This window comes from Streptomyces sp. NPDC005728, assembly GCF_040630895.1.
Taxonomy (GTDB): domain Bacteria; phylum Actinomycetota; class Actinomycetes; order Streptomycetales; family Streptomycetaceae; genus Streptomyces.
Genome location: NZ_JBEXYL010000014.1, coordinates 56,663 through 113,681 on the forward strand (window position 1 = coordinate 56,663; position 57,019 = coordinate 113,681).

A 57,019-nucleotide genomic window follows, 5' to 3' on the forward strand; every position below is an offset into this window, starting at 1 on the left:
AGGAGCCGGTCGCCCGGGGAGAACGGCACCGTCTGCGCGACCGGTGCCGCGTCCAGGAGGTCGCCGAGCCCGAGGGGCGCCCCGGGGCGGCCGGGCTCGTGGGAACGGACCTCGCCCGCCCGGACGAGGAGCGGTTCGGGATGGCCGCAGCGGACGATGCGCGCCACCGCCTCGCCGGGCGGGAACTCCACCAGCAGCGCGGTTGCGAACCGTTCCGTGAACAGCGCGCCCGTGCCCTGGCCGTCCAGCGCCGCGATCTGCCGCCGAGCGTGCTGGTCCAGCCGCTCGGCCACCTCGGTCAGGGACACCTCACGGTCGGCCAGTTCGCGGAACGCGCCGAGCAGGTTCGCGGCGGACTCGACGGCCGTCAGCCCCTTGCCCCGCACGTCGCCGACGAGGATCCGGGTGCCGTACGGAGTCTGCAGCGCCTCGTAGAAGTCGCCGCCGATCCGCGCCTCCGAGTCGGCCGGCAGATACACGCCGCACAGGGCCACCGAGTGGATCCGGTCGGGGAGCGGGTGCATCAGCGCTCGCCGGGCGGTCTCCGCGACGGAGCGGATCCGGCGCAGCCGCCGTTCTCGGCGCCGGTGCAGGGCGCACGCGGCGAGGGAGGCGAGCCCGACCACGGCCAGGCTGCCCAGGACGACGTCCGAGTCCGGGCGGCCGAGCCGGCCCGAGACCAGCTGCAGCAGCGCGGTCACGCAGAGCGCCGCGCCGGCCAGGGCCGCCGTCGCCCACAGCGGGAGCAGGGCGGTGGCCAGGACCGGCACGGCGGCCATCACCGGCGAGACGTGCAGCCAGTCGGGCGTGAGGAGGTCGGTGACGGCGACGGCCACCAGGAGCAGGACGGGGGTCAGTGCCAGTAGGCGACGGGACCCGGCCGGGGTGTGGTGCGGTGCGGTGGCGTCCGTGCCGGGGTGGCGGTGATCGGTGGGGCGGGAGGTCATCGTCGCCGGGAGGGCCGGAGCGGGCCGGTCGTCCGGTGGTGTCGGCCCGGTGGCCGGACGGGGGCGGGCACGGACGTCGTCAGGCAGGACAGGACCGCATCCAGGTGACGGACGAGATGGCGGTCCTCGTCGCGGTCGACCGGCGGATCGCAGCCGGGCCTGCCGAGACGCGCGAGGGCGTGCCGTGCGGCGGGCAGAGCGGGGTGGGGCCGGCCGCCCCGGCAGTCGTAGACGCACAGGGCCGTCGTACGCAGCAGCCGCGCGTACGGCTGTGCGAAGCCGTCGGCGGGCGCGGGGCTCACCGCGTCGGGCCGGCCCACCGCGGACTGTGCGTCCAGCAGCCGTCCCGCGGCGCACACCTGCTGTTCCACATCGGCCAGCGCCCGCAGGACACGACCGTCCAGGTGCCAGCGACGGCGCCGCGCTGTCGGCCGTACGTTCCACCGCATGCTCTCGTGCGCCTCGTCCACGGCGGTACGCGCGTCCGCCAGCGCGGTGTCGAGTTCGTGCTCCCAGGCGGATCCGAGCACGTTCTGTGGCCGTTCCCGCCGGGTGAGGGCGTCGGCCAGACCGTCGAGGTGACGGGCGAGCTGCGTGCGCAGTCTCTCCAGCGCCCGCTCCGCCGATCGCACCCGCACGGCCGGGAACAGCAACGCGCTGCACGCCAGACCGATGGCTATGCCCAGCATGATCTCCGCGACGTGGGAGGCCAGCTCGGCGGGATGACGGCCGCGGACCAGCGCGAAGGTGATCAGCGCCGTCGTCGGCAGATGCAGTCCCTGGTGGCCGAGGAACTCGCGCCGGGCCAGCAGGGCCGAGGCGAAGACGACGACGCCGAGCCCCGCCATGCCGGGCTCGGCGAACAGGGCGGCCGGCACGGCGATGACGACGCCGAGCAGGCACCCGGCCGCGTACCGGGCCGCCGCGGTGACCGTGCGTACCACCGTCGCCTCGACGATGAGCAGTGCCGCCACGGCGCCGACGTACGGGTGGGGGGTGTGCAGCAGGGTCACACACACCTGCCAGGTCAGCCCGGCCGCCACGGTCGCCCGCGCGGCATCGGCGCAATCGGTTCGGCCGATCGGCATCGCAAGGGCGTTCTTCGGTGCGCTGCGCATGCCTTCCCTGTTCCTTCCCTCCGCCCGACTTCCCGAGCCTGCGGGGCAGGTACGGGACAACAGCCGCCCAGGGTAATCGGACAAAAGGGATATATGGCAAATAGTGGGCAAGGGATTCGCCGGATCGGATCGGTGATCGGGGCGCCTCGGATTCGGGGAGCGCGGACGCGTCACTGACGTCAACTGCCGGTCGGGCGTGAGCGGTCCCGTCGTTCGCGGCGTGTGTGCCGGGCCTCCGTCAGCAGGGGCAGCAGGGAGAGGGCGACGATCACGGCGACCACCGGCAGCAGGTAGTGGTCGACGGGGGAGACCGACGAACCCAGGAGATAGCCGGCGAGGACCAGGCTCTGGGACCAGAGCAGGCCGCCGACCGTCTGCCAGAGGGTGAACGTCCGCAGGGGCACGCCCAGGGCGCCGGCCGCCGGGTGCAGAACCGTCCGCAGCATCGGGACGAAGCGGCCGATCACGAGCGCCTTGCGGTATCCGTAGCGGGCCAGGAGCCGCTCCGCCCGTGCCGCGTTCTCCTGTACGCGGCGGTTCGAGGTGCGGGCCAGCAGCGGGCGCCCGCCGTGCCGCCCGAGCAGATATCCCACCTGAGCGCCCGCCACGGCGCCCACGGCCGCGCACAGCAGCACCTGCCACAGCTCCAGCCGCGGCGCGTGTCGGGCGGTTGCCGCGCACAGTACGCCGGCCGGGAACAGGAGCGTGTCACCCGGCAGGAAGAAGCCGACGACCAGCAGGCCCGACTCGGCGAAGATCACCACCAGGACGCCCAGCGCGCCGAAGGCAGCGAGCAGCGAGGCGCTGTCCGTCGGGTTGACGGCGATCACCGCCCTCGCCTCCCGGCCCTGCTCGTCGGTCGCTTTCCCCAAGTGTCACGTGGCAGCGGCCGGGGCGCCCGGAGGGCTGCGGACTCCTGCCCTGCCGCGCAGGCGAGCGGCCACGTGCGGGAGCGTCGCGGACGCATGCGGTGACGCGAGCCCCCAGCTGGCCTTTGTCCTGAGAGTGGAGAAAGTAGGCGGTAATCCTTGTTCAACTTCTTCCCAGGTCCGGCAGCCGCTGCTACTTTCCCTACGAAAGCCAGACACTGGTGGCCGAATACTGGCGGGGAGGGGCTCGTGAGACGTATGACGGCACGACCGGCGAACGCGCACCAGGCCCGCCTGCTCAAGCTCCTGCGCGACGGCGGACCCAACTCCCGTGCCCAGCTCGGCGACCAGGTCGACCTGTCCCGGTCCAAGCTGGCCGTGGAGGTGGACCGGCTGCTGGAGACGGGCCTGGTGGTGGCCGACGGACTCGCCGCCTCGCGCGGCGGCCGCCGCTCCCACAACGTCCGGCTCAATCCGAGCCTCAGGTTCCTCGGCGTCGACATCGGCGCGACCTCGGTCGACGTCGCCGTCACCAACGCCGAGCTGGAGATCCTCGGCCACCTCAACCAGCCGATGGATGTCCGTGAGGGACCCGTCGCGGTCTTCGAGCAAGTCCTGGACATGGCCGGAAAGTTGAAGGCCACCGGGCTCGCCGAGGGCTTCGACGGAGCCGGCATCGGCGTCCCCGGACCCGTGCGCTTCCCCGAGGGCGTCCCGGTCGCCCCGCCGATCATGCCCGGCTGGGACGGTTTCCCCGTACGGGAGGCGCTCAGCCAGGAACTCGGCTGCCCGGTCATGGTCGACAACGACGTGAACCTCATGGCCATGGGGGAACAGCACGCCGGGGTCGCCCGCACCGTCGCCGACTTCCTCTGCGTCAAGATCGGCACCGGTATCGGCTGCGGCATCGTCGCCGGCGGAAAGGTCCACCGGGGCACCACCGGCAGCGCCGGGGACATCGGCCACATCCAGGCCGTACCCGACGGCCGTCCCTGCGCCTGCGGCAACCGGGGCTGTCTGGAAGCCCACTTCAGCGGCGCCGCCCTGGCCCGTGACGCGGTGCAGGCGGCCGGACAGGGCCTGTCCGCCGAACTCGCGGCCCGGCTGGCGGCGAACGGCACCCTCACCGCCGTCGACGTCGCCGCCGCGGCCGCCGCGGGCGACGCCACCGCGCTCGACCTGATCCGCGAGGGCGGCACCCGCGTCGGCCAGGTCATCGCGGGACTCGTCTCCTTCTTCAACCCCGGCCTGGTGGTGATCGGCGGCGGGGTGACCGGCCTCGGCCACACCCTGCTCGCCGCGATCCGCACCCAGGTCTACCGCCAGTCGCTGCCTCTGGCGACCGGCAACCTGCCCATCGTCCTGGGGGAGTTGGGCGGGAGCGCCGGCGTGATCGGCGCAGCCCGCCTGATCAGCGATCACCTCTTCTCACCCGCCTAGGCGACCACCGCCCACCCGTCCGAACCGACCTCACCGCGTCGACTGACTCGTGTAGCCACGCGAACACGCCACACCCGAGCGACCTCCCTCGCTCCTAGGCAACCGCACCTGCCCCGCACACACCTGTCCCTGCGTGAGCGCACCTGCCCCGCGCGCACTCAACCGCCCCAGCGTGACCCCACCCGCCCCGGCACGAACACCGCTCGCCCCGCCTGAAGTACGCCTGTGCCCGGTCGCACGCGGCCGGTCGCCGGCGCAGCACGCCCTGAAACCGGCCCGCACGCCCGCCGAGGGGAACCCACATGGCTTCAGAACCACCGCTGCTCAGCATGTCCGGGATCACCAAGTCGTTCCCCGGCGTCCGCGCCCTGGACGGCGTCGACCTCGACGTCCAGGCCGGTGAAGTGCACTGCCTGCTCGGCCAGAACGGCGCCGGCAAGTCCACGCTCATCAAGGTCCTGGCCGGCGCCCACCAGCCGGACGGCGGCACCGTCCGCTGGCGCGGCGAGCCCGTCACCCTGCGCTCGCCGATCGCCGCCATGCGCCTCGGCATCGCCACCATCTACCAGGAACTCGACCTGGTGGAGCACCTGTCGGTGGCCGAGAACGTCCACCTCGGCCACGAGCCGACCGCCGCCGGGTTCGTCGTACGCGGAAAGGCGGCGCGCTCCTCGACCGGACGGCTGCTGAAGCGGCTCGGGCATCCGGAGATCGATCCGGCCCGCCGGGTCGGGGAGTTGTCCGCGGCCCAGCAGCAGATCGTCTCCATGGCCCGGGCCCTCTCCCACGACGTGCGCCTCATCGTGATGGACGAGCCGTCCGCGGCGCTCGACCCGGACGAGGTCGACAACCTGTTCCGCATCGTCGGCGACCTCACCGCGGACGGCGTCGCCGTCGTCCACATCTCCCACCGCCTGGAGGAGATCCGGCGCATCGGCGACCGGGTGACCGTGCTCAAGGACGGGCGGGCGGTCGCGGGGGGACTGCCCGCCAAGACCACCCCGACCAGGGACGTCGTCGCCCTGATGACCGGGCGCAACGTCGAGTACGTCTTTCCCGCGCGGCCACCGGCACCGCCCGAAAGCGAACCCGTGCTCCAGGTCCGCGGACTGGCCCGCGACGGCGAGTTCGCGCCGCTCGACCTCGACGTACGGCCGGGGGAGATCGTCGGCCTCGCCGGTCTCGTCGGCTCCGGGCGATCGGAGATCCTGGAGACGGTCTACGGGGCACGGAAGCCCACGGCAGGGCAAGTCCTCGTGGACGGGCGGGCGTTGAGGACCGGCAGCGTGCGCGCGGCCGTGCGCGCCGGGCTCGGGCTCGCCCCCGAGGAGCGCAAGGCACAGGCGCTGCTGATGCTGGAGTCCGTCACCCGGAACGTCTCGGTCTCCACCCTCTCCCGCTTCTCCCGCGCCGGCTGGATCGACCGGGGCGCCGAGCGGCGCGCCGCACGCGCCGCCACCCGCGAACTGTCGTTGCGGCCCGACAACCCGGACGCGCCCGTACGCGCCCTGTCCGGCGGCAACCAGCAGAAAGCCGTTCTCGCCCGCTGGCTGCTGCGCGGCTGCCGTGTCCTGCTGCTGGACGAACCCACCCGCGGTGTCGACGTCGGGGCCCGCGCCGAACTGTACGCGGTGGTCCGCCGGCTGGCCGTCGAAGGCCTCGCCGTGCTCCTCGTCTCCAGCGAGGTGCCCGAGGTCCTCGGCCTCGCCGACCGCGTGCTGGTGCTCCGCGAGGGCCGGGTCGTGCACACCGCACCCGCTCGGGAGCTGGACGAACACCGAGTCCTCGACCTCGTCATGGAAGGAAGCCCGGCGTCATGACGCAGCCCGTCTCCCCGCCCCGGGAAGCCGCCGACAAGATCCCGTCGACGGGTCATCTCCCGCCCTGGCGTGGCCTGCTGGCCCGCGCCGACGTCCGCACCCTGTCACTGCTCGGCGTGCTCGCCGTACTCGTCGTCATCGGAGGGATCACCAAACCCGACGAGTTCCTGGACACCCGCAACCTCCAACTCGTCCTCACCCAGGCGTCGGTGATCGGCGTGGTCACCGTCGGCATGACCTTCGTCATCACCTCCGGCGGCATCGACCTCTCCGTCGGCGCGATCGTCGCCCTCGCCTCCGTGTGGGCGACCACGGTCGCCACGCAGGAGTACGGCTTCGCGGGCATCCTCTTCACCGCGGTGGTCGTCGGACTCGGCTGCGGACTGGTCAACGGGCTGCTCATCGCCTACGGCGGGATGGTCCCGTTCATCGCCACCCTCGCCATGCTGGCCTCGGCACGCGGCCTCGCGCTGCAGATCACCGACGGCCGCACCCAGATCGTCACCGTCGACGGCGTCCTCGGGCTCGGCGAGCGAGACGCCTACGTCCTGGGCGTCCCGCCGCTCGTCCTGGTGTTCGCGATCGTGACGATCGTCGGCTGGCTCCTGCTCAACCGCACCACCTTCGGCCGCCGCACGGTCGCCGTCGGCGGCAACGCCGAGGCCGCCCGGCTCGCCGGCATCGACGTCCGCCGCCAGCGGCTCTACCTCTACCTGCTGTCCGGGCTGTGCTGCGGCATCGCCGCCTTCCTGCTGATCGTGCTCTCCGGCTCCGGCCAGAACACCAACGGCAACCTCTACGAACTCGACGCCATCGCCGCCGCGATCATCGGCGGCACCCTGCTCAGCGGGGGCCGCGGCACCATAACCGGCTCCGTGCTCGGCGTGCTGGTCTTCACCACCATCACCAACATCTTCGCCCTGAACAACCTGCAGAGCGACGTCCAGCAGATCGCCAAGGGCGCGATCATCGTCGCTGCCGTCCTGGTCCAGCACCGCACCGCCAGAACGACCTGAGGAAAGGTTCACCGCCATGTCAGAGCACACGCGCCGCGCCCCGCACGGCCTCACCAGTCGCAGAGGAATGCTCTTCGGGACCGCCGCGGTGTCCGCCGGAGCCTTCCTCACGGCTTGCACCAGCAATGACACCAAGGACGACAGCCCAGCAGCCGACACCCGGCCGGCCGCCGACGACAGGCCCGGCAAGCACGTCACCATCGGCTTCGCCGGACCCCAGGCCGACCACGGCTGGCTCAACGCCATCAACGACAACGCCCAGAGCCGGGCGAAGAAGTACTCCGACGTCACCCTGGAGATCACCGAGGGCTCCAACGACACCGCCCAGCAGATCGGCCAGATCGAAACCCTGATCAACAAGAAGGTCGACGTCCTGGTCGTCCTGCCCGCCGACGGCAAGGCCCTCACCCAGGTCGGCCTGAAGGCGATGCGCGCCGGCATCCCGGTCGTCAACCTCGACCGCATCTTCAACTCGGCGCAGGCGTACCGCTGCTGGATCGGCGGCGACAACTACGGCATGGGCCTCAACGCCGGCCACTACATCGGCGAGAAGCTCAAGGACAGGCCGAACGCCCGCGTGATCGAACTGGCGGGTCTGGACAACCTGGAACTGACCAAGCAGCGCACCCAGGGCTTCGACGACGCCCTGAAGAACTACCCCAACATCCGCAAGGCGGCCCGCCAGGCGGCCGAGTTCACGGTCGAGTCCGGACAGGCCAAGATGGCCCAACTTCTGCAGGCCCAGCCGAAGTTCGACGCCCTGTGGAACCACGACGACGACCAGGGCGTGGGCGCGCTGCGCGCCATCGAGCAGGCCGGACGGGACGACTTCCTCATGGTCGGCGGAGCCGGCGCGCTCTCCGCCTTCCAGGCCATCAAGCAGGACAACGGCGTGCTGAAGGCCACCGTCCTCTACCCGCCCACCATGGCCGCCTCCGCGATCGACCTCGCCCGCGCCCTCGGCCAGGGCAAGGGCGTCGGCGGCCTCGCCGAGTACGAGATCCCCGCCTCGATCACGCTCTACTCGGCCGTCGTGGACAAGGACAACGTCGACCAGTACATGCCCACCGGCTTCCGGTGAGGCGCCTCGCCCGCACCCCCCACCGCGCCACGACGAAGAGGAGGACGAGCGCATGGAACAGCCGCAGCAGTCAGCGGAGCCGGAGCCGGAGCCGGAGGCGTCGGCCGAGACCGTCCCGGAGACCGCGTCGGAGTCCGTGCGGGAGCCCGGACGGCCCCCGCTGCGCGTCGGCATGGTCGGATACGCCTTCATGGGCGCCGCCCACTCCCAGGGCTGGCGCACCGCGGGCCGGGTCTTCGACCTGCCCCGGCTGCCGGTCCTGGCCGTGATCTGCGGCCGCGACGCCACCGCCGTACGCACGGCGGCGGACCGGTACGGCTGGGCGGCGACCGAGACCGACTGGCGCGCGCTGATCGCCCGGGACGACGTCGACCTGGTCGACATCTGCACCCCTGGCGACAGCCACGCCGAGATCGCGCTCGCCGCGCTGGCCGCCGGCAAACACGTCCTGTGCGAGAAGCCCCTCGCGAACACCGTCGCAGAGGCCGAGGCCATGACCCGGGCGGCCGAAGAGGCTCACTCCCGCGGCCAGTTGGCGATGGTCGGCTTCAACTACCGCCGGGTGCCCGCCACCGCCCTCGCCCGGCGCATGGTCGCCGACGGCCGGCTCGGCACCCTGCGCCACGTCCGGGTGACGTACCTCCAGGACTGGCTCGTGGACCCGGACTTCCCGCTGACCTGGCGGCTGCGCAAGGAACTGGCGGGCTCCGGCTCGCTCGGCGACCTCGGCGCACACATCGTGGACCTCGCCCAGTATCTGGCGGGGGAGCGGCTGGCCGGGGTGTCCGGCCTGACCGAGACCTTCGTCCGGGAACGGCCGCTGCCCACCGGTGCCACCGGTGGACTGGCCGCGGTGGCCGGGCAGGGCACCACCGGTGCGGTCACCGTGGACGACGCCGCCCTGTTCACCGGCCGGTTCGCCTGCGGCGCCCTCGCCTCCTTCGAGGCGACCCGTTACGCCACCGGCCGCAAGAACGCCCTGCGGATCGAACTCAACGGCGAGCGCGGCTCGTTGGCCTTCGACCTGGAACGCCTCAACGAGCTGTGGTTCCACGACGCCACCGAACCGGGCACCGAGGCCGGCTTCCGCCGCATCCTCGTCACCGAACCCGACCACCCCTACCTGGACGCCTGGTGGCCGCCGGGCCACGGACTCGGCTACGAGCACACCTTCGTCCACCAGGCCCGCGACCTCGTCCACGCCGTGGCCGCGGGCCGCCGCCCCGAGCCGTCCTTCGCCGACGGGCTCCAGGTCCAGCGCGTCCTGGCGGCGGTGGAGGAGAGCGCCGAGAAGAACTCCGTCTACACGTCCGTCGCGGACTGAGGAGGCACGCCCATGCCGCGCCCGTTCACCCTGTTCACCGGCCAGTGGGCCGACCTGCCCCTGGAGGAGGTCTGCCGGCTCGCTCGCGACTTCGGCTACGACGGTCTCGAACTCGCCTGCTGGGGCGATCACTTCGAGGTCGACAAGGCACTCGCCGACCCCGCATACCTCGCCTCCCGCCGGCAACTCCTCGACAAGTACGGCCTGAAGTGCTGGGCGATCTCCAACCATCTCGTCGGCCAGGCCGTCTGCGATGCCATCATCGACGAACGCCACCGGGCGATCCTGCCCGGCGAGGTGTGGGCGGACGGCGACCCCGAGGGGGTGCGGCGGCGCGCGGCCGCACGCATGAAGGACACCGCCCGCGCGGCGGCCGCCTTCGGCGTCGACACCGTCATCGGCTTCACCGGCTCCGCGATCTGGCACCTGGTCGCGATGTTCCCGCCCGCCCCCGAGCCGATGATCGAGCGCGGCTACGAGGACTTCGCCGAGCGCTGGAACCCGATCCTCGACGTCTTCGACACGGAGGGCGTACGGTTCGCCCACGAGGTCCACCCCGGCGAGATCGCCTACGACTACTGGACCACGCACCGCGCCCTCGACGCGCTCGGCCATCGCCCGGCCTTCGGCCTGAACTTCGACCCCTCCCACTTCGTGTGGCAGGACCTCGACCCGGTCGGCTTCCTGTGGGACTTCCGTGACCGGATCTACCACGTGGACTGCAAGGAGGCCCGCAAGCGCCTCGACGGCCGCAACGGCCGCCTCGGCTCCCATCTGCCCTGGGGCGACCCGCGCCGCGGCTGGGACTTCGTCTCCGCCGGCCACGGCGACGTCCCCTGGGAGGACGTCTTCCGCATGCTGCGGTCCATCGACTACCGGGGCCCCGTCTCCGTGGAATGGGAGGACGCCGGCATGGACCGGCTCCAGGGCGCCCCCGAGGCCCTCACCCGCCTCAAGGCATACGACTTCGAGCCGCCGTCGGCCTCCTTCGACGCGGCCTTCTCCCACTGACCGCAACAGCAGGGTCAGTAGTCACCTCTCCGGGATGACGGCGCATCCCGGCGCTCGCAACGCCCGTACAACCAGCCCCGCTCTGGAGGCCTTTCGTGCACGGGAACGACCGCATCACCACCACCGGAACCCGCAGATCACGTCTGCGCAGGACGCTCGCGCTGCTCAGCGGCGCACTCCTCGCGGGCGCGACCCTGACCCTCACCGCCCCCCAGGCCGGCGCAGCCGTCGCCGACCGGGACACGAACGCGGCGGCCGAGGACTTCCAGCAGGTCACCCTCGCCAAGGGCGAGGCGGAGGTCGGCGAGCCCATGTCGCTCGCCGTCCTCCCCGACCGCTCGGTCCTGCACACCTCGCGCGACGGGGAACTGCACCTGACCGACGCCGCGGGCAACACCAGGCTCGCGGGCAGGCTCGACGTCTACTCCCACGACGAGGAGGGACTCCAAGGCGTGGGCGTCGACCCGGACTTCACCGACAACCGCTTCGTCTACCTCTACTACGCGCCCCCGTTGGACACGCCCGCGGGCGACGCCCCGGAGACCGGCACCGCCGCCGACTTCGCGCCCTTCGACGGTGTGAACCGGCTCTCCCGCTTCGTGCTGAAGACCGACGGCACCCTCGACACCACCAGCGAGAGGAAGATCCTCGACGTCCCCACCACCCGCGGCCTGTGCTGCCACGTGGGCGGCGACATCGACTTCGACGCGGCCGGGAACCTGTACCTGTCGACCGGCGACGACACCAACCCCTTCCAGTCGGACGGCTACACCCCGATCGACGAGCGCGCCGACCGCAACCCCGGTTTCGACGCCCAGCGGACCGCCGGCAACACCAACGACCTGCGCGGCAAGATCCTCCGCATCAAGGTCGGCGCCGACGGCACCTACTCCATACCCGACGGCAACCTCTTCCCGCCCGGTACCGACAGGACGCGGCCCGAGATCTACGCGATGGGCTTCCGCAACCCCTTCCGGTTCAGCGTCGACAAGAAGACCGGCATCCTCTACGTCGGCGACTACGGCCCCGACGCCGGCGCCGCCGACCCGAACCGCGGCCCCGCCGGCCAGGTCGAGTTCGCCCGCGTCACCGCCACGGGCAACTTCGGCTGGCCGTACTGCACCGGCGCCAACGACGCCTACGCCGACTTCGACTTCGCCACCCGCACCTCCGGCGCCTCCTTCGACTGCGCGGCACCGAAGAACACCTCACCGCACAACACCGGCCTGACCGACCTGCCCCCGGCACAGCCCGCCTGGGTCCCGTACGACGGCCCGTCCGTACCGGAGTTCGGCGACGGCTCCGAGTCCCCCATGGGCGGCCCGGTCTACCACTACGACCCCGCCCTCGACTCGCCCGTGAAGTTCCCCGAGGCCTACGACGGCGACTTCTTCGCCGGGGAGTTCGGCCGCCGCTGGATCAAGCGGATCACGAGCGGCACCGACGGCACCGTGCAGTCGATCGACGACATTCCCTGGAGCGGCACCCAGGTGATGGACATGGCCTTCGGCCCGGACGGCGCGCTGTACGTCCTGGACTACGGCACCGCCTGGTTCGGCGGCGACGAGCACTCGGCGCTGTACCGCATCGAGAACGCGACCGACGGTCACTCCCCGTCGGCGGAGGCCGCAGCGAACCGCACCTCGGGCCAGGCCCCGCTGAAGGTCCGGTTCTCCTCGGCGGGCACGACCGACCAGGACGGTGACGCGCTGACCTACAGCTGGGACTTCGGCGACGGCGGCACCTCCACGGCCGCCGACCCCACCCACAGGTACAAGAAGAACGGCACCTACACCGCCACCGTCACCGCCAAGGACCCGTCCGGCCGCACCGGCGGTGCCAGCGTCCAGGTCGTCGTCGGCAACACCGCACCCAAGGTCGTCCTCGACACCCCGAAGGACGGGCAGCTGTTCAGCTTCGGCGACGCCATCCCGTTCAGGGTGACCGTCACCGACCCCGAGGACGGGCGTACCGTCGACTGCTCCAAGGTCAAGGTCACCTTCATCCTCGGCCACGACACCCACGGCCACCCGCTCACCTCGGCCCAAGGCTGCTCGGGCACCATCCAGACCAGCGCCGACGGCGGCCATGACGAGGACGCCAACGTCTTCGGGGTGCTCGACGCCGAGTACACCGACGGCGGAGGCGGCGGCCAGGCCCCGCTCACCTCGCACGACCAGAACGTCCTGCAGCCCCGCCACCGTCAGGCCGAACACTTCGGGACCGGCTCCGGCGTCGCGGTGACCGCAAGGGCCACCGCCCACGGCGCAAAGGTCGTCGGTGACATCGGCAACGGCGACTGGATCGCCTTCACCCCGTACGCCCTGGACAACGCCACGAAGATCACCGCCCGTGTCGCCTCGGCAGGCGCCGGCGGCACCCTGGAGGTCCGCGCCGGCTCGGCCACCGGCACCCTGCTCGGGAAAGCCACCGTGCCCGTGACCGGGGGCTGGGAGACCTATCAGGACGTCACCGCCGGACTGTCCCGCGCACCGCGCGGCACCACCACGCTCTACCTGGTGTTCAAGGGCGGCAGCGGCACCCTCTACGACCTCGACGACTTCGCCTTCACGACCGGCTGAGGGGAGGACAACCACATGCGAGCTCTGAGTGCCGTCGCGGGAGCCGTACTGCTCCTCGGCTGTGCCTCGGTACCGGCCGCGTCCCACGACGCGGACGACGGCAAGCGGGTCCTCGTCTTCTCCAGGACGGCCGGCTTCCGCCACGACTCGATCCCGGACGGCGTGGCCGCCGTACGGGAACTCGGCGAGAGCGGCGGCTTCGCGGTCGACGTCACCGAGGACGCGGGCGCGTTCACCCGGTCCAACCTGAGGCGCTACGACGCGGTCGTGTTCCTTTCGACCACCGGAGACGTCCTCGACACCGGGCAGCAGAACGCGTTCGAGGACTACATCCACCACGGCGGCGGCTACGTCGGCATCCACGCGGCCGCCGACACCGAGTACGACTGGGCGTTCTACGGCGGCCTCGCCGGCGCCTACTTCCAGTCACACCCGGCGATCCAGCCGGCCACCGTACACGTCGAGGACCGCGCCCACCCGGCGACATCGGCACTGGCACGGACCTGGGAGCGCACCGACGAGTGGTACGACTACCGCTCGGACCCGCGGGACCGGGCCCACGTCCTCGCCGCGCTCGACGAGTCGTCGTACACGGGCGGCACCATGAACGGGGACCACCCGATCGCCTGGTGCCAGGACCACCAGGGCGGCCGTGCCTTCTACACCGGGGGCGGCCACACCAAGGAGTCCTACGCCGAACCCGCCTTCCGCGCCCACCTTCTGGGCGGGATCCGCTGGGCCGTCGGCGACGCCCGGGCGGACTGCCGCCCGGAGAACGGCTACCGGCCGCTCTTCGACGGAACGGCCACGTCCCTGGACGGCTGGCGGCAGGCGGGCCCGGGCTCGTTCACCCTGGCCGACGACGGCACGCTCACGTCGTCGGGCGGCATGGGCCTGCTCTGGTACGCGACCTCGGGCTTCGCCTCGTACTCGCTGAAGCTCGACTGGAAGACGGCCGGCGACGACAACTCCGGTGTGTTCGTGGGCTTCCCGCCCTCGGACGACTCGTGGTCGGCCGTGGACAACGGCTACGAGATCCAGATCGACGCCACGGACGTGCCCGAGAAGACCACCGGATCCGTCTACGGCTTCCAGTCCGCCGATCCGAACAAGCGCGACCGTGCGCTGAATCCGGCGGGGGAGTGGAACACGTACGAGATCCGCGTGGAGGGCGAACGTCTCCGCGTCTGGCTCAACGGCGTGAAGATCAACGATTTCACCAACGCCGATCCGGCCCGGAGCCTCACCGACGGACACCTCGGCCTCCAGAACCACGGAGCCGACGACCGGGTGTCCTTCCGCGACATCCGGATCAAGGAACTGCCCGCCCAGGGCAACTGAGCGGCGGTGGGCGGGAGACGCCGTACTCCCGCCCACCGTCTTCCGGCCGACCCGGCCAGGGACTCGCGCACGACGCGCACGACGCGCACGACAAGGAGGCTGCCCATGTCCGCGTCCGTTTCCGTCTCCGATTCCAACGAACCGGGCGTCGGCGTATGGCTGATCGGGGCACGCGGCTCGGTCGCCACCACCGTCGTCGCGGGCTGCGCAGCCGTGACCGCCGGCCTGCGCCCGCCCACCCGTCTCGTCACCGAGACCTCCGTGTTCACGCAGAGCGCCCTGCCACCGCTGGCCTCTCTCGTCTTCGGCGGCCACGACACCGTGGACTGCCCGCTCCCGAAGCGCGCGGAGACGCTCGCGGCCTCAGGCGTCCTGCCACCCGGTCTCCCCATCGCGGTGTCGGCCGAACTGGCCGCCGCCGACCGAGAGATCAGGCCCGGCGGCCCACTCGCCGGCGACACCCGGGACGCGGACGAGCTGATCGCCGCGTTCGCCGCCGACATCCAGGCCTTCGTCCGACGCCGCGGCCTGGAGCGCGCGGTGGTCGTGAACGTCGCCTCCACGGAACCGGCCCCCACCGGCCCCGAACCGCCGCCCAGCTCGCTCTACGCGGCGGCCGCCCTGCGCGCCGGCTGCCCCTACGTCGAGACCGGCGCCCGGTACGTCCTCGACCCGCGCCGCAAGCACGGCCCCTCGCTCCTGGACCCGGACCCCGATGCGCGGGCCCGCCGGGTGGACCTGCTCCTGCGGGCCGTCCAGGTGGCCGCCGACCTCGGCGGACACGCCGTGCACTGCTTCAGCGGAACCGTGCCGCCCGGCAGTGACCCAGCCACGGCCTGGCAGCGGCTCGCCGCTTCCCTCGCCCCCGTCCTGGACGCCGCGACCACCGCCGGCATCCCGCTCGCGGTCGAACCCGAGCCCGGCCACCTCCTCGCCACCCTCGCCGACTTCCACCACCTCCGCCGGCTGCTCGGCCACCCGACCGCCCTCGGCCTCACCCTCGACATCGGCCACTGCCAGTGCCTCGAACCCCTCCCGCCCGCCGACTGCGTGCGCGCCTCGGCGCCCTGGCTGCGGCATGTGCAGATCGAGGACATGCGGCGCGGTGTCCACGACCATCTGCCGTTCGGACAGGGCGAGATCGACTTCCCGTCCGTCCTCGCCGCCCGGGCCTCCTCCGGCTACCGCGGTCTCACCGTCGTGGAACTGCCCCGCCACTCCCACGCCGGCCCCCGGCACGCCGAGACCTCCCTGCCGTTCCTCCGCCGCGCGGCGGCCACCGGCATCCGGGCCGCGGCGCCAGAAGGGAGCACCCCATGACCCGCTCGGACGGCGGCCCGGACGCCCTCCGTGACCACCTGGACAGCCGGCTCGACCCGGCCGCCCGCGCCTGGTTCCACCAGGCTCTGGCCGAGGCCGCAGCACCCCGGCGCCCAGGGGCCGATCTCCGTCTGGGAGCTGCGCCTCGCCGAGGCCGCTCGCCGCTGCGGCAGGCCGCGACCGCGCTCGCCCGCAAGAAGCTGGGGTCGCGCTACCGGATGGCGGTCGTGTCCCTCGACCCCGCACCCGTCCGAGGCAGCCACGGCCGCCTGCCCACGAGCGACGACGACGGTCCGCTCCTGCTGTGCTCCACCCCCCGCGCCGTCGGCGATCGCATCGCGGCCACCGACGTGAAGTCACTCCTGCTCCGCCTCGCCGGTCTCGGCACCGACAACCCGTCCGAAGGAAGGCACCCGTGAACACCACGCATCACAGCGACGACCAGCTCCGCCGCAGCCTCGGTATCGGCCGTCGCAGCTTCCTGAGCACCTGTACCGCCGTTGCGGCCGGCGCGATCGCCGCGCCCGTCCTCGGCGCGAGCCCCGTGCAGGCCGCACCGCGGTCCGGCGGCACCGGCAGAGGGCACGCGCTCGTCCCCGCGGACAAGCGCGGCATCATCCTCTACACCGTGCGCGACGCCATCGGCCGTGACCCGCTGTCCACCTCGCTGCCCTCCGGCTTCCGCGCCGTCTTCGAGCAGCTCGCCGACTTCGGCTACCGCCAGGTCGAGTTCGCGGGCTACGGTCAGCACGCGAACGCACCCGGCGGCGCGAGCCTGGAGTCCGAGGCGGGGGCCAGGCTGCTGCGCCGCTGGCTGGACGACAACGGGCTGCGCGCCCAGGGCAACCACGGCTTCATCCCCGGACCCTGGCCGTTGACCACCCCTGACCTGGACACCTTCAAAAGGCACCTGGAGATCGCGAACATCCTCGGCATGGCCCACATGGGCACCGGCGCCGACCCCACCAGCAGCCCCTACAAGGCGGACTGGGACGTAGCCGCCGACAAGTGGCACGCCCTCGGCGCGCTCGCCCGCCGCGCCGGCCTCAAGCTGTACACGCACAACCATGACGCGGCCTACGACTTCCTGCTCGACGGCGGACCGCTGGACGCACAGGGCCGCCCGACCCGCAGTTCCGGCATCCGCAAACTGGAGTACTTCCTGTCCGTCACCGACCCACGGCTCGTCTGGCTGGAGATGGACGTCTTCTGGGCACACGTCGCCCAGTACAAGTTCCGCACCTACACCGCCCACGACGGCTCCACGAAGACGAACGTCTTCGACCCGGCCGGCCCGGTCACCCGCCACAACAAGCGCTACCCGCTGTTCCACGCCAAGGACGGCGTCGTCAACACCGCCAACGGGATGGGCTACGACATGGTCCCGTTCGGCACCGGCGTCATCGACTACACCACGTTCTTCTCCCGCGTGGGCGACCGCAACTACCACAACCCGATGGTCGAGCAGGACAACGCCCCGAGCGCCACCGACCCGGGGCAGTCCCTCGAAAACGCGGCGATCGGCTACCGCAACCTGGCCGCCCTGCGCCGCTGACAGGGGCACGGGCGGAGGGCCTTCGCGTGGGTCTGCGCATCCCTCCGCCCGTGCCGGCCCCTCTGTCGGGCCCCGCGCCGTCGGCCCTAAACTGCCGATCCGCAGTCATACGGGGGCAGTTGACGGGGGGAGCCCACCATGTCCGAAAATCCATATGGTCCCAGCCAGGGATTCGCCGTACCGCCGATGCCCTCGGCCCCGCCGCCCGCGCCGCCGGACGGCCTGAGAGCGGCCGCGGTCGCGGTGCTCAACCTGAGTGGACTCGGGCTCGGATACGCACTCCTGCGAAGATGGGTCCTGATGGCTGCCTGCTGGGTGGCAACCGTCGTCCTGCTGCTGGTGGCCCTGCCCGCCGACGCCGACGGTGTGCCGGGCGCCGCGCTCACCGTCTACGTCCTGCTCCTGCTGCTGGCCGCCGTCCACGGCGCGCTCGCCGGGCTGCGCACCCGGCTCACCCGGCCGGGCCGGGCGCCCCTCGCCCTCCTGCTGGGCGTGGTGCTGCTCGCCGTACCGGCAGGGGGCGTTGTGTGGTACGACGACGCGCACGAGGAAGCCGTGCAGCAGGCGCTCCTCGACCGCCTCGACCAGGCCGACCGGATGGTGACGGCGGCCGGCCGGCACAGGTTCGCCACGGCGCAGGGCGACTACCGGGAGGCCCTGGGGATCTACCGGGACCTCGCGGTCGACCACGCCGGCTCCCGCGCCGCCGACCAGGTACCCGACCGCATGCGCACCTACTACACCACCGTGGGCGCGGCCTACGGCCACAAGGAGTACTGCGACGCCGTCGAGCCGCTCAAGTACCTGCGCACCGTGCCCGGGACCATGCCGAAGAAGCAGCTCGGCTCGCTGGCGCAATGGCCCGACGACCGGCTCGCGACCTCGCTGTACGAATGCGGCTCGGCCGCTCTGGCGGGCGGCCGGGCGGACTGGGTCACGCGCTTCGGGGACCTGCTGGGCACCTTCCCGCAGTCTGCGTCCTCGGCCAAGGTCGCACCCGCCGTGGACGCGGCCGTGAAGAATGCCGAGAACGACGTGAACGGCGGCCGACCCTGCACCGCGGTCGAGCAGCTGCGTGAACTGAACACCCGGATCACCGACCTGTCGGGGACGGCCGGGAGCGCGGGGGACGGCCTCTCGAAGTCCGCCGACCGTGCCGACCGGAGCGGCGACGCGGGGGAGTACGCCTGCGGCGTCGACCAGTACAAGGACGGTGACTTCGACGCGGCACAGAAGACCATGGAGCAGTACGTCACCGACAACAAGAACGGCGGGAACCGGGATCGCGCCAAGAAGATCGCCATCGGCGCAGAGGTGGCCCAGACCCTGCCGGCCGCCGGGAAGAAGCTGCCCACCACCGCCTCCGGCGGCAGCATCTCCGTCACGGTCAAGAACGACAGCCCGGACGACGTGACCGTCCTCTACACCGGCCCGGTCACCGGCAGCTTCACCCTCAAGGGATGCGGCAGCTGCAAGGCGTACTCGCTCGCCGACACACTCGGGATCGGCTTCAAGCCGTGCAGCAGCGGCAAGAACTACCCGCAGCGTTCGCTCAGTCTCCCCGTGGGCACCACGTACTTCGTGCACAAGCCGCACGGCGGCAGCACCGCCACACCCGCCTCGGACACGGCCAAGCTCAGGTCCGGGTACATCTACACGGAATGCGCCTACACGACCCGGACACTGGGCTCCGGCTACTGACCGGAGAGCCGGGCGCGGGCACGTCACCCGTCTGCAGGTCCCATTCCTCAGGCCCGCACCGTACGACGTGCCTGCGCCGGTGGCCCGGTCGTCCTGCGCTCCAACCACTCCTGGTACGCCGGTGCCTGGTGCGCCGCCTCCCAGTAGGCCTCCTGCAACTCGGCACAGCCGTGGTCGAGTTCGGCCGCTGTCCGGGCCGCGAGCAGCAGGCGTACCCCCAGTGGATCGCCCTGGAGCGGCCGGATGGCGAGGTCGGAGCGGGGGCGCGCGGTCGGCTGGCTGACCGTGACCACCTCGCCGATGGCGGCCAGCGAGTAGGCGGTGAGGTAGTCGCCGTGCAGCAGGTCGGGGTCGATACCGGCCTCGCGCAGCACCCGGCACACGCCGTCCCATTCGCCGTCGACCGTGGAGTCGACCATCCAGCGGTCGTGGGCGAGGTCGGCCAGGCGCACCTCGCGCCGCGCGGCCGCGGGGTGGTCGGTGGCCAAGGTGACGAACTGGGGCTCACGTTCCACCAGGACCCGCACCCGCAGTCCGGCAGGGATGCGCAGCGGGCTGCCCTCGACCTCGTGCACGAACGCCAGGTCGAGCCTGCCCTCGGCGACCATGTGCAGCAGCGAGTTTGCAGACACGCCCATGTGGAGGCTGGGCTCGACCGGCGGGACACGGGCGCGCAGCCGGCGCAGCCAGCCCGGCAGGGCACGGCTGGCCGTGGCGCCTATGCGCAGCCGTGGACCGTCCGCGGCCCGGGCGGCCGCGGCTCTCGTCTCGGCCACGATCGCGGCGAGTTCGGAGACGAGCGGCCGGGCGCGACTCACCACGATGTGGCCGAGCGGTGTGGGGCGGCTGCCCGTACGGTCACGGGTGAAGAGCATGCCGCCGAGCGTCTGCTCGATACGGCGCAGCTGCGTGCTCAACGTGGGCTGGGACACGCCGAGTTCGCGCGCCGCCCGGTGCAGACTGCCGGCGTCGGCGATGGCGCAGAGAACGCGCAGGTGCCTCACCTCGAGCTCCATGTACGGAGCGTAAGGGCAGTGTCTGATGAGACGCCAGATGTTCAAACCCCAAGGAAATCGGCCGAGTTGACCGGCGATAGCCGGGGACTATCCCCGATTGCCATCATCCGAAGGCCAGGGGGCTGACGGAAACTCATGGGCAACCGATCGTTCACCACCCCACACGAACGAGTAGGAGCCCCCCACATGACGTCGAACTCCACGTCCTGCCCATCCGCGAAGGTCTCCAGGAGAGCGCTGGCCCTCGGCCTGGGCCTGGCGTTCGCGACGCTGGGCACCGCGATCCCGGCGAGTGCCCGGACCGCGGACTCCCTCGCCGCGCCGCACGCCGGGTACACGAGCTCGGCCGGCGGGGCGGCGAACAACAAGGCGTTCTTCGAGGCCGTCCTCACCTCGGTCGCCAAGAAGCAGGCGGCGCACCCGGGCCTCCGGTCGGTGACCGTCTCCTACGACGCCTCCCGGGCGCCGAGCTTCCGTTCGCAGATATCGAGCGCCGCCTCGATATGGAACAGCTCCGTCTCCAACGTCAAGCTGCAGGCGACCTCGGGCGGCGCCGACTTCGCCTACTACGAGGGCAGCGACCCCCAGGGGTCCTACGCCTCCACCGACGGCCACGGCAACGGCTACATCTTCCTCGACTACGCGCAGAACCAGCAGTACGACTCGATCCGCGTCGCCGCGCACGAGACCGGTCACGTGCTGGGGCTGCCGGACCACTACAGCGGTCCGTGCAGCGAGCTGATGTCGGGCGGTGGCCCGGGCACGTCCTGCACCAACCGCTACCCGAACGCGGCCGAGCGTGCCCGCGTGGACCGACTGTGGGTCAACGGCCTCGCCAAGGCGCTCGACAAGCTGAACAAGGTGCGCTGATCGTCTGAGAACCACCCGATTTCCCCTCGGGGCGGGCCGTGCCACCGGCGCACGGCCCGCCCCTTGCATGTTCTATGCCATAGAGCATAGATTACTCAGGAGTAATGACTGATGCGCCGCCTTTCCCGGTCCGGGCAGGAGACGTACGAGCCCCAGGGGAAAGGTGCCGGGTGGTGCACGGATGAGCCCGCGCAAGAGCGACAGCCGCGAGCGGATGATCAGCAGCGCCGCGGAGTTGCTGGGGGAGCAGGGGGCCGGTGCGACGAGCATCGACCGGGTGCTCGCGCACAGCGGTGCCCCGCGCGGCTCGGTGTACCACCACTTCCCCGAGGGGCGGGCCCAGCTGATCGACGAGGCTGTGGCCTTCGCCGGAGACGTCATGGCGCGCCGGATCGCCGCCGCCCGTGCCGGTGATCCGGTGGCGGCGATCGATGCCTTCTTCACCCTGTGGCGCGAACGGATGATCGGCAGCGGCTTCAGGTCGGGGTGTCCGGTCGTCGCCGCGGCCGTGGCTGCCGACGAGGAGGGGCCCCGCTGGGCGGACTCCGCCGCCGCGGTCTTCGGCCGCTGGCAGGAGGACCTCTCGGCCCTGCTCATGACCGGGGGGCTGCCCGAGGCTCGCGGCCGCCGGCTCGCGGCCTTCATCCTCGGCGCGGTGGAAGGCGCGGTCGTGTTGTGCCGGGCCGAACGCAGCACGGCCCCGCTGGACGCGGCCGCCGCCGAGATCCATGATCTGCTGGTCCACGCCCTGCCCGACCGGCCAGATCCGGCCGCCGACGCGGGCAGCGACACCGACGCCGGGGAGAACTCCCCGTCCTGAGCCGGCCTGCTGCGCAGACCGGCCGGGGCGCCCTCCCGTTGCACTCACCCGAAGGAGTAGTCATGCCCACGCTCGACCGTCACGACAGTGTCTTCGTACTCGACCTCGGAGCCGGGGAGAACCGCTTCCACCCCGACTGGATCGCCGCCGTCGACGAGGCCCTGGACCAGGTGGAGAAGGCGGACGGACCCAGGGCGCTGGTCACCGCGGCGACCGGGAAGTTCTACTCCAACGGCCTGGACCTCGACTGGCTTCTCGCCCATGCGGACCAGCACCACGCCTACGTCGTCTCGGTCCACGCGCTCTTCGCCCGCCTGCTGTCCCTGCCGGTGCCCACCGTGGCCGCGCTCCAGGGGCACACCTTCGCGGCGGGTGCGATGTTCTCCCTGGCGCACGACGTCCGGGTGATGCGGGCCGACCGCGGCTTCTGGTGCCTTCCGGAGGCGGACATCAACATCCCGTTCTCACCGGGCATGTCCGCTCTGATCCAGAGCCGGCTCACCCCGCAGACCGCCCACGAGGCCATGACCACCGCCCGCCGCTACGGCGGCCACGACGCGCTCGCCGCCGCCGTCGTGGACCACGCGGTCGGCGAGGACGCCGTTCGGGACACCGCCGTCGAACTCGCCGCCGCCCAGGCGGCCAGGGCAGGGGAGACCCTCGGCACCATCAAGACCCGCATGTACGCGCCCGTCCTGGCCCTCCTGCGGGACACGACCAACCCCCTCGGCTGACCCACGTCTCCGACGGGTCACCTCACCCGCACGACAGCAAGGAAACAGACATGTCCACCATCGACTTCGCCGCACTGTCCGGGCTCGAGCTCCTGCGCTTGATCCAGAAGAAACGTCCGGTCGAGATCCCGTCCATCGGCCGGCTGCTCGGGATGCGCTTCGACGAAGTCGACCACGGCCGCATCGTCGTCTCCCTCGACACCCGCCCGGACTTCTCCAACCCGCTCGGCACGGTCCACGGCGGGATCGCGGCCACCCTGCTCGACTCCGCGATGGGCTGCGCGGTCCACACCACGCTGCCGGCCGGAGTCGGCTACACCACGCTCGAACTCAAGGTGAACTACATCCGCGCTGCCCGCACCGACGGGCAGACCCTCATCGCCGAGGGCACCGTCATCCACGTGGGACGCCGTACCGCCACCGCCGAGGGCAAGGTCCTCGACGAGCAGGGCAAGCTCATCGCGCACGCCACCACGACGTGCATGATTCTCGGCCCCGACGCCTGACGACGACGCGTACCGACGCCCGTCACGGAGCCCCCGTGACGGGGTGACCGCCGGCCTCCTGATCCGCGCACCGGACGGCCTCGGCGAAGTACGACCAGCCGTCCACCTCGACGTTCCGGCCCGGCTGCACCTCCAGGGCGGGCACCGCCGCGTCGAGGAGGCGGCGCGCCGGCCCGGGTTCATGGAGATTGAGATGGCTGCGGTCCGGTAGGCGCACCACCGTGCCCGACTCGAAGTACGTGTTCGAGACGACCCCCGTCGCGCACGGAGCGAAGACCAGGGAGAGCCGGCGGCCCGCGCCCTCGGCGGTCCCGCGGGTGAAGAAGGAGAGCGCGAGGCGGCAGTCCTTGTAGTCGGGTCGAACCCGCTGCCGGACGGTCCAGTACCAGACGCTCTCACCCACGACGAGGCGTCTCAGGCGACGCTCGTTCCTCACGACCGGTCGTACCAGGAGAGCGCCGCGATGCGCCAGCCCTGCGGGGTGCGGACGAACTGCATGGTCTTGGTGCCGGAGCCCTCGAACGGCTCGCCGTTCAGGATCCCGGACTTGCGGTACTCGCCGAAGCGGGTCGCGATGTCGCCCGCGATCTCGGTCCGTTCGGAGGTCTCCCACTCGGAGAAGTCGGTCAGCCGGCCGTCGGCGAGCAACTGCCGGCGCGGCTCGATGAACTCGTCCACGGTGTAGACCGTGAAGTCCGGGCCGGTCATGACGATCACGCCGCCGGGAAGAACGAGCCGGCGGATGCGTGCCACGTCGGCGGTCCTGCCCTCGCGGTTGTCGAACGCGCCGAAGAACTCGGCCGTCACCGCATCGATCTCGATCTTGGACACCGCGCGACGCTACCACGCGTCCGAACACCCGCCAAAGCAGAGGGAGTTGCATCCAGGGTGCCGCCCGGGCGCCGTTGGCCGGGCGTTGATGTCCCTAGAGGGCCTCGGCCACGCGCTGGGGCCGGGACTGGGTGAGCTGTGCCGTCAGGAGGTGCGCGTCGAGCAGGGCGACGTCCGCGGTGCGGTTGCCCCGGGAGTAGCCCGCGAACATGCGCTTGGTGAGGGTGAGGGCCTCGGGTGAGCGTCGCACGAGCGGTCTGACCCACGCGTGGACGGCCGTGTCGAGTTCGTCCAGCGGGGCGACCTTGTGCAGGAGACCGAGCCGGTGGGCGCTGGCCGCGTCGAAGGTCTCACAGGTGAGCATGAGTTCGCGGATCCGGGCGGCCCCGCCCTCGACGATCAGCCGGCCCATCGCGCCGCCCCACGCGGGAGGCAGGCCGATGCCGATCTCGGGCATGCGGAACCGGCAGTTGTCGGCTCCGGCGCGCAGGTCGCAGAAGGAGGCGAGGGCGAGGCCGGCGCCGACGACCCTGCCGTGGAGCCGGGCGATGGTGACGGCGTGCGTGTTCTCCAGTGCGTCGCACACGCGGTGGGCCTTGTCCGCGATCCGGCGCATGGCTGCTCCGGTCGGGTCCTCGGCCAGCGCCGCCTGGTACTCGCCGCGGTCGGCGCCGAGGCAGAAGTCCTCACCGGCGGACGACAGGAGCAGCACCCGGATGTCGGGGCGGTCATGGAGGCTGTGGAGAAGGGCGGCGAGGTCGTCGAGGGCGGCGACGGTCAGCGTGCTGTCCTCGGCGGTGGGGTTGAAGCGGACCCGCAGGACCGGCCCGTCCTGTTCGACGGCCAGCGCCTTGTAGGGGAAGTGGGGGGAGGTCGTGAGCATGTCATTCATGAGTGGGTGACATCCAGATTCAGCAGGCGCCTGAAGGCCACACGCGGTGCCCAGGTCGGCCTGCGTACGAGGGTGAGGCGGGGGAAGCGCCTGACCAGCTGGTGGAGCAGGATCTGGGCTTCCATACGGGCCAGGGGTGCGCCGAGGCAGTAGTGGATGCCCCCGCTGAAGGCGAGATGCGCCGGCTTGCGGTGGAGGTTGAACAGCTCGGGGTCCTCGTGCTTGGCCGGGTCGCGGTTGGCCGCCCCGACCATCAGATGGACCATCTCGTCCTTGAGGACCTCCACGCCGCCCAGGAGGCCGTCCCGGGAAGCGACGCGGCTGATCACATGGGTGGGCGGGTCGTAGCGCAACGATTCTTCCACGGCGGCGGGCACGAGGTCGGGGTGGACCGCGAGCCAGTGCCACTGGCTGGGGTGCTCCAGCAGCAGGAGTGTCATCTGCGACAGCAGCGTGGACGTGGTCTCCAGCGCTGCCAGCAGCACGAACAGTGCAAGGAAGTAGACCGCTTCGTCTGCCTTGTCGTGGTCGCCCTCCAGTTCGTCCCACACCGCGATCCACCGCGACACGGGATCGTCGCCGGGACGGGCCCGCCGAGCGCGCACCAGGTCCATGAAGTAGGTGCGCAGCTGGGCCGTGGCCGCGTCCGACCTGGCCAGCTGGCTGGCCGAGGGCAGCAGCTCCTGGGTGAAGACCTGGTCGTGGGTCAGATCCCGCAGCCGGCGGAAGTCGGCGGACGGCAGCCCGAGCCAGTGACCGATGGTGGCGACCGGCAGCTCCTCGGCCACCAGGGCGTTGAAGTCCGCCTCGCCCTCGTGCAGCCGCTCGGCCAGCGAGTCGAGGAGCCTGCTCGTGGTGCGGACCACCGTCCCGCGCAGCTGCTCCAGCGAGGTGCGGTCGAACATGCCCGCCGACCGGCGCACCAGAGTGTGGTCCGGAGGGTTGAGCGCCGGCAGCGTCCTGCTCATCTCGCGCGAGGAGGGAGCTGTCCAGCGCGTACCGTCTCCCTGCTGCTCCCGCCAGCGCGCATCGGGCTCCAGCCAGTGGCGGCTGCGCAGCACCTGGTCGCACAGGTCGAAGCCGGTGACCACGTGCCCACCCCAGGGAGCTGCGACGACTCCGCCCCTCGACCGCAGCTCCGCATAGATCGGAAAGGGGTTGGCCTGGCCCTTCGCCGTCCTTAAGCGGGAAAACAGCGAAACCGCAAATCGTCTGTCGACGGGCGGAGTTATCGCAATCTCCACGATGTCCCCTTCTTGCTCTCACGTATCAGCCGCCATCCATACCCCCCCGTTGGCCGATACATACGAGATGACTATGCGTGAGGAGCGTTGCCTACGTCACTCTCCCCTCGTCCATGCCAGGAAGCGGCTGAACAGCCCGGGCTTGGGCCTGGGCGCGGTCGGCACCGCCGTCTGGGCCGCGTGGGCCGGGCCGCGGTGCTGGGCGGGCGCGGCCGCCTGCGGCTGCGGGGTCTGGGCCGGCGTCGGCGCCATGGCGCGCGGCGTGAACCGGACCGGCAGGGCCACCAGGGAGCGGCTCCAGGGAGCGGGCACCCAGCTCAGGTCCTTGAACGGCACCCGCACCTCGATGTCGGGCAGCCGGTTGAGGAGGGACTCGACGGCGGTGACGGCGATCACGAACGCCGGGTCCTTCGCGGGGCAGGCGTGCGGACCGGCTCCGAAGGACAGATGGGCCTTGGCGCTGAGCTGCTCGCGATGCTCCGCCAGCCGCGGATCGGTGTTGGCGGCCGCGAAGGAGATCACCACCGGGTCGTTCGCCCGCAGCATCCGGCCCCCCAACTCCACGTCGTGGGTGGGGTAATGGGCCGCGTAGTTGGCGATCGGCGCGTAGTTCCACAGGGCCTGGGCGACCGCGTCCTCGACCGGCAGGCCGGTTTGCCACTCCTCGCCGAGGATCAGCGCGCTGCTGGTGCCGATCGTCGCCGACAGGGGCGCGGTGCCGCCGGAGAGCAGCGTCACCAACTGGTGCAGCACCTCTTCGTCGGTCAACTGCGCGGAGTGCTCCATCAGACGGGTCGTCAGGTCCTGTCCGGGCCGGCGCCGCTTGAGTGCGATCAGCTCGCCGAGGGCCTCGCCCAGCACCTGGTCCGCGCCCATGGTGCCGTCGAAGATGCCGCTGATCCCGACGATCACACGGTCACCGATCTCCGGCGGGCAGCCGAACAGCTCGCTGAAGACCAGCAGCGGCAACGGCTGCGCGTACTCGGCCATCAACTCGGCCTGCCCGAGCCGGTCGGAGCTGAACCGGCTGACCAGGTAGTCGGCAGACTGCTGGGTCTGCCGCACCAGCTGGATCTCGTTGACGGTGGCCAGACTGTCGGTGACCGCCTGGCGCAGGCGCGCGTGCGCCGCTCCGTCGCTGAACAGAGCGTTGGGCCGGTACCCCATCATGGGCAGTGCCGGGCTGTCCTCGGGCACCCGTCCCTCGTTCAGCGCCCGCCAGCGCCGCGAGTCCCGGACGAACGAAGCGGGGTTCTGCAGGATGTACAGGGCGGCGTCGTAACTGGTGACCAGCTCGACCTCCACCCCGGGGGCGATGTCGACCGGCGCGCTCGGGCCGAGACCGCGCAGGTGTGCGTAGTGAGCGTCGGGATCGGAGCCGAACTGGGGGCCGTAGAGATGGACGTTGTCGTGCGCAGGGCAGCCGGGCGGTGGCCCTTGTATGCCGGGACTCTGCTGCATGTGGGGGTGGCTCCTAGTCAAGAAGGGACAGTAGGTGGTGGACGAGGGTGATGAGTGCCTGCGCCGACGACTGCTGGTCCCGCACGTCGCAGGAGATCACGGGCGTCCGGTCGGACAGGTTCAGCGCCTCGCGTATCTCCGCGAGCGGGTAGTTGGTCGTGCCGTCGAAGTGGTTGACGCCGATGGCGTACGTCAGGCCGAACCGCTCGACCAGGTCGAGGACCGCGAAGGACTCCGACAGCCGCTCGGGATCGACGAGGACGAGCGCGCCCAGCGCCCCCCGGGACAGCTCCTCCCACATCTCCTTGAAGCGCTCCTGACCGGGAGTGCCGAAGAGGTAGAGCACCACCTCTTCGCTGATGGTCAGGCGGCCGAAGTCCATGGCGACCGTCGTGGTGGTCTTGTCCGGGGTCCCCGACAGGTCGTCAAATCCCACGCTGGCTTCGGTGATCTCCTCTTCGGTCCGCAGGGGCTCGATCTCGGAGATGCTGCCGATGCACGTGGTCTTCCCGACCCCGAAGTGCCCCACCACAAGGATCTTCACCGCGGTGAGGACACCTGAATCCAGGTACACGAATCACGCTCCGAATCGGGCTTTGAGGCCGTCGAGAACGGCGTTGAGCACTTCTCGGTCGACACGTTCGGCCCGGGGTACGGGCTTCCGCGCGATGATGAGACCGCTCTCCTCCATCTGCGCCAGGAGAATCCGCACGATCCCCAGCGGCAGATGCGTGTGGGCGGCCACTTCGGCGACGGAGAGAAAACCCTCCGTGACCAGCTCCAGAACCTGACGCGCCTCCGGAGAAAGGGCGCGAGCCGAAGCAGAGACACCCTCTTGAGCGGAGACCAGGGTCGTGCGCTCGTAGGCATTGTCCGGGGGCAGCGCACGCCCGTTCGTGATCACGAAGAGCGGGACTAATGCGGAGGTCAGCTCCAGTTCCTGATCCGGCTCGTCATTCACGTACGGCTCGCCTCCCCGCGTGGTGCCATATCTGCGCTCAGCCGGGGCACCACCTGATGCAGCCGGGTGGTGAACTCCTCGATATCGGCGTCGTGTTCGGCGGCCGCGGCCAGGAACGCCCCGTGGCCGGCCGAGATCAGGAAGATCCAGCCGTGCTGGAACTCGATCACCGTCTGCCGCCACAGCGCGTCCTGGCCCACACCGGCGAACTGCGAGGTGGCCCGGCTGTAGGCGTGAATCCCGGTCATGGCCGCCGAGATGGTGTCCGCCAGGTCCTGGCTCATGCCCGTGGTGGCGCCCCGGGGCAGACCGTCGGAGCCCAACAGCACAGCGTGCCGGGCGCCTTGGACCTGACCGACCACCACGTCGAGGTCCATGATCGGGATGCCGGTGCCGCCCGCCCCGTCCTGCTCCGCCCGAGCCCGGCCGGACTGCCCGTCAACGCCGTCCGAACTCACCCGTGGCGGCGAGGTGAGGTTGTTGCCGAGCCGGGCGACCAGCCGGTGCATACGGAAGGAGATCTGCTGCATGTCCACGTCGGGCGCCGCGGCCGCGGCCAGATAGGCGCCCTGACCGGCTCCGATCAGGAAGATCCAGCCGTGCGAGAACTCGATGATCGTCTGGTTCCACTGCCTGTCTCCCCCCGGCCCGGCGAAGTGGGAGGTCGCCCGGCTGAGTGACTGCATGCCCGCCATGGCGGCGGAGATCGTCCGCACGTCCTTCTGGGCCATGCCGTCGGTCGCACCCCGGGGAAGGCCGTCCGCGGACAGCAGGACGGCGTGACGTGCCTTCGGCACGTTGTGCACGATGTCCTCGAGCATCCACGACAGGTCTGTGGTCATGCGTCATCGGACCCTTCGGACGGCGCCGAGGCGAGATTGCGGCCCGAGAGAGTGCCGCGCTGGAAGGCCCCGAGGCTCCGGCCCGCGGCGCGGCCGGCCTCCTCCGGCGGAGCGGCGGGAGGCACCGCACCGTCCCGGTCGGGGACGCTGGCGATGGGCACCTGGCGGGCTCCCCGGCGCGGCAGGCCGTGCGCGGTACGGGCCACCGGCTCCAGCCGGCCGACGGTCCCGCCGGCGCCGTTGGCCTGGGAGTCCTCGGCCGGTGCCGCCTCCTCCTCGGTCCACAGCTCCTCCGGCAGCAGCACCACAGCGCGCACGCCTCCGTAGCGGGAGACACCGGTCACGTCCACCCGGAATCCGTACTGCTGCGCCAGCAGGCCGATGACGGGGAATCCGAACTTCGGCTGGTTTCCGAGGTGCGAAAGCCGGGGGCGGAAGTCGCCGGACAGCAGCGCGGAGGCCTTCTGCCGGTCCTCGTCGTTCATGCCGACACCGGCGTCGTCGATGACGATGCAGAGATTCTTCTGCACCCGCTGGAAAGTGATCTCGATCGGCGAGCCCTGCTGGGAAAAGCTGGCCGCGTTGTCGAGAAGTTCGGCGACGGCGAGTGCGACCGGAGAAACAGCGGACGCCTTCAATGCAAAACCGGTCTGCTGCATGATTTCGACGCGCCGGAAATTGCGAATCTGTCCCTGGGCGCTGCGCACCACATCATAAACACTCGCCGGCTTGTTGCGACGGCCCAGCGGAGCGCCACACATAACCGCAATGCCCTGGGCCTTGCGGGCCATCTGTGCATTGGCGTGACTGACTTCCAGCAGATCACCCAGAACGGAATGTCCACCGTACTTGCGCTGGATTTCCTCAAGCAGTGCGAGCTGTTCCGCGGCCAGGCTCTGCAGAAAGCGTGCGGAACCCTTGAGAACGGCCTTGGTGCTCTCCTCCGCCGCCTCTTCGGCTTCTTGGATGGTCTTGTCGTGCTCGGCCTGGTGTCGGTGCAACTCAGCTCTTAACGTGGCCAGTTGGCCATCGGCCTCGATCAGCCGCTGTGTGAGGGCGGCCTCGGCCTGCTGCTTCTTCGCCGCTATGGCCTTGTTGCGACGACGGAGCACCAGGGCCGCGGCCACGGCGATGGCCGTCGCCGCAACCAGGCACCAGACGAGTGCGTCTCGATTCATTGAAACCTTTCCCATGTGTAGCCTGCAGTCGTCGGCAGACGGATCTCGGGGGAATCCGTGGCACGACCACTTGGAGCGACCCGGCCGCCGTCGTATCGAGAACCTGGCCGATCTCAATACGGCGTCTGAGCCGAGTGGACCAAGGTCGCAGACGCGGGGATGCTATCACTGAATTAGGTGAACCTTCGCAACTGGACCGTTAACAGTTCGTGTGGGCCGCAGAGGACATTGCGAGGTATTTATTCGGCACCATGCCGGACCGATTACTCTTTGCCGGATTTAACGGACAGTCAGGTTTTGTGCAGCCCGGCTCAGTACCACCACGCCCACGACGATGAGCACGGCACCGCACACCTCGGGCACCAGCCACCAGCCCGTGCGGATGCGCTCGTCGAACAGGGTGATGCCCAGGGCCAGGCTCACCATGGCGTCGCCTATGGTCAGCGCGGGCTGCGACGCGGCCAGCGGACCGGCCTGCAGCGCGTTCTCCAGCAGCACCACGGCGCCCGCACCCATCACCGCGAAGCCGTACGTCTGCCAGGACCGCAGGAAGGCGAGGAAGCCGTGGTCGGCGAAGGTCCCCGTGGCCGACTTCAGCATCGCGGCGGTCAGGGCGTTGCCGGTGGCGGAGGCGGCCGCCAGCAGCGCGGCACGGCGGGCCGCCGCGTGCCCCCGGCCGGCCAGCAGGATCGCCGCGGCCATGCCCCCGAGGCACAGACCGAGTGCGGGGAGCCAGCGCACGAGCCGCGCCTGGTCGGTGGCTCCGTGCGGGGCGGCCGCGACGAGCAGGACGGCCAGGCCCGTCACCACGCCGCCGACACCCCGCCAGCCCGAGCGGGGCAAGCGGCGGTGCATCAGCGGTCCGGCGACCAGCAGGGCGAAGGGAAGCTCCAGGATGAAGAGCGGCTGCACCAGCGCCAGCGGCCCGTTGACCAGGGCCAGGCTCTGGAACAGCGCGGCGCCGATCACACCGGCCATGCCGAGCAGCCAGGCCGGCCGGCGTATCAGCTCCGCCAGGATCCGTACCCCGCCGCGTCGGCTCGTGGATGCCGCCTTGCGCTGGAACGCGGTGCCCACGGCGTTGCTCGCTGCTCCCGCGACGGCGAACGCCGCGGCCAGTTCGATCACGACCGTCTCCCGCCTGCGGGAACACCTCCCTGGGGAGGCTCGGGCACTCTCAGCCTACGAAAGCCCGCACCCGTCCGCCGCCGAAGCCGGTCGCATGACCCGGGATCCGCTCACACCCGGCTCGACGTCGCCGTGTCCGCGGACAGCCGCTGGGCGACGTAGATCGGGACGACCGACAGCAGGACGAGGACGGCGGCCACGACGTTCACCACGGGAGCCTGCTGGGGCCGGGTCATGTTGTCGAAGATCCAGACGGGCAGGGTCTCGATGCCGGGCCCCGCGGTGAAGGTCGTGACGACGATCTCGTCGAAGGACAGGGCGAAGGCGAGCAGGGCGCCGGCCAGCAGCGCGGAGCGGACCAGCGGGAAGGTGACGTCCGCGAAGGCGCGGAAGGTGGTCGCGCCGAGGTCCATCGCCGCCTCCTCGTAGGACGCGGCCGTACGGCGCAGCCGGGCCACCACGTTGTTGAAGACCACCACGATGCAGAAGGTGGCGTGGCCGACGATCACGGTGAACAGCCCGAGACCCACGCCGAGCGGCTGCAGGACGGTGCCGAACGCCGAGTTGAGGGCGATACCCGTGACGATGCCGGGCAGCGCGATCGGCAGGACCACGATGAAGGACACCGTGTCCCGGCCGAAGAAGCGATGCCGGGCCACCGCGAAGGCGATGAGCGTGCCGAGGACGAGCGCAATGGCGGTGGCGCCCAGGCCCGCCTTCACCGACACCCACAGGGCCTCGCGCGCACCGGAGTTGTCGCGCGCCACGGACCACCAGTGCAGGGTGAGCCCCGGCGGCGGCCAGCTCGCACTGCGGTCGGGGTTCAGGGAGTTGACGAGGACGAGCAGCAGCGGGACGTAGATCATCGCGAAGCCGAGTGCGGCGCCGGTGCGCAGGGCGATGCGCGCGGTGCGGCCGAGATGCATGGCGCTCTCCTCCTACAGGCTGGTCAGGGCGCCCGTACGGCGGATCGCCAGCAGGTACAGGACGATCACGAGCACGGGTACGGTGCCGAGCGCGGCCGCCATGGGCAGGTTGAGCTCGATGTTGGAGTACACGAGGTTGCCGATGAGCTGGGTCTTGCCGCCGACGATCTGCACGGTGATGTAGTCGCCGAGGCTCAGGGAGAAGGTGAACACGGAGCCGGCGGCGACCGACGGCAGCACCATGGGCAGTACCACCGAGCGGAAGGTGCGGCCTGCCTTCGCGCCGAGGTCGGCGGAGGCGTCGAGCAGATCGGCCGGGAGCTGTTCGAGGGCCGTGTGGATCGGCAGGATCATGTACGGCAGCCACAGGTACGTCAGGGTGAGCACGGTGGCGGGCAGCCCGAACCCCGGCCCGCTGAGGCCGAAGGGCCTGAGCGTCCAGTCGGCGAGGCCGCCCTCGGAGAGGATGAGCCGCCAGGCGTACACCTTCACCAGGTAGCTCGCCCACAACGGGGTGAGGATCGCCACCACGAGGAGCGGGCGCCACTTCGGCCGGGCGACCCGCGCGGTGTAGAAGGCGACCGGGAAGGCGATCACGGCGCACAGCGCGGTCACCGCGAGCGCCACGCCGACGCTGCGCAGGATCACCTGGCGGAAGACCGGGGTCGTGAACAGGGTGTGGAAGTTGTCCGTCGACCAGACCTTCACCACCTGGGAGGTGAAGGAGTTCGTCGTCCAGAACGCCGAGACGAACAGGACCGTCAGCGAGCCGAGGTAGAGGACGGTCAGCCACAGCAGCGGGGCGGCGAGCAGCAGGGCCAGGCGGAGCCGGGGTCTCGTGTGCAGCGCTCCGGCGAGCCGCCGGACGGTGCCCCGTCCGGCGGCGGGCGTCGCTTCACTCGTCACGGCTCAGCCCTTGATCTCGGTCCAGGCCTGCACCCACTTCGCGTACGGCACGCACTTCACGTCCTTGCGGCCGTCCAGGCACTGCTCGATGGGGGTGTTCCAGAAGGCGATGTTCTTCCAGTAGCCCTCGTCGGCCGCGTGGTAGGTCGTGCAGAAGTTCTTGTCGCTGGTCTCGGTGCAGGCCTTGGAGTTGGCCGGGGCCTCGCCGAAGTACTCGGCGACCTGGGCGTTGACCTTGGGGGAGACGATCCAGTCGAGCCACTTGTAGGCGCAGTTCGGATGCTTGGCCTTCGCGGAGACCATCCAGGTGTCGGACCACCCTGTCGAGCCCTCCTTCGGGACGAACGCCTTGACCTTGGCGCCCTCGTCGGCGGCGAGGTTGGCGATGACCTGCCAGGTGGTGCCGACCACCGAGTCCCCGCTCTTGAAGGCGGAGATCTCCTTGAGGTAGTCGCTCCAGTACTCGCCGATGTCCGCGTTCTGCTTCTTCAGCAGCGCGACAGCGGCGTCGAACTGCTTCTGGTCGAGCGCGTACGGGTCCTTGATCTTCAGCTCGGGCCTGGTCGCCTTCAGATACAGCGCCGCGTCCGCGATGTAGATCGGCGAGTCGTACGCGGTGACGTGCCCCTTGTGCTTCGGGGCGTCCTCGAAGACCGCCGACCACGAGGTGGGCGCCGGACTCACCTTCTCGGTGTTGTACATCAGCAGGTTGGCGCCCCGGCCGTGCGGGATGCCGTACATCTGGCCGTCCACGGAGTTCCAGGCGCCGTTCTTCAGTCCGCTGAAGACGTCCTTGTAGTTGGGGACCAGGCCGGTGTTGACGGGGGCCGCGTCGCCGGAGGCGATCAGGCGCAGGGAGGCGTCCCCGGAGGCGGAGACGGCGTCGTACTCGCCGGTCTTCATCAGCTTGACCATCTCGTCCGAGCTGGCGGCGACCTTGGAGTGGACCTGGCAGCCGGTCTGCTTCTCGAAGTCGCTGACCCAGTCGGCCTTGGGGTCGTTGGAGCCGTCCTCGACGTACCCGGCCCAGGCGATCAGGTTGACCTGGCCCTCGGTCGTGCCGAGCTTCGTCGGGGCCTTGAGGTCGGGCGGGTTGAGGCCGGTGGCCGAGGAGCCGCCGGAGCCGGAGGAGCCGCAGGCGGCGGTGAGCAGCAGCGCGGAGGCGCCTGCCGCGGCGAGGAGGGTTCGGGTGATTCGCACGACGTTCTCCATCGGTGAGGGAACCTTGCGCGGAGCGGGGGGTTCGGGGACGGGGACTCAGGTGGGGATCCGGACGGCGTGGCCGCGATGCCACTGGAGGCGGACCCGGGCGCCGCGGTAGCCGGCCACGTCCTCGGACGAGGTCTCCAGGTTCTGCTGGAGGGCGGTGAGGCGGCCACCGCCGTCGAGATCGACGATGAAGCGGGTGGCGTCGCCGAGATAGACGACCTCGGCGACGGTGCCGGTGACGGTCGCGTGCCCGGGCTCGTCCGCCTCGGCGGACTCCTTCAGGACGCGGATCTTCTCCGGGCGGATGTTGTACGTGCCGGGCGTGCCGACGACCCGGTGGGCCGCCTCGCCCTCGAGCAGGTTGGAGGTGCCCACGAAGGAGGCGACGAAGGCGGTGGCCGGGCGTTCGTAGATCTCGGCGGGGGTGCCGACCTGGGCGATGCGGCCCTGGTCGAAGACGGCGATGCGGTCGCTCATCGTCAGCGCCTCCTCCTGGTCGTGGGTGACGAAGACGAAGGTGATGCCCACCTCCCGCTGGAGTTCCTTCAGTTCGACCTGCATCTGTTCGCGCAGTTTCAGGTCGAGGGCGCCGAGGGGTTCGTCGAGCAGCAGGACCCGGGGGCGGCCGACGAGGGCGCGGGCGAGGGCGACGCGCTGGCGCTGCCCGCCGGAGAGCTGGGCGGGGCGCCGCTGGCCGTAGCCTTCGAGGCGGACCTCGGCGAGCGCCTTGCGGGCACGGACCAGACGTTCGGCCTTCGCGACCTTGCGGACCTTGAGCCCGTAGGCGACGTTCTGCTCGACTGTCATGTGCGGGAACAGGGCGTAGTCCTGGAAGACGGTGTGCACGTCCCGTTCGAAGGGGGCCAGACCGGTGACCTCCTGTCCGGCGAGCTCGATCCGGCCCCCGGTGGGGGTCTCGAACCCGGCGATGAGCCTGAGGACCGTGGTCTTCCCGGAACCGGAGGGGCCGAGCATCGAGAAGAACTCCCCGTCCCGGATCTCCAGGTCCACCCCGGCCACGGCGGTCGTCTCCCCGAACGACTTCCGCAGGTCCTGCAGCCGGATCGCAATTCCCTCCATGCGGGAACCTTTCTGGCGCGCTCTACGTTGACCGCAAACATATGAAGTCATAGTTCTAAGCTCAAGGTCCCCTCAGGGTAAAGCTTGAGTCAACGCACAAGGTGGTGGCCGTGAGGCAGCACGAGATCGACGGCGGCGCCCGGGGAACGGCCGGCGGCGCCCGCAGGGCCGTCTTCAGCCCGGTCGACAACCGGGCCCGCGTGGACACCGTCGTCCGCCGCATCGGCGACGCCATAGAACTGGGTCTCCTCGCCGACGGCGAGCAACTCCCCGGCGAGAGCGAACTGGCCGGACAGCTCGGTGTCTCGACGGTGACCCTGCGCGAGGCGCTCATGGCCCTCCGCCAGCAGGGCCTGGTCACCACCCGCAGGGGCCGCGGCGGCGGCAGCTTCGTCGCCCTGCCCGAGGTCCCCGCCGACGACCGGCTGACGGCACGTCTGCGCGGCTGGAGCACCGAGGAACTGCGCGACCTGGGCGACCACTGGGCCGCCCTGTCCGGCGCCGCCGCCCGCCTGGCCGCACAGCGCACGGAGCCCGACGACCTCCATCCCCTGCGCCGTACCGCCGAGGAGCTGGCGCACGCGGACGAGACGGCGACGCGCAGCCGCCTGTACGGCCGCTTCCACGTGGAACTCGCGGCGGCCGCCCAGTCCGCCCGGCTCACCCGCGAGCAGGTGGCCCTCCAGAGCGAGGTGGGTGCGCTGCTGTGCCTGGTGCTCGGGGGCGACGAATATCGTGAAGAAGTGGCGGACCGTCACCGCTCCGTGATCTCGGCCGTGCAGGATGGGGCCCACGAATCGGCCGGCACACTGGCCGAGCGGTGCGTCAGGGAGTCCACGGCGCGGCTCGTCGCCGTACGTCTCACCCTCTGAACGCGCCGCGTCCGGTTCCCGTCCCGCTGGAGGACACCATCAGCTGGAGCCCCGGGCAGGCCGCTTCGGCGGCTGTGACGGCCGTGACGACGGCGAACCCCGACACGGACGCCGAGGCACGGGTGGCCTCCCAGGCGGGCGGCGCGCTGGAGACGGTGTTCGAGGCCGTCGCCGCCACCCGGGCCGACACGGCGGCCCTGCTCGCGAAGGTGGCCGCGCAGGGCCGGCGCCCCGCGAGCGCGGACCTCGCCGCCCTCCGCCCCGGGCTGCACCAGCGGCTGGCCCGCCAGGAACTGGTCTCCGGCGTCGGTTTCGTCGCGGCTCCCGGCCTGCTCACCGACGTACCCGCCTGGCTGGAGTGGTGGCAGACGGGCGCCGACGGCGATGTACGACCGCTGCTGCTCGACCTCGACCCCGGGCACTCGGCGTACTCGGACTACACGCACTGGGACTGGTTCGCCCTGCCCCGCGACACCGGGCGCCGCGCCGTGGCCGGACCGTACGTCGACTACCTCTGCTCCGACGAGTACAGCCTCACCCTGTCCGCACCGGTCGAGGTCGACGGGCGCTTCGCCGGGGTCGCCGCGGCCGACGTGTACCTGCGGCACTTCGAGGCGGCCGTACTCCCTCTCCTGCGGCAACTGCCCCGGCCCGCCCGCCTGGTGAACGCCCGCGGCCGGGTCGCCGCCTCCGCCGACCCCGCGCACCTGGCCGGCTCCCTCACCAAGGGCCCCGACTTCGGCGCACTGCTCATCGAGGCCACGCCCGCCGAGTACGCCGGCCTGCGTCTGGTGCCGTGTCAGGGCATCCCGCTCGTCCTCGTGCTCGCCGAGGCCTGAGCGGCCGCGCGAGGCGGAGCGCCCGCCCTCAGCCGCCCGTCCAGCCGGGGACCGTCGGCAGCACCCGCTCGGCCACGCGGAGCAGCGCCGTGTCGTCGGGCGGTATCGAGTCCTGGCGCCAGATGACGACTTCGAACGAACCGCCCCCGTCCTCGGCGTCCCGGGCGACCAGCAGATGACGGGCGATACCACCGGTGCTCGTGTCGACCTTGCCGCCGCCGAGGTTGAACCTCATGGCGATGGTGTGGTCCGAGTAGAGCACGGCGGGGTGACCGAGGACCGTCCGCGGCTCCGCGGATCCGATGAACCCCGACAGCTCGCCGACCCGCAGATCGTCGTCCGACGCCCACAGCTTCAGGGAGTACGTCTTCAGCGAGACCTCCGCCTCGGGGGAGGGGGTCTCCGTGCCGTCGGCGTCCGTGACCGAACTCTCGGTCCCGTAGGCGGTCTCGGCCTGTTCCTGGGGTGTCCCGAGGAGCGAGGGAAGGTCCGACCGGTTCAGCGCCGTACACAGCCGGGCCGCGGACACGCGACCGCCGCCGGGCTTGTGATCGTCGTGGGAGCAGGTGGCCGGCCCCTGGTCCGAGGAACCCTGCAATTCCTTCTGCCCCCACAGGACTCCCGCGATCCCCGCAAAGACCAGCACTGCCGCGAGTGCCTGGACCACCGGTCTCCGCTCTTTCTCGGACGCGGAATCGTCAACCATGTTCCCCCACCTCAGCCGTTCCCCGACAAGCGCTGCAGGAGCCTAACGGTGATCGTCCGGACCGGCATCCGGAATGTGCGGGCGGGGTTCGTCAGTCGACGGGCCAGGTGTGGACCGGGGCGTTGAGATGCATGAAGTCGATGTACTGCTGTGTCATCCGCCGCAGCGCCTCGTGGCGGCCGGCATGGGTGGTGGCGTCGATGCGGTGGAGCATCTCCTTCTGCCACACGGCCCCGTTGCGAGCCGTGACGCAGCGCTGCTCGATGATGCCGAGCAGCGGTTCCCGCCAGGCCTCGTCCATGCCGGAGAGCGCCAGTCCGCGGTGCGCCAGCGGCAGCAGCCGGCGCAGGACCAGTTCGGGCACCGGCACCTCGCCCATGCCGGGCCAGTACAGCAGCGCCTCGATGCCGTGCCGGGCCGCCGTGTGGAGGTTCTCCTCGGCCGCGGAGAAGGACATCCGCGACCACACCGGGCGGTCCTCCTCGACGAGGGCGCGGGTGAGCCCGTAGTAGAAGGCGCCGTTGGCGAGGGTGTCGGCGACGGTCGGACCGGCGGGCAGCACCCGGTTCTCCACCCGGACGTGCGGCCGGTCGTGGGAGATGGCGTAGACCGGCCGGTTCCAGCGGTAGATGGTGCCGTTGTGCAGGGTGAGTTCGGAGAGTTCGGGGATGTCCCCGCGGTCCAGCGTCCCCGCCGGGTCCTGTTCGTCGCAGAGCGGCAGCAGGGCCGGGAAGTAGCGCAGGTTCTCCTCGAAGAGGTCGAAGACGCTGTTGATCCACCGCTCGCCGAACCACACCCGCGGCCGCACCCCCTGGATCTTGATCTCCTCCGGGCGGGTGTCGGTCGCCTGCTCGAACAGGGGGATGCGGGTCTCGTGCCACAACTCCCGGCCGAACAGGAACGGCGAGTTGGCCGACAGCCCGACCTGGACCCCGGCGATGGCCTGCGCCGCGTTCCAGTAGGCGGCGAAGGTCTCCGGGGAGACCTGGAGGTGGAACTGGGTACTCGTGCACGCGGCCTCCGGTGTGATGGTGTCCGCGTAGGTGCGCAGCCGGTCGACGCCGTCCACCTCGATCCGCAGGTCCTCGCCCCTGGCCGCGAAGACCTGGTCGTTGAGGAGCCGGTAGCGCGGGTTCTCCGACAGGGACGCCTCGCCGATGTCCTCCTGGCGCAGCGTGGGCAGGATGCCGACCATGACCAGGCGCGCGCCCACCGATCTCGCGTGCTCGTCCGCGTGGTTGAGCGCGGAGCGGATCTCGGACTCCCAGGCGTCGGGACCGCCCGTCGTCAGCCCGCGCGGCGGAACATTGATCTCCAGGTTGAACCGGCCCAGCTCGGTGGACCAGGCGGGATCCGCGATCGCCTCCAGCACGTCGGTGTTGCGCATCGCCGGCTCGGCCCGGTCGTCGACCAGGTTCAGCTCGATCTCCAGCCCCACTTGAGGCCGTTCGGACTCGAACCGCGAATCGCGCAGCATCTGCGCGAGGGCGTCGAGGCACTCCTGCATCTTGATCCGGTACCGGCGGCGGTCCTCGCGGGTGAAGACGAGCGCCGGGACGTCCCGTCCCATCGGCCCTCCTGGGTTCCGCTCCTCGGACACCTCTCCACCCAGAGTCGCACCGACGGGCGAACCGCACCAAGCGGATGGGGTCCCGCGAACCCGGACTACAGGGCCCGCGCGACCAGCAGGGCCACGTCGTCGTGGTCGTCGGGATGGCGCAGGCCGTGCAGCAGCAGATCGCAGGTCTGCTCCAGCGACCGGGGCGGCTCGTCGAGAAAACCGAGGAGGACGTCGAGGCGGTCGTCGATGGGATGCTGCCGGGTCTCCACGAGACCGTCCGTGTACAGGACCAGCAGGTCGCCGGGGACCAGTTCGGTCGTGGTGGTCTCGAACGGGATGCCGCCGACACCGAGCGGTGCCGCGGTGGGCAGCTCCAGGAACGCGGGCGCCCGGCCGGGCCGCGCGAGCGCGGGCGGCATGTGTCCCGCGTTGGCGATCGTGCACTGCCGTGTGCGCGGGTCGAAGACCATGTAGAGGCACGTGACGATGTAGTGCTCCAGATCGCAGGTGATCTTGTCGAGGTGCTGGAGCACCGCGCCCGGGGCGAGGTCCAGGTCCGCGTACGCACAGGTGGCCGTGCGCAACCGGCCCATGGTGGCGGCCGCGTCGATGCCGTTGCCCATGACATCGCCCACCACCAGCGCGGTCTTGTCGTCGGCAAGCGGGATCACGTCGTACCAGTCGCCGCCGACCTCGCTGGTGGCCTGCGCGGGCTGGTAGCGGGAGGCGAGTTCCAGGCCCGTGTGGTGCGGCGAGTGGTCGGGCAGCAGGCTGCGTTGGAGCGTGAGCGCGGTGTTGCGCACGCTCTGGAACCAGCGGGCGTTGTCGATGGCCACGGCGGCACGGCTGGCCAGCTCGGCGGCCAGGACGACGTCGTCCTCGTCGAAGGGCAGGGGATTACTGGTGCGCTTGAGATCGAGCGCACCGAGTATCTCGCCGTGCGCGATCAGCGGCACGGCCAGATACGAGTGCACGCCGGCCTGCGCCAGGATGGCGCCCGCCTCGGCGTCCCGGGCGATCTGCCGCAGATCCCGCGGGCTGACATGGCGCACCAGGACCGGCCGGCCGGTGTGGACGCACAGGGTGACCAGCCGGTCACCCTCGTACGCCGCCACGTCGCCGGGCGGGTCGGCGGCGCGCAGCGCCTCGGTCGGCTGGGCCGCCTTGAGTGCGAGGGCGCGGAACAGCTCCGGGCCGTTGTCCGGCCGGCGGGCGCGACGGAGGGCCAGCGCGGAGTCGAGGACGTCCACGGCGACCACGTCCGCGAGCACGGGCGCGCAGATGTCGGCCAGTTCGCGGGCGGTCTGCTCCACCTCCAGTGTGGTGCCCACGCGGGTCGAGGCGTCGGCGATGAGCGCGAGGCGCCGCCGGGCCCGGTCGGCCTCGGCGGCCGCATGGTGCCGCTCGGTGACGTCGACGACCGACGCGGCCGCGCCCAGGATCCGCCCGCCGGGGTCCTCCAACCGGTAGAACGACAGCGACCAGGCGTGCTCGTGGTCGGGATCGGCCGGGGGACGGCCCACGTGGTACTGGTCGAGCAGGGGCCTCCCGGTGGTCAGCACCTGACGCAGCGCGGACTCGACGGTGTCGACGTCGGGGAAGGGCAGGGTCTCCCGCAGGTGCCGGCCGATGTGGTCCTCGGCGGGGATGCCGTCGATCCGCTCCAGCGCCGGGTTGACCAGGAGGTACTTCAGGTCGGGGTCCATGAGGGCCAGCCCGATCGGGGACTGGTTGATCAGCCGCTCGCACAGGGCCAGGTCGGTCTCGACGCGCTGGAGCAGGGTGTGGTCGGCCGCGATGCCCAGGGCGTACACGTCGCCGAGGTCGTCCAGCAGCCGCATGGTGCGGAACTCCGTCAGCCGGCTGCTGCCGTCCTTGTGCCGGATGGGGAAGGCACCGGCCCACCCCCGGCCGGTGTCCAGCACCTCGGTGAACATGCCCACCACGGCCTGGAGGTGCTCGGGCCGGATGAGCAGACGCGCCGCGTACTTGCCGAGGACGTCCTCCGCCGTGTAGCCGAACAGGTCCTCGGCCTGCGGGGTCCAGAAGACGACGCGTCCCCGGGTGTCCAGTGCCACCGCTGCCACGCTCAGGACGTCCAGCAGGCCGGTGGGCCGGGGTGGCTCGGCGCCGTACTCGTCGTCGGCGCGCAGGGATTCCACTGCCATGCAGATCCACCTCCACCGGCCGGTCACCCGTCCGTGCCGGTACGGCCGCACACCGAGGGCTGGTGACTGGTACCTCCATGCTGCCTCCAGCACTCCGCCCGCCCCAACCCCAGGACCGGCCCGTGCACAACCGGCGGACAAGCAGGACCATGGTGAGGACAGAGGATGGAACAGATGGAATCTGGGCGAAAAGGTGTCGACGCGTCCCCTTCCGTGGCGCCGCGTGATGCCTTCGACGCCTCCACCGACGCGGCGGCGGTGATCTCGGCGGACGGCATCGTGGTCGGCTGGACCAGGGGTGCGGAGGCGCTGCTCGGCCGCTCCGCGCCGGAGGTCATGGGCCGTCCCGCCGCGCGCCTGCTGGCCGTGCCCGGGGACCCGGCCCGCGCCGCGGGCATCGCGGAGCGGTGCCGCGCCGGAATGGGCTGGAACGGTCTCGTCCCCGTACGGCACCGGGACGGCCGCCGCCTGGAGATCGATCTGCGGGTCTCGGCGTCCTTCGGGATAGGTGACCGGGAGTGCTTTCTGCTCTCGGCACGGGAGCAGCGCCCGCAGTGGGCGGTGGGCCGGTCCGTCCTCGACGGGTTCCTCGCCCGCTCGCCGGTCGGCATGGCCGTCATGGATCCGGAACTGCGCTATGTGTGGCTGAACGACACGTTGGAACGGTTCGGCGGTGTGCCGCGGGACCAGCGGCTCGGGCGCCGGCTGAGCGAGCTGCTGCCCGGTCTGCAGGCGGAGACCCTGGAAGGGCTGATGCGCAAGGTGCTGGCCACCGGGGACCCGGTGACGGACTACGAGTACGTCGGATGGAGCTGGTCCGACCCGCACCGCCGGCACGCCTACTCCACTTCTTTCTTTCCGCTGGTGGACGCCGGCGGCTCCGTCACCGCGCTCGGCTACATGGTCCAGGACGTCACCGAGCGGTGGCACGCCCGCCACCTCCTGTCCCTGGTCAACGAGGCCGGCACCAGCATCGGCAGGACCCTCGACGTGCTGCGGACGGCCCAGGAACTTGCCGACTTCTCGGTCCCGCGCTTCGCCGACTTCGTCGTCGTCGACCTGCTGGAAGCCGTCCTCAGCACCGAGGGCCACGGAGCCTGGCTGACCGATGCCGGACCGGCGCCCGCACGGCCGGCGATGCGCCGCGCGGGACTGCAGTCGGCGCGGGAGGGCTGCCCTGAGGCGGTGGCCCGGGTCGGCGACGAGGTGGACTTCCTGCCGCCGCCCGGTGACGTCAACCTCCTCATGAGCGGCGAGCCGATCCACATCCCGCTCCTCGACCCCTCCGACGCCGCGTGGGCCACCGAACAGCCCGTGCGAGCGGCCCGCATCCGCGAGTTCGGCCTGCACTCCCTCATCTCGGTGCCGATGCGGGCGCGGAACACGGCGCTGGGCCTCACCACCTTCGCCCGATCGCTCAACCCGGTCCCGTTCGGGCCCGACGACGTCCTGCTGGCCCAGGAGCTGGTGGCGCGAGCGGCGGTGTGCGTCGACAACGCCCGCCGGTACACCCGGGAGCACACCGCGGCCGTCACCCTGCAGCGCAGTCTGCTGCCCCAGGCCCTGACGGGCGGGACGGCACTGGAGGTCGCCTCCGCCTACCTTCCGGCGGACCCGACCGGCGGCGTCGGCGGCGACTGGTTCGACGTGATCCCGCTGTCCGGCGCACGCGTGGGCCTCGTCGTCGGTGACGTGGTGGGCCACGGCATCGCCGCGGCGGCCAGCATGGGCCGGCTGCGCACCGCCGTGCAGACCCTCGCCGACATGGAGATGCCCCCCGACGAACTGCTCGCCCACCTCGACGACCTCGTGCTCCGGCTGAGCGACGAGGACGCCGGCCGCGACCCGGCCACCCGGACCACGGCGACCTTCATCGGCGCGACCTGCCTCTACGCCGTCTACGACCCGGTCACCAGGCGGTGCACGATGGCCCGGGCCGGACATCCGCCGCCCGTCGTCGTCGGACCGGACGGACACGTCTGCTTTCCGGAGATCCCGGCCGGGCCGCCGCTCGGGCTGGGCGGCATGGCCTTCGAAGCCGCCGAGATCGAGCTGGCGGAGAACAGCCTCCTCGGCCTCTACACGAACGGCCTCATCGAAGGGGCCGACCGGGACGTGGAGTCGGGCATGGCCCGACTGGGCGCGGTGCTGGCCCGGACCGGGACGGATCTCTGCACCCTGTGCACCTCCGCCGTGGAGCAGTTGGTGCCCGTGCCGCAGCCCGACGACATCGCCCTGCTGCTGGCGCGCACCCGCGCCGTCGGCGCGGACCGGGTGGCGTCGTGGGACGTGCCCACCGAGGCGGCCGCCGTGGGACGGCTCCGGGCCCAGGCGACGCGCCAGGTGACGGACTGGGGCCTTGGGGAACTGGCCATGACGACGGAACTCATCGTCAGCGAACTGGTCACCAACGCCATCCGGTACGCGGACCCGCCCATCCGGCTACGGCTGCTCCGCGACGCCCGCCTGACCTGCGAGGTCGCCGACGGCAGCAGCACCGCGCCCCGGCTCAGGCACGCCCGCAGTACGGACGAGGGCGGTCGAGGCCTCTTCCTGGTGGCCCAGCTCGCCCACCGATGGGGTGCCCGGTACACAGCCGAGGGGAAGATCATCTGGGCGGAGCAGGAGATCCCGTGAGCGGTGCGCCGAGCGGGTTCCCGCCGGGTCAGCGGAACGCCCTGGCGTTGCGTGCCGCCCACACCGCGAAGGAGGTCGCGGGTCGGCCCAGGACCCGCTCGACGTCCTCGCTGACTCGCTGCTCCTCCGGGGTCGGCTCGCCGAGGATGGACAGGGTGCCCTCCACCACCGCGCTCGGCATGAACCGCGCCATCTGTGTGCGGGCCTCCTCGAGGGTCTGTTCCACGAAGGTCACCGGCTCGGCAAGGGCCTGTGCAAGGGCGGCCGCACGCTGCCGGGGAGTCGTCCCCTCCGGGCCGGTCAGGGTGTAGGTGGCGCCGTCGTGTCCGTCCTGGCGCAGGACGGCGGCGGCGACCGCGGCGACGTCGTCCGGGTCGACGAACGGCAGCGCCACGTCGGCGAAGGGCGCCGCCGCCGTGCGGTGCTGCCGTACCGGTTCGGCCCAGGCGAACACGTTGGAGGCCATACCGCCCGAGCGCAGCACGGTGAAGGCCAGTCCCGACCCGGCCAGGGCGGCCTCGAAGCCTGCGGCGTGCGCGTAGGTGCGCGGCCGGGTGCCCACGCCTTGCGAGGACAGCAGGACCACCTTGGTGACGCCGGCCGCGGCGGCCTGCTTCAGGATTCCTTCCGGGTCGGCACCGGCGACCAGCAGGAACAGTGCTCTGGCCCCCTCCAGCGCGGGCGCGAGACCGGCCGGCTGTCCGAGGTCGGCGGCGACCGCCCGCACGCCCGGCGGGACGTCCTCGGGGGTGATGTGCCGGGCCACGGCGGTCACGGCTTCTCCTGCGGCGGCCAGCTGTGCGACCAGAGCCCGGCCGACGTTCCCCGTGCCACCCGTTACGACGATCATGACGTTCCTCTTCCGCATCGATTTAGTTAGTTGACTAACTGAGTCCTACGGTAGGGGATCCGTCCGGCGCTGTCTATCCTTAGTCAGGTGACTGACTCAACATCCGGCAGGGCGGCCGGAGCCGCCTCGTCCCGCCGGGGCGGCAAGCGCGAGCGCCTGGTCGAAGCCGCGGTGCAGGTCTTCCATCAGCAGGGGGTGGAGAAGACCACCCTCGGGGACATCGCCCGCGCCGCCGACGTACCTCTCGGCAACGTCTACTACTACTTCAAGACCAAGGACCAGTTGGTCGAGGCCGCGGTGGAGGCCCACTGCGACCGGCTCGCCACGCTCACGGCCCGACTGGAGACGCTCCCCGATCCGGCCACCCGCCTCAGGGCGCTGATCGCCGGCTGGGTCGAGGAGCGCGAGACCGCGGCCCGCTTCGGCTGCCCCTTCGGCACGCTGGCCACGGAACTGGACAAGCGCGACGACGGCCTGGACCTGGCCGCCGCCAAGGTCATGCGGGCCCTGCTCGACTGGGTCGAGGGCCAGTTCACCGAACTGGGCCGGTCCGACGCCCGCGCTCTCGCCGTCGAGCTGGTCGCCGCTTATCAGGGCATGTCGGTCCTCACCAACACCCTGCGCGACCCCGGCCTGATGGCCGCGCAGGGCGAACGCCTCCAGTCCTGGATCGGCGGCCTCGCGGACACCTGATCCGCGGGACCAGGGCGAGGGTCTCGCCTCACGTGAGCGGGCCGCCGGCTCAGGGGTCGACGGCCAACGCCGATGGGCCGACGTCCTGTCGTGGAACGAACGGCCGGCGCAGTCATACGGTCGCGCCTCCCGGACCGTCACCGCACCGACAGGGCAACACACCCCGGCCGCCGCCTTCGCCGACCGCCCGTCGCTGAGCGGCGTACAGAGGAGAGCGATGACGACCGACCTTCGTACGACGATCCGCGCCCTGCGCCGGGCAGTGCCGGCCGGTGCCGCGGCGACCGCGGCGGCACTGCCCCTGCTGTGCGCGGTGCCCGCGCAGGCCGCCGCGACGGACGCGAGCGTGTATGTGTGGGCGACCGGGGTGAACGTACGGGACTGCCCGCGGGTGTCCGCCGAGTGCCCGCCGATCAGCGGGGCCCAGATCGGCAGGCGGTGGGTGACGGCGTTCTGCCAGCGCACCGGCAGCGAGGTGACGGACGGCCCCTACCGCAACAACTGGTGGGTCCAGGTCAACGCGGGCGGACCCATCGGCTGGATCAGCGCGGTGTACGTCCGCGGCGGAGCCGACGACGCGCCGGTCCCCGCAGTCCCGGCGGACGCCGACTGCCGCTGACCGCGCACACCGCCGTCCTGCGGTCACGGTGTCCAGGGCGTAACTCCCCTCCGGAGCAAGGAACTTCAGGAAGAGGAGCACCACCCGTGTTCTCGAAGACCATCACTCGTCCGTTCTCCCCGCGGGCCCTGCTCGCAGCCGTGCTCGGCCTCACCGCGCTGCTCGCTCTCGCGCCCTCACCCGCCCGGGCCGCCGCCTCGGGCAGGACCGTCCACATCTGGGCCGGCCAGGTGCGGGTACGCCAGTGCGCCAGCACCTCGTGCGACCTGGCCACCGGTGAACGCCTCACCGACGTCGACGTGTACGCCTACTGCCAGCGATGGGGCGACCGCGTGGCCGACGGGCCCTACTACAACCACTACTGGGTCGAGATCGTCTCGCCGCAGGGCTGGCTCGGCTGGGTGAGCGCCGTGTTCGTCAGCGGAGGGTCCGACGACGGCCCCGTCCCCGGCGTGCCCGTCGAGACCGACACCAGCCCCGTCTACTGTGAGTACCCGTAGCCCGGCGGCTAATCGGCCACGGTCGTGAAGTCCGCGAGCGAGACGCCGCCGGAGCCGGTCAGGGGGATCCCGTCCAGGTACGCGGCGGGCAGGTCGAACGCGTCGACCAGGTCCGTCATGTGCGGGGCGAGACCCCGCAGCACATCGTCCAGGAGCTGGGGCAGGGCCCGTACCTGCTCGGCGGAGAGATGGCCGTCCGCCAGCAGATCGCCGGTGTGCTCGCCGATCTGCTGGAGCAGGAACAACAGGCAGAGCTGCTCCAGCAGTTCGCGGGCCTCGGAGGACGCGGCCCCCGCGGCCGCGCCCAGGAAGGCGTCCGCGGCCTGCAGCCGGGCGTGCACCGAGACCATCTCCAGGGCGGCGGAGGAAGCGCCGTTCCACCGCTCCACCGGATCCCCGGAGGGCCCCCGGCGCAGCGCCGTCCGCGCCCGATCCTGCCAGGTGCTCTCGGCCCGGGCCAGCAGCCTGCGCAGATGCCGGAGGTCCGTCAACCGCTCCACGCCGCCGGGATGTTCGGGGGCCTGGCGGGGCGGCTGGTACTCGAAGAGCATCTCGGCGGCCGCCTTCACCCAGATCACCAGGTTGTCGCCCTCGGCGGTGATGGTGCCCTCGGTGTACTGCGGGAAGTCGGACAGGCCGTTGGCGGCGAACAGGCCCTGCGCGCCGCAGCGTTCCCGGCACTCGATGGTGATGTCCCGGGCCCGCCAGGTGATCCAGCTCTTGGCGACGGCGATCAGCCGTTCCGTCTCCGCCCGCACACCGGCGTCACGGTCGGCGTGGTGGGCGGCCCAGCGAGAGAGGACCGAACGATGCAGGAAGGTCATCGCGTACGCCGTGGCGAGACCCTTCAACAGGCGTCCGTGGTGCGAGCGGTGGGCGTTGACCGGTATGCGCTCGCCCGCCCGCGGCCCGCTGACCCGCCGGTGGCCGCCGTAGCGTACGGCTATCGCGAGCGCGGCCCGGGTCGCGCCGACGGCGGCGCTGCTCATGCACAGCTTGCCCATCGTGACCCGGCCGATGGACTGAAGGAACCTCTTGCGCCGGTTGCCGAGGCTGCTGTGGAGGCGGCCGTCGGCGTCCAGGCGGCCGTGGTCGGACTCCAGCAGGGCCTCGCGCGGCAGCGGAACGCGGTCGAACGCGGTCAGGCAGTGGTCCACCGGGGCCCCGGAGCGCAGGGGCAGGCGGCGGACCCGCACCCCCGGCAGCAGGCCCCGCTCGTCGCTCAGCGGGGTCAGGAAGAGGAAGACGCCCTCGTCCCGCCCCTCGACGATGAGCCGGGCGGCCACCACGGCACTCTTGGGACCGCCGGTCATGCTGGTGTTGGGCATGAACTTCTGGGCACCGGAGTGCGGTGTGTTCAGTACGAATCCGCCGGTGGCCGGATCCAGTTCGGCGGTGGTCTCCAGGGCGGAGGCGTCGTTGCCGTGATCCAGCTCGGTGCACAGGAAGGTGCCGGTGCGCCGCAGCGTCGTGAAGTCGGACAGGTCGCGCCGCTCGGCGCCCCCATGGTCGAGGAGGCTGCCGAGGAAGAGGTTGTAGTGGATGCTCGCCACCGTGCACAGGCCCCCGCCGCCGTCCACGATCGCCGCCCACTCGTGCAGGCCCGCCAGCAGCTCCGGGTCGTTCGCGAGCCGCTCGGCTCCTCCGGCCGTGTCGTTCACCAGGCGGAGCCACTCGTAGGAGAGGGCGGCGCGTTCGGCCGAGTCGAGCCCGGGCCGGTGGCGGAAGGTGTCCTTCGCAATGAGGTCACGCCACATCCCGTGGGTGCGTTCCCGGTCGTCGCCCTCGAAGAGCAGCCGGGTCAGCTCTCCAGCTCGGGACATGTCCGGACGAGGTTCCTGTTTCATGTCACCGTTCTCGATGTCCGGCGAGGAGGGAACGTCTGCCTGGGGTGTCAGAAGGGTCATGACCCGCTCCCGTGGTCGCAGATCCAGAAGGATAGGGTTGCATAGAGTCAGAAGATACGGACCTCCCGGTTTGCTAATCAAGCCACGTTTCTGCCAACGGTGGCCGAACTCGAAGGGCCCGCAAGCGCTTTCCGGCCTCAGAACGAAGCGGCAGGCTCAATTCCGGTCTGACTTGGTGGCCATTTCTGCACACCCAGCCACTGCTGGTGCGTTGAAATACCGGGCGACAGGTTTTATTGTGGCGGTCAGCGACGGCTCGGGGGTTCCCGCGCGCAGGGTGAGGAGGGGGCGTTCGCATGCTTGAAAGGCCATCTTCTCCGGTGGCACGATACGTACCTATCGGTCTCTTTTTCTGGCCGACCGGTCCGTGAAGCCGATGCGGAGGATGTGCCGTGGCCCTGCAGGAACGAGCGATCAGGACGAGACGCAACATCCTGGTCGCAGCCGCCGACGTGTTCGCCGACGTCGGCTACGAGGCCGCGACCATCTCGGAGATCCTCCATCGGGCGAACGTCACCAAGGGTGCCCTGTACTTCCACTTCTCCTCCAAGGAGCAGCTCGCCCAGGCGGTACTGACCGACCAGCTGAAGTCCGTGCCGGACTCACCGCCGCGGGAACTGGTGCTCCAGGAGGGACTGGACGCAGGCTTCCTCCTCGCCCACCTGCTCAGCTCGGGCGACCCCATGGTGCGCGGCAGCATCCGCCTCACCGTGGACCAGGGATCACCGCACGACGGACTCGACCGACGTGTGCCGATGGCCTCCTGGGTCGCCCACAACGCCGAGCTGCTCGAGCGGGCGAAGGTGAACGGAGAGCTGCTGCCCCAGGTCGACGTCCAGGCCGCTGCGAAGGCGTTCGTCGCCGCGTTCACCGGGGCGCAGGTGCTCTCCAAGATCATGAACGACCATGGCGACCTGATGGAGCGAGTGGTCGACCTCTACCGGCACCTGATGAGCAGCATCGCCGTCCCCGCGGTGCTCGTGCGACTGGACATGTCGCCGGAGCGGGGCGAGCGCGTCTACGCGGAGGCCATGGAGCTGCGCCGGGAACCGGAGAAGGCTCCGGCCGCCGGCTGAACCGGATCTCTCCGCAGGCCACGGACGCCGGCATCCGCCGGGTGCGGGAAAGCGGACATCGCTGCCATGGGCACGTCGCAACGCAACATCGTGATGCAGGACCGACCCAGGGAGCACACCGATGGAAAACACCGCTTGCCCTTACGCCTTGGACCTCACCGGCCAGGACCACATGGGGGAGGCCGCGATGCTGCGCGCCCAAGGCCCCGCGGTCCAGGTGGAATTGCCGGGAGGCGTACGCGCCTGGGCCGTCGTAGGGCAGACGTACGTGGAGCAGCTGCTGACCGACCCGCGTGTCTCGCGCAGCGCCCGCCTCCACTGGCCGCCGTTCATCGAAGGGAAGATAACCGAGGAGTGGCCCCTCTACCCGTGGGTGGCGAACGAGAACATGCTGTTCGCCTACGGGGAGCACCACACCAGGCTGCGCCGCATGCTGGCCGGCGCGTTCACCGCGCGGCGCTCCGAGGCGCTGCGCCCCCGTGTGCAGGAACTGTCGGCCGAACTGCTCGGCAAGCTGGCCGACCTCCCGCCCGGTACGCCGGTCGACCTGCGCACCACGTACGCGGAGGTGCTGCCGCTGCGCGTCATCTGCGAGCTGTTCGGTGTCCCGCAGGGCGCCGACACGGACGCCCTGTCCTCGGCGCTCAGCACGGTGTTCAGCTCCACCGTGAGCGGCGGGGAGATGGAGGCCGCCCGACTGGAGGCCTTCGGGCGGCTCGCCGCACTCGTCAAGGCGAAGCGGGAGCAGCCGGGCGACGACCTCACCAGCTCCCTGATCGCGGCCCGCGACCACGGCGACCGGCTCACCGAGGAGGAACTGCTCGGCTCCCTCTTCATGTTCATCGCAGCCGGTCAGGACACCACCGCGACCCTCATCACCAACGCGGCCGGCGCGTTGCTGACCCACCCCGAGCAGCTGGAACACCTCCGCGCGGGCCGCGCCACCTGGCCGGACGTGATCGCCGAGACCATGCGGATGCACACGCCCGGGGCGTACGCGCCGATGCGGTTCGCGGTCGAGGACATCGATCTCGACGGGGTACGGATCCGCAAGGGCGACTGCATCCTCGTCAACTTCGCCGCGGGCGGCCACGAGACCGACCGGCACGGCGCGGACGCGGACCGCTTCGACCTGCTGCGCACCGGCGACCGCGACATCCTCGGCTTCGGCCACGGGACCCACCGCTGCCTCGGCGCACCGCTCGGGGAGATCGAGGCGGCCTCCGCCCTCTCCCGGCTCTTCGACCTGTTCCCCGACGTGGAACTGGCCTGCCCGCCGGATGAGTTGGCCCCGCTGCCGACCTTCATGCTGAACGGGTACCGCTCGCTGCCCGTGGTGCTGCGTCCGTCGGCGTCCTGAGCGCACGGGCAGGTCTGCCCGCCGGAAGTCCGCTGCCCACGCCGGCAGCGGACTTCTGCGTGTCCGGGGAAGCCGTCGTGGTCACGTCCGTTCACCCGGGCCCCTCGCTGCGGACAGTCAAACCAGGTACGCGGTTTGCTTGTTGCACGGCAGGGTGGCGGACTGCCGCCCGGGCAGGGGAATTTGGGCAGCTCTCGGTGTTTTCCTCCTGGCGCCCCGTCAGGTCTTGCCGCATCGGACCACCCGGAAACATACTGAACACGCGGTTAGACGGGGGCCGAGGGGCGTGGGTTCTGTACCACGCCGGTCCAGGAGGATGCGTCATGGTCAAGCAGGTAAGGGCGGTTCGCACACGGGAGGCACTCCTCCGCGCGGCGGCGGAAGCCTTCGCACACCACGGATACGCCCGTGCGTCCCTGCCCGCGATCAGCAAGCGGGCCGGGGTGAGCGCCGGCGCCCTGCACTTCCACTTCCCGAGCAAGGACGCCCTGGCAGGCGAGATCGAGAGCACTGCGGCGCGCACGGTGGAGGAGCTGACCGCCCACTGCCGGAGCACGGGCGGCAGTGCGCTCGGGGTGCTGGTGGCCGCGATCCGCCGGCTGGTGGTCGCGTGCGCGACCGACCCGGTCGTGCGGGCCGGGTTCGCACTGAGCGGTGACCCCGCGCGGGACACCGGAACCGCCGTGCTGGACTCGTTGCACGGCTGGGTGCGCGATGTGGTCGGCCGGGCCCAGGAGCAGGGGGAGCTGACCGACGGCGTCTCGGCCGAGTGCGTGGCAGGGGCCGTGGTGGCCGCGACGGTCGGCTTCGAGGTACTGGGCAGCCGGGACCGGGACTGGTTGCCGATGGAGCACATGGTGGAGTTCTGGTCCTGCCTGCTGCCGCGGCTGGCGGCCGTGCCCGGCGGCGATCTCGCCGACGTGCTGGAGAACGGGGCGACGGGCGACCGGGACACCGAGAACAGCATGGCCGGTCTCTAGGACGCACCCGGGGGTTGTCCCGACCCCGGACGCACCGGTTCACCGGATGGCGCGGGCGCGTCGCCATCGGCGACGGTGGAGCTCCGCAAGCACGTATCGGAAGGACCCATCGTGCGCATCGTCACGGCCACCGTCGTCGCCCTCACCCTGACCGCGTCCGCCGGCCCGGCGGCAGGTGCCTCGCGGCCCGGCCCGCCGGGCACCGACGGCGTGTGGCGCATGGACGGCTACGGAACCGTTCTCACCCTCGGCGGAGGAGTCCTGCAGGAGTACCAGACCACATCCGTCGGGTGCGTCAAGGGCGACTCCTCGCGGCAGACGGGCCCCGGGACGTACACGACGACGGACGGCACCGTGCTGACCGTACGGATCGTGCACGACCGCGACCACGCCACCCTCGCCGCGGACAGTTCGGCGGGCCATCGGGGGCTCCGGCGGATCGCCGCGCTGCCGGCCGACTGCACCCGTGTCCTGTCCGACGATCCCCGTACCGCGTTCGACGTCTTCTGGCGGACCTTCGAGGAGAACTACCCCTTCTTCGCGGCGAAGGGCGTCGACTGGCACGCCGTGCGCGACCGGTACCGGCCGCAGGTGCACCAGGACACCACCAGGACGGAACTCTTCGACCTCTTCAGCCGGATGGTGCGTCCGCTGCACGACGCGCACGTCGGCATCAAGGACGGCGACCGCGTCTTCTCCTCGGTCCGGCCGGGCACCGAGATGCCGAGCGTGGAACTGGACGCCAGGGTCAAGAAGTTCGTCGTGGCCCGCGACCTCAAGGACGCGTCCCACCGCCAGGACTTCGCCCGGGGCCGGATCACCTACGCCGACCTGCCCGGCGACCAGGGCTATCTCCGCATCTCCGGCTTCGGGGGATACGCCGGCGAAGGCGCCCCGTACAGCGCCGAGCAGGCGGAACTCGACCGTGTGCTCAACACGGTCCTGACCCCCGGGCGGGGCGCACGCCTGAAAGGGCTGATCATCGATCTGCGCATCAACGGCGGCGGCTCCGACACCCTGGGCATCCGCATCGCCCGGCGCCTCACCGACACCGCCTACGTCGCGTACTCCAAGCGAGCCCGCAACGATCCGGCCGACCCGACCCGGCACACCCGCCCCGAGCCCGTGTCCGTCGTCCCGGCCGACGCGCCCCGCTACGCCGGCCCCGTCGCCGTCCTGACCGGCGGCTCGACGGTGAGCGCGGGCGAGACCTTCACCCAGGCCCTCCTGGACCGGCCCGGCCGGACCGTGCGCATCGGGCAGGCCACCCAGGGCGTCTTCTCCGACGTGCTGCTTCGTTATCTCCCCGACGGCATCCTCTTCGGCCTGCCGAACGAGGAGTTCCTGACCCGCACCGGACGCACCTTCGACGGCACGGGCATTCCGCCGCACCTGACCGAACCGGTCTTCACCGAGAAGGAGTTCACCAAGGGCCGCGACTCGGCCTTCGACCGGGCCGTGAACACCCTTCCGGCCGCCTGAGCAGCGACGGGACGCCGGCGAGCCAAGAGGGCTCTGTTAGGCTCCCCTTGCCTCCCGTGGGGGAAGTCCGGTGAGAGTCCGGCGCTGACCCGCAACGGTGTGCGCGAGAACGGTTGTTCCTCGCGCCAGCCCGATCGCCCGTGGGTGGTGCGACCCGTTGACTGCTCGCCGTGGACTGCGAGAGGGGACCCGCGGCCGGCACGGCCGTACAGGCTGTCTCCTGCCGTGACGTCCGCCAGGCGGCCCCAGGCGAAGGACCGCCCCGACCGTGCGCCGACGTTCCCACCCCAGCCGGACTCCCCTCGTGCCCGTGGTCCTCGGGCTGACCCTCCTGTTGCTCGTCCGACGTCGAGGCGAAGGCACCCAAGGGCGCCGGCCGGCCCACGGTCTTCCTCTACGACAGCGGCCAGGACCAGCCCTTCACCTCCGGCCGCTACGCCGCCCCGGACCAGATCATCGGCCGGGCCGGCGGCGTCAACGTCATGCACGACGTCGCCGACTCCTGGACCACGGTCGGCTGGGAGAGCATCGTCGAACGGAACCCGGACGTCATCGTGATCTGCGACTACGGCGACGTCGGCGCCGAGCAGAAGCGGAAGTTCCTGCTGTCGTACGCCCCCCTGCGCAACGTCTCCGCCGTCAGGCACCGGCGGATCTTCACCCTGGACTACGTCGACCTGGTCGAGAGCCCGCGCAACCCGTCGGCCGTCGCCCGGCTCGGCGCGTACCTGCGGACGGTGTCCGACCGGTGAGGACCGCCCGGGTCAACCCGACTCCTCGGGCCGGGCCGCGGCGGCCAGGCTCGGTTGCAGGCGCCGGGCCGCGTTGAGGTGGTCGACGGTCCAGATGATGCGTACCGCCGTGTCGGAGGCCCGGCCGTCGTCGTCGCGCAGGTCGCGGCGGACCGAGTCGACCAGGCTCGCCTCGGCCGCCGGACTGCTCGGCAGCGGATCCCGGACGGCGGAGCGACCGACCAGACTCAGCGCCAGATCCCGGTACCAGCCGGTCACATGGCCCGCGGTGTCGAGCAGCACCAGACGTGCCTCGGCACGTTCCGTTCCCGCGTGCCGCACGCCCGCGCGCTGCCACAGCCCGACCACCGCGTCCGCGGCGAGCCGCAGGCCGACGACGCCGGTGACCAGAGTGGTCAGGTCCGCCAAGGAGACCCGTTTCGCGCCGCGTTCGGCCAGGAAGCTGCGGACGGCGTCGTCGAGTCTGCGCGCCGCGGCCGCCGCCTCGCGCCCCTCCTCCAGCGGGGCGTCCGCCGCGGTGGGCCGGGCACCGCAGCGGCCCACCGCGTACTCGACGGCGCCGGCCAGATAGCGGGCGCTGCCGGTGTACGCCTCGGCCAGGGCCCGGTCCACGGCGGCCGCGGCGCCGCGCGGCCAGAAGAACAGCCCCACGAGCACGCTGACGGCACAGCCGATGCCGATGTCCTGGACCCGGAGCAGCACGATGTGCCAGTCGGGGTTCTGGCCGATGTTGAACAGGATCACCAGCGTGATGGTGAAGGCCGCCTGCCCGGCGGCGAACGACACGGCGGCCGGTGCGATGCCGGCGACGAGTACGGCGACGGGCAGCAGGAACCACAGCACGGTCCCGTGGTGGCCGATGAGCTGGAGCAGCCCGGCGCCGATGACGGATCCGACGAGGGTGCCGCCGAGCGCGCGAACCGCGCTCTGCCCGGTGCTGAGAGCGTTGGAGCGCAGCACGGACAGGGTGCCGAGGAGCACCCAGAACGAGTGCTGCACGCCCGTCAGCTCCGCCAGGGTGACCGCGATGCCCAGACCGGCCGCGCCTCGCAGACTGTTGTGCAGCCACACCGAGTTGGGCCGCAGGTGGGCCACGGCCCGCTCGTACGCCGAGGCCAGCGGCTCGGCCGGACCGCCGGGTTCGAGGCCGAGCAGCCGCTCCGGCCAGCTGCGCCGTTCCGCCGCTGCCGCCAGATCCACGTTGCCCGCGATCTGGAGTGTCGCGAAGGCCAGTTCCTGGGCGCGGAACGACAGGTCCAGCGTCTCGAGGAAAGCACGGGCTTCCGGCTGCGTGCTGCGAGCGGGCAGGTGCACCGGCAGCACGGTTGTGGCACCGCGCTCCATGCGGTCCATGGTCGCGCGCAGCCGCGCCGTCGCCGCGCGCAGCGCGTCGGGGGAGCCGCTCGGCGCGTCCAGCAGGTCGGCGGTCCGCTCCAGCACGGTGGCGGCCGCCTGCCGTACCGCACGGGCCGTGGGATCGCAGACCGGGTGGCCGTCCGGCGGGGGAGCACTGTCCGCCACGATCGTGCTGAGCCACGTCAGCTCGTCGACCAGCCGTACCAGGGCACGCGAGCCGGCGGACAGTCCGGTGGGCCGGTAGGGGGTTCCCTCGAACGCGGTGCGCAGGTCGGCGGTGGCGATCGCGGTCTCGTCGGCGTTCTCCCGGCACGCGCGGACGCTCGGCGCTTCGGCGCCGCCCGCCAGGCGGGACGCGTCGGTGCGCAGCTGTGCCGCGGCCGCACGGCACACCCGGGCGGCCGGCGCGTTCAGCGGGTCGGCGGCGGGGCGCGGCCACAGCAGCGAGACGGCGAGCAGGGCCACGGCCGAGGCGAGGCCCGCGCCGGCGAGCCGCTCGGGCAGCTGCGACAGCGGCGCCGGCGAGCTCACCGGCAGCACGAAGGCGAGCAGCAGTGCGGTCGACGCCCCGGCGAGCACGGAACTGACGACGCCCGAGAACAGCACGAGGAAGCCGACGGCGACCGTGGCGGCGACCGCGACCCAGCTCACCCGGGCCGCGACGGTGCCGAGGCAGATGAGCAGCAGCCAGGCTGCCGCCAGGCCCACATGGGCGCGCAGCCGCTGCACCATCGGTCCGGTGAACTCGACGAGCAGCAGCATGGAGAAGGAGGCGAACGCCGCGAAGGTCGCCATCGCCGGCGAGTGGAACACCTCACTGCACAGGGCGAACAGCGTGGGCATCACCACGGCCGTGCGCGCGGCCCTGCGGGTGGCGGCCAGCTCCGGGTCATGCGCTTTCAGCCACGCCGGGACCCTGACCGCCCGACCGA

Annotated in this window: 49 protein-coding genes, 3 pseudogenes and 1 riboswitch (2 of these 53 cut by a window edge); of the genes and pseudogenes, 28 read left to right on the plus strand and 24 right to left on the minus strand. The window is 71.4% G+C overall.

What is annotated here, in order from left to right; translation table 11 throughout:
- The 3 genes from ABZ471_RS12670 to ABZ471_RS12680 all read right to left on the minus strand — a co-directional run.
- Nucleotides 1-947: the 5' portion of a PP2C family protein-serine/threonine phosphatase gene (locus ABZ471_RS12670; protein ID WP_359065439.1), read on the minus strand. It extends 193 nt beyond the left edge of the window; 947 of the gene's 1,140 nt are visible here — the first part of the coding sequence; its start codon is at nt 945-947; the stop codon falls past the left edge of the window.
- Nucleotides 944-2,065, minus strand: a complete 1,122-nt coding sequence (locus ABZ471_RS12675; RefSeq protein WP_359065441.1) for an FUSC family protein — start codon at nt 2,063-2,065, stop codon at nt 944-946. Before ABZ471_RS12675 ends, ABZ471_RS12670 begins: the two co-directional genes overlap by 4 nt.
- A 179-nt stretch (nt 2,066-2,244) precedes the next feature.
- Nucleotides 2,245-2,895, minus strand: a complete 651-nt coding sequence (locus ABZ471_RS12680; protein ID WP_359065571.1) for a DedA family protein — start codon at nt 2,893-2,895, stop codon at nt 2,245-2,247.
- Nucleotides 2,896-3,192: 297 nt separating this feature from the next.
- Between ABZ471_RS12680 and ABZ471_RS12685 the strand changes: the two genes are divergently transcribed.
- From ABZ471_RS12685 to ABZ471_RS12745, 13 genes and pseudogenes are all read left to right on the plus strand, one after another.
- Nucleotides 3,193-4,374 carry an ROK family transcriptional regulator gene (locus ABZ471_RS12685; protein WP_359065573.1) on the plus strand — a complete coding sequence of 394 codons (1,182 nt, stop codon included), beginning with the start codon at nt 3,193-3,195 and terminating at the stop codon, nt 4,372-4,374.
- Between the two features lie 302 nt (nt 4,375-4,676).
- Nucleotides 4,677-6,194, plus strand: coding sequence for a sugar ABC transporter ATP-binding protein (locus tag ABZ471_RS12690; RefSeq protein WP_359065443.1), 1,518 nt, complete (start codon nt 4,677-4,679; stop codon nt 6,192-6,194).
- On the plus strand, nt 6,191-7,210 hold the full coding sequence (locus ABZ471_RS12695) for an ABC transporter permease (protein WP_359065445.1): 1,020 nt from the start codon (nt 6,191-6,193) through the stop codon (nt 7,208-7,210). Before ABZ471_RS12690 ends, ABZ471_RS12695 begins: the two co-directional genes overlap by 4 nt.
- Nucleotides 7,211-7,226: 16 nt before the next feature.
- Nucleotides 7,227-8,291, plus strand: coding sequence for a substrate-binding domain-containing protein (locus tag ABZ471_RS12700; RefSeq protein ID WP_359065447.1), 1,065 nt, complete (start codon nt 7,227-7,229; stop codon nt 8,289-8,291).
- A gap of 172 nt (nt 8,292-8,463) precedes the next feature.
- A complete protein-coding gene (locus tag ABZ471_RS12705) occupies nt 8,464-9,615 on the plus strand; it encodes a Gfo/Idh/MocA family oxidoreductase (protein ID WP_359065575.1) in 1,152 nt (383 codons plus the stop codon).
- Between the two features lie 12 nt (nt 9,616-9,627).
- Nucleotides 9,628-10,626: a sugar phosphate isomerase/epimerase family protein gene (locus ABZ471_RS12710; protein ID WP_359065449.1), complete on the plus strand. Its 999-nt coding sequence runs from the start codon at nt 9,628-9,630 to the stop codon at nt 10,624-10,626.
- A gap of 95 nt (nt 10,627-10,721) precedes the next feature.
- Nucleotides 10,722-13,208: a PQQ-dependent sugar dehydrogenase gene (locus ABZ471_RS12715; RefSeq protein WP_359065452.1), complete on the plus strand. Its 2,487-nt coding sequence runs from the start codon at nt 10,722-10,724 to the stop codon at nt 13,206-13,208.
- Nucleotides 13,209-13,223: 15 nt separating this feature from the next.
- Nucleotides 13,224-14,549: a ThuA domain-containing protein gene (locus ABZ471_RS12720; RefSeq protein WP_359065454.1), complete on the plus strand. Its 1,326-nt coding sequence runs from the start codon at nt 13,224-13,226 to the stop codon at nt 14,547-14,549.
- Between the two features lie 105 nt (nt 14,550-14,654).
- The gene (locus ABZ471_RS12725; RefSeq protein ID WP_359065456.1) at nt 14,655-15,869 is read left to right on the plus strand and encodes a TIM barrel protein; all 1,215 of its coding nucleotides are present in this window, start codon (nt 14,655-14,657) and stop codon (nt 15,867-15,869) included.
- Nucleotides 15,866-16,040, plus strand: a pseudogene (locus ABZ471_RS12730) (sugar phosphate isomerase); the annotation flags it as partial. The gene ABZ471_RS12725 and the pseudogene ABZ471_RS12730, both read left to right, overlap by 4 nt.
- Nucleotides 16,034-16,288, plus strand: a pseudogene (locus ABZ471_RS12735) (alkaline phosphatase family protein); the annotation flags it as partial. The pseudogenes ABZ471_RS12730 and ABZ471_RS12735, both read left to right, overlap by 7 nt.
- Complete coding sequence (locus ABZ471_RS12740) at nt 16,285-17,424, plus strand: sugar phosphate isomerase/epimerase family protein (protein ID WP_359065459.1); 1,140 nt, start codon at nt 16,285-16,287, stop codon at nt 17,422-17,424. The pseudogene ABZ471_RS12735 and the gene ABZ471_RS12740, both read left to right, overlap by 4 nt.
- 138 nt (nt 17,425-17,562) lie before the next feature.
- Nucleotides 17,563-19,125: a hypothetical protein gene (locus ABZ471_RS12745; RefSeq protein WP_359065461.1), complete on the plus strand. Its 1,563-nt coding sequence runs from the start codon at nt 17,563-17,565 to the stop codon at nt 19,123-19,125.
- Between the two features lie 47 nt (nt 19,126-19,172).
- On the opposite strand, the gene ABZ471_RS12750 is transcribed toward ABZ471_RS12745, so the two are convergent.
- Nucleotides 19,173-20,141 (minus strand): LysR family transcriptional regulator, encoded by a 969-nt coding sequence (locus ABZ471_RS12750; RefSeq protein WP_359065463.1) that lies wholly within the window; start codon nt 20,139-20,141, stop codon nt 19,173-19,175.
- A 186-nt stretch (nt 20,142-20,327) separates the two neighbouring features.
- Between ABZ471_RS12750 and snpA the strand changes: the two genes are divergently transcribed.
- The 4 genes from snpA (at nt 20,328) to ABZ471_RS12770 (ending at nt 23,071) form a co-directional block, all read left to right on the plus strand.
- Nucleotides 20,328-21,011 carry a snapalysin gene (gene snpA, locus ABZ471_RS12755; protein ID WP_359065465.1) on the plus strand — a complete coding sequence of 228 codons (684 nt, stop codon included), beginning with the start codon at nt 20,328-20,330 and terminating at the stop codon, nt 21,009-21,011.
- A gap of 181 nt (nt 21,012-21,192) precedes the next feature.
- Nucleotides 21,193-21,831: a TetR/AcrR family transcriptional regulator gene (locus ABZ471_RS12760; RefSeq protein WP_359065467.1), complete on the plus strand. Its 639-nt coding sequence runs from the start codon at nt 21,193-21,195 to the stop codon at nt 21,829-21,831.
- Between the two features lie 62 nt (nt 21,832-21,893).
- Complete coding sequence (locus tag ABZ471_RS12765; protein WP_359065469.1) at nt 21,894-22,565, plus strand: enoyl-CoA hydratase-related protein; 672 nt, start codon at nt 21,894-21,896, stop codon at nt 22,563-22,565.
- Between the two features lie 50 nt (nt 22,566-22,615).
- Nucleotides 22,616-23,071, plus strand: coding sequence for a PaaI family thioesterase (locus ABZ471_RS12770; RefSeq protein ID WP_359065471.1), 456 nt, complete (start codon nt 22,616-22,618; stop codon nt 23,069-23,071).
- A 22-nt stretch (nt 23,072-23,093) separates the two neighbouring features.
- Here ABZ471_RS12770 and ABZ471_RS12775 read toward each other — a convergent pair whose 3' ends face one another.
- The 14 genes from ABZ471_RS12775 to ABZ471_RS12840 form a co-directional block, all read right to left on the minus strand.
- Nucleotides 23,094-23,474: a hypothetical protein gene (locus tag ABZ471_RS12775; RefSeq protein ID WP_359065473.1), complete on the minus strand. Its 381-nt coding sequence runs from the start codon at nt 23,472-23,474 to the stop codon at nt 23,094-23,096.
- 29 nt (nt 23,475-23,503) lie between these two features.
- The gene (locus ABZ471_RS12780; RefSeq protein ID WP_359065476.1) at nt 23,504-23,902 is read right to left on the minus strand and encodes a nuclear transport factor 2 family protein; all 399 of its coding nucleotides are present in this window, start codon (nt 23,900-23,902) and stop codon (nt 23,504-23,506) included.
- Nucleotides 23,903-23,996: 94 nt separating this feature from the next.
- Nucleotides 23,997-24,794 (minus strand): enoyl-CoA hydratase/isomerase family protein, encoded by a 798-nt coding sequence (locus tag ABZ471_RS12785; protein ID WP_359065478.1) that lies wholly within the window; start codon nt 24,792-24,794, stop codon nt 23,997-23,999.
- Entirely contained in the window at nt 24,791-26,038 is a 1,248-nt protein-coding gene (locus tag ABZ471_RS12790; RefSeq protein WP_359065480.1) for a cytochrome P450, read from the minus strand. The genes ABZ471_RS12785 and ABZ471_RS12790 overlap by 4 nt, the downstream gene beginning before the upstream one ends.
- Before the next feature lie 96 nt (nt 26,039-26,134).
- Nucleotides 26,135-27,499: a cytochrome P450 gene (locus ABZ471_RS12795; protein WP_359065482.1), complete on the minus strand. Its 1,365-nt coding sequence runs from the start codon at nt 27,497-27,499 to the stop codon at nt 26,135-26,137.
- A gap of 13 nt (nt 27,500-27,512) precedes the next feature.
- Nucleotides 27,513-28,073 carry an ATP/GTP-binding protein gene (locus ABZ471_RS12800; protein ID WP_359065484.1) on the minus strand — a complete coding sequence of 187 codons (561 nt, stop codon included), beginning with the start codon at nt 28,071-28,073 and terminating at the stop codon, nt 27,513-27,515.
- Between the two features lie 3 nt (nt 28,074-28,076).
- Nucleotides 28,077-28,460 (minus strand): DUF742 domain-containing protein, encoded by a 384-nt coding sequence (locus ABZ471_RS12805; protein WP_359065486.1) that lies wholly within the window; start codon nt 28,458-28,460, stop codon nt 28,077-28,079.
- Complete coding sequence (locus ABZ471_RS12810) at nt 28,457-29,302, minus strand: roadblock/LC7 domain-containing protein (protein ID WP_359065489.1); 846 nt, start codon at nt 29,300-29,302, stop codon at nt 28,457-28,459. Before ABZ471_RS12810 ends, ABZ471_RS12805 begins: the two co-directional genes overlap by 4 nt.
- Nucleotides 29,299-30,480: an ATP-binding protein gene (locus ABZ471_RS12815; RefSeq protein ID WP_359065492.1), complete on the minus strand. Its 1,182-nt coding sequence runs from the start codon at nt 30,478-30,480 to the stop codon at nt 29,299-29,301. The genes ABZ471_RS12810 and ABZ471_RS12815 overlap by 4 nt, the downstream gene beginning before the upstream one ends.
- A 279-nt stretch (nt 30,481-30,759) precedes the next feature.
- Nucleotides 30,760-31,608 (minus strand): DMT family transporter, encoded by an 849-nt coding sequence (locus ABZ471_RS12820; RefSeq protein ID WP_359065494.1) that lies wholly within the window; start codon nt 31,606-31,608, stop codon nt 30,760-30,762.
- A gap of 110 nt (nt 31,609-31,718) precedes the next feature.
- Nucleotides 31,719-32,534 (minus strand): ABC transporter permease, encoded by an 816-nt coding sequence (locus ABZ471_RS12825; RefSeq protein ID WP_359065496.1) that lies wholly within the window; start codon nt 32,532-32,534, stop codon nt 31,719-31,721.
- A gap of 12 nt (nt 32,535-32,546) precedes the next feature.
- Entirely contained in the window at nt 32,547-33,440 is an 894-nt protein-coding gene (locus tag ABZ471_RS12830) for an ABC transporter permease (protein WP_359065498.1), read from the minus strand.
- Nucleotides 33,441-33,443: 3 nt separating this feature from the next.
- Nucleotides 33,444-34,640 (minus strand): ABC transporter substrate-binding protein, encoded by a 1,197-nt coding sequence (locus tag ABZ471_RS12835; RefSeq protein ID WP_359065500.1) that lies wholly within the window; start codon nt 34,638-34,640, stop codon nt 33,444-33,446.
- Nucleotides 34,641-34,697: 57 nt separating this feature from the next.
- Nucleotides 34,698-35,729 carry an ABC transporter ATP-binding protein gene (locus ABZ471_RS12840; RefSeq protein WP_359065502.1) on the minus strand — a complete coding sequence of 344 codons (1,032 nt, stop codon included), beginning with the start codon at nt 35,727-35,729 and terminating at the stop codon, nt 34,698-34,700.
- 110 nt (nt 35,730-35,839) lie between these two features.
- On the opposite strand from ABZ471_RS12840, the gene ABZ471_RS12845 reads away from it, so the two are divergent.
- Nucleotides 35,840-36,601, plus strand: coding sequence for a GntR family transcriptional regulator (locus ABZ471_RS12845; protein ID WP_359065505.1), 762 nt, complete (start codon nt 35,840-35,842; stop codon nt 36,599-36,601).
- An 83-nt stretch (nt 36,602-36,684) separates the two neighbouring features.
- Nucleotides 36,685-37,440, plus strand: a complete 756-nt coding sequence (locus ABZ471_RS12850; protein WP_359065506.1) for a cache domain-containing protein — start codon at nt 36,685-36,687, stop codon at nt 37,438-37,440.
- 28 nt (nt 37,441-37,468) lie between these two features.
- Here ABZ471_RS12850 and ABZ471_RS12855 read toward each other — a convergent pair whose 3' ends face one another.
- The 3 genes from ABZ471_RS12855 to ABZ471_RS12865 form a co-directional block, all read right to left on the minus strand.
- Nucleotides 37,469-38,146, minus strand: coding sequence for a DUF6215 domain-containing protein (locus ABZ471_RS12855; RefSeq protein WP_359065509.1), 678 nt, complete (start codon nt 38,144-38,146; stop codon nt 37,469-37,471).
- 91 nt (nt 38,147-38,237) lie between these two features.
- On the minus strand, nt 38,238-39,716 hold the full coding sequence (locus ABZ471_RS12860; protein ID WP_359065511.1) for a glutamate--cysteine ligase: 1,479 nt from the start codon (nt 39,714-39,716) through the stop codon (nt 38,238-38,240).
- Nucleotides 39,717-39,811: 95 nt separating this feature from the next.
- Nucleotides 39,812-41,875, minus strand: a complete 2,064-nt coding sequence (locus tag ABZ471_RS12865; RefSeq protein ID WP_359065513.1) for a SpoIIE family protein phosphatase — start codon at nt 41,873-41,875, stop codon at nt 39,812-39,814.
- Between the two features lie 174 nt (nt 41,876-42,049).
- Here ABZ471_RS12865 and ABZ471_RS12870 point away from each other — a divergent pair, with 174 nt between their 5' ends.
- On the plus strand, nt 42,050-44,512 hold the full coding sequence (locus ABZ471_RS12870) for a SpoIIE family protein phosphatase (RefSeq protein WP_359065515.1): 2,463 nt from the start codon (nt 42,050-42,052) through the stop codon (nt 44,510-44,512).
- A gap of 28 nt (nt 44,513-44,540) precedes the next feature.
- On the opposite strand, the gene ABZ471_RS12875 is transcribed toward ABZ471_RS12870, so the two are convergent.
- Nucleotides 44,541-45,362 (minus strand): NAD(P)H-binding protein, encoded by an 822-nt coding sequence (locus ABZ471_RS12875; protein WP_359065517.1) that lies wholly within the window; start codon nt 45,360-45,362, stop codon nt 44,541-44,543.
- An 87-nt stretch (nt 45,363-45,449) separates the two neighbouring features.
- Here ABZ471_RS12875 and ABZ471_RS12880 point away from each other — a divergent pair, with 87 nt between their 5' ends.
- The 3 genes from ABZ471_RS12880 to ABZ471_RS12890 all read left to right on the plus strand — a co-directional run bounded on the left by ABZ471_RS12880 (nt 45,450) and on the right by ABZ471_RS12890 (nt 47,174).
- Nucleotides 45,450-46,055: a TetR/AcrR family transcriptional regulator gene (locus tag ABZ471_RS12880; RefSeq protein ID WP_359065519.1), complete on the plus strand. Its 606-nt coding sequence runs from the start codon at nt 45,450-45,452 to the stop codon at nt 46,053-46,055.
- Nucleotides 46,056-46,272: 217 nt separating this feature from the next.
- Complete coding sequence (locus ABZ471_RS12885) at nt 46,273-46,674, plus strand: hypothetical protein (protein ID WP_359065521.1); 402 nt, start codon at nt 46,273-46,275, stop codon at nt 46,672-46,674.
- An 86-nt stretch (nt 46,675-46,760) separates the two neighbouring features.
- Nucleotides 46,761-47,174 carry a hypothetical protein gene (locus tag ABZ471_RS12890; protein WP_359065523.1) on the plus strand — a complete coding sequence of 138 codons (414 nt, stop codon included), beginning with the start codon at nt 46,761-46,763 and terminating at the stop codon, nt 47,172-47,174.
- An 8-nt stretch (nt 47,175-47,182) separates the two neighbouring features.
- On the opposite strand, the gene ABZ471_RS12895 is transcribed toward ABZ471_RS12890, so the two are convergent.
- Nucleotides 47,183-49,081, minus strand: coding sequence for an acyl-CoA dehydrogenase (locus ABZ471_RS12895; protein ID WP_359065525.1), 1,899 nt, complete (start codon nt 49,079-49,081; stop codon nt 47,183-47,185).
- Nucleotides 49,082-49,473: 392 nt separating this feature from the next.
- Between ABZ471_RS12895 and ABZ471_RS12900 the strand changes: the two genes are divergently transcribed.
- The 5 genes and pseudogenes from ABZ471_RS12900 to ABZ471_RS12920 all read left to right on the plus strand — a co-directional run.
- Entirely contained in the window at nt 49,474-50,157 is a 684-nt protein-coding gene (locus tag ABZ471_RS12900) for a ScbR family autoregulator-binding transcription factor (RefSeq protein WP_359065527.1), read from the plus strand.
- Between the two features lie 121 nt (nt 50,158-50,278).
- A complete protein-coding gene (locus ABZ471_RS12905; RefSeq protein WP_359065529.1) occupies nt 50,279-51,517 on the plus strand; it encodes a cytochrome P450 in 1,239 nt (412 codons plus the stop codon).
- Nucleotides 51,518-51,840: 323 nt separating this feature from the next.
- A complete protein-coding gene (locus ABZ471_RS12910) occupies nt 51,841-52,497 on the plus strand; it encodes a ScbR family autoregulator-binding transcription factor (RefSeq protein ID WP_359065531.1) in 657 nt (218 codons plus the stop codon).
- Nucleotides 52,498-52,608: 111 nt separating this feature from the next.
- Nucleotides 52,609-53,979 carry a S41 family peptidase gene (locus ABZ471_RS12915; RefSeq protein ID WP_359065534.1) on the plus strand — a complete coding sequence of 457 codons (1,371 nt, stop codon included), beginning with the start codon at nt 52,609-52,611 and terminating at the stop codon, nt 53,977-53,979.
- A 21-nt stretch (nt 53,980-54,000) separates the two neighbouring features.
- A riboswitch (cobalamin riboswitch) is annotated at nt 54,001-54,136 on the plus strand.
- A gap of 184 nt (nt 54,137-54,320) precedes the next feature.
- Nucleotides 54,321-54,731 (plus strand): annotated as a pseudogene (locus ABZ471_RS12920) (ABC transporter substrate-binding protein); the annotation flags it as partial.
- Nucleotides 54,732-54,743: 12 nt separating this feature from the next.
- On the opposite strand, the gene ABZ471_RS12925 reads toward ABZ471_RS12920, so the two are convergent.
- Nucleotides 54,744-57,019, minus strand: the 3' portion of a protein-coding gene (locus ABZ471_RS12925) for an FUSC family protein (RefSeq protein WP_359065536.1). 19 nt of this gene lie beyond the right edge of the window; the window shows 2,276 of its 2,295 coding nt (coding positions 20-2,295); the start codon falls outside the window, past its right edge — the gene reads right to left on this strand; it ends in the stop codon at nt 54,744-54,746.

What these genes read in the sequence shown, in the direction of transcription:
- ABZ471_RS12675 (WP_359065441.1), bottom strand. Translation starts at nt 2,065, where the DNA reads ATGCGCAGCGCACCGAAGAACGCCCTTGCGATGCCGATCGGCCGAACC.
- ABZ471_RS12685 (WP_359065573.1), top strand. Translation starts at nt 3,193, where the DNA reads ATGACGGCACGACCGGCGAACGCGCACCAGGCCCGCCTGCTCAAGCTC.
- ABZ471_RS12690 (WP_359065443.1), top strand. Translation starts at nt 4,677, where the DNA reads ATGGCTTCAGAACCACCGCTGCTCAGCATGTCCGGGATCACCAAGTCG.
- ABZ471_RS12695 (WP_359065445.1), top strand. Translation starts at nt 6,191, where the DNA reads ATGACGCAGCCCGTCTCCCCGCCCCGGGAAGCCGCCGACAAGATCCCG.
- ABZ471_RS12700 (WP_359065447.1), top strand. Translation starts at nt 7,227, where the DNA reads ATGTCAGAGCACACGCGCCGCGCCCCGCACGGCCTCACCAGTCGCAGA.
- ABZ471_RS12705 (WP_359065575.1), top strand. Translation starts at nt 8,464, where the DNA reads ATGGTCGGATACGCCTTCATGGGCGCCGCCCACTCCCAGGGCTGGCGC.
- ABZ471_RS12710 (WP_359065449.1), top strand. Translation starts at nt 9,628, where the DNA reads ATGCCGCGCCCGTTCACCCTGTTCACCGGCCAGTGGGCCGACCTGCCC.
- ABZ471_RS12720 (WP_359065454.1), top strand. Translation starts at nt 13,224, where the DNA reads ATGCGAGCTCTGAGTGCCGTCGCGGGAGCCGTACTGCTCCTCGGCTGT.
- ABZ471_RS12725 (WP_359065456.1), top strand. Translation starts at nt 14,655, where the DNA reads ATGTCCGCGTCCGTTTCCGTCTCCGATTCCAACGAACCGGGCGTCGGC.
- ABZ471_RS12745 (WP_359065461.1), top strand. Translation starts at nt 17,563, where the DNA reads ATGTCCGAAAATCCATATGGTCCCAGCCAGGGATTCGCCGTACCGCCG.
- ABZ471_RS12750 (WP_359065463.1), bottom strand. Translation starts at nt 20,141, where the DNA reads ATGGAGCTCGAGGTGAGGCACCTGCGCGTTCTCTGCGCCATCGCCGAC.
- snpA (WP_359065465.1), top strand. Translation starts at nt 20,328, where the DNA reads ATGACGTCGAACTCCACGTCCTGCCCATCCGCGAAGGTCTCCAGGAGA.
- ABZ471_RS12760 (WP_359065467.1), top strand. Translation starts at nt 21,193, where the DNA reads ATGAGCCCGCGCAAGAGCGACAGCCGCGAGCGGATGATCAGCAGCGCC.
- ABZ471_RS12765 (WP_359065469.1), top strand. Translation starts at nt 21,894, where the DNA reads ATGCCCACGCTCGACCGTCACGACAGTGTCTTCGTACTCGACCTCGGA.
- ABZ471_RS12770 (WP_359065471.1), top strand. Translation starts at nt 22,616, where the DNA reads ATGTCCACCATCGACTTCGCCGCACTGTCCGGGCTCGAGCTCCTGCGC.
- ABZ471_RS12785 (WP_359065478.1), bottom strand. Translation starts at nt 24,794, where the DNA reads ATGAATGACATGCTCACGACCTCCCCCCACTTCCCCTACAAGGCGCTG.
- ABZ471_RS12795 (WP_359065482.1), bottom strand. Translation starts at nt 27,499, where the DNA reads ATGCAGCAGAGTCCCGGCATACAAGGGCCACCGCCCGGCTGCCCTGCG.
- ABZ471_RS12810 (WP_359065489.1), bottom strand. Translation starts at nt 29,302, where the DNA reads ATGACCACAGACCTGTCGTGGATGCTCGAGGACATCGTGCACAACGTG.
- ABZ471_RS12815 (WP_359065492.1), bottom strand. Translation starts at nt 30,480, where the DNA reads ATGAATCGAGACGCACTCGTCTGGTGCCTGGTTGCGGCGACGGCCATC.
- ABZ471_RS12825 (WP_359065496.1), bottom strand. Translation starts at nt 32,534, where the DNA reads ATGCATCTCGGCCGCACCGCGCGCATCGCCCTGCGCACCGGCGCCGCA.
- ABZ471_RS12840 (WP_359065502.1), bottom strand. Translation starts at nt 35,729, where the DNA reads ATGGAGGGAATTGCGATCCGGCTGCAGGACCTGCGGAAGTCGTTCGGG.
- ABZ471_RS12855 (WP_359065509.1), bottom strand. Translation starts at nt 38,146, where the DNA reads ATGGTTGACGATTCCGCGTCCGAGAAAGAGCGGAGACCGGTGGTCCAG.
- ABZ471_RS12860 (WP_359065511.1), bottom strand. Translation starts at nt 39,716, where the DNA reads ATGGGACGGGACGTCCCGGCGCTCGTCTTCACCCGCGAGGACCGCCGC.
- ABZ471_RS12865 (WP_359065513.1), bottom strand. Translation starts at nt 41,875, where the DNA reads ATGGCAGTGGAATCCCTGCGCGCCGACGACGAGTACGGCGCCGAGCCA.
- ABZ471_RS12870 (WP_359065515.1), top strand. Translation starts at nt 42,050, where the DNA reads ATGGAATCTGGGCGAAAAGGTGTCGACGCGTCCCCTTCCGTGGCGCCG.
- ABZ471_RS12875 (WP_359065517.1), bottom strand. Translation starts at nt 45,362, where the DNA reads ATGATCGTCGTAACGGGTGGCACGGGGAACGTCGGCCGGGCTCTGGTC.
- ABZ471_RS12885 (WP_359065521.1), top strand. Translation starts at nt 46,273, where the DNA reads ATGACGACCGACCTTCGTACGACGATCCGCGCCCTGCGCCGGGCAGTG.
- ABZ471_RS12895 (WP_359065525.1), bottom strand. Translation starts at nt 49,081, where the DNA reads ATGACCCTTCTGACACCCCAGGCAGACGTTCCCTCCTCGCCGGACATC.
- ABZ471_RS12905 (WP_359065529.1), top strand. Translation starts at nt 50,279, where the DNA reads ATGGAAAACACCGCTTGCCCTTACGCCTTGGACCTCACCGGCCAGGAC.
- ABZ471_RS12910 (WP_359065531.1), top strand. Translation starts at nt 51,841, where the DNA reads ATGGTCAAGCAGGTAAGGGCGGTTCGCACACGGGAGGCACTCCTCCGC.